At 59.6% G+C, this 55,336-nt stretch carries 50 protein-coding genes, 4 tRNA genes, 2 pseudogenes and 1 riboswitch (1 of these 57 cut by a window edge); of the genes and pseudogenes, 33 read left to right on the top strand and 23 right to left on the bottom strand.

Annotated features, from left to right (window positions below; translation table 11 throughout):
• Nucleotides 1–599, top strand: the 3' portion of a protein-coding gene (locus tag TU82_RS13885) for a LysR family transcriptional regulator (protein WP_057723753.1). 298 nt of this gene lie to the left of the window's left edge; only the last 599 of its 897 coding nucleotides appear in the window; its start codon lies beyond the left edge, outside the window; it ends in the stop codon at nucleotides 597–599.
• Between the two features lie 168 nt (nucleotides 600–767).
• Here TU82_RS13885 and TU82_RS13880 read toward each other — a convergent pair whose 3' ends face one another.
• The 4 genes from TU82_RS13880 to TU82_RS13865 all read right to left on the bottom strand — a co-directional run bounded on the left by TU82_RS13880 (nucleotide 768) and on the right by TU82_RS13865 (nucleotide 5,208).
• Nucleotides 768–2,372, bottom strand: a complete 1,605-nt coding sequence (locus TU82_RS13880) for an inorganic phosphate transporter (RefSeq protein ID WP_057723752.1) — start codon at nucleotides 2,370–2,372, stop codon at nucleotides 768–770.
• 97 nt (nucleotides 2,373–2,469) lie between these two features.
• Nucleotides 2,470–3,498: a transporter gene (locus TU82_RS13875; protein ID WP_057723751.1), complete on the bottom strand. Its 1,029-nt coding sequence runs from the start codon at nucleotides 3,496–3,498 to the stop codon at nucleotides 2,470–2,472.
• A 158-nt stretch (nucleotides 3,499–3,656) separates the two neighbouring features.
• Nucleotides 3,657–3,965 carry a PepSY domain-containing protein gene (locus TU82_RS13870; RefSeq protein WP_057723750.1) on the bottom strand — a complete coding sequence of 103 codons (309 nt, stop codon included), beginning with the start codon at nucleotides 3,963–3,965 and terminating at the stop codon, nucleotides 3,657–3,659.
• Between the two features lie 91 nt (nucleotides 3,966–4,056).
• A complete protein-coding gene (locus TU82_RS13865) occupies nucleotides 4,057–5,208 on the bottom strand; it encodes a glycerophosphodiester phosphodiesterase family protein (RefSeq protein WP_057723749.1) in 1,152 nt (383 codons plus the stop codon).
• Nucleotides 5,209–5,440: 232 nt separating this feature from the next.
• On the opposite strand from TU82_RS13865, the gene TU82_RS13860 reads away from it, so the two are divergent.
• Entirely contained in the window at nucleotides 5,441–5,791 is a 351-nt protein-coding gene (locus TU82_RS13860) for a DUF2025 family protein (RefSeq protein ID WP_057723748.1), read from the top strand.
• 3 nt (nucleotides 5,792–5,794) lie between these two features.
• On the opposite strand, the gene TU82_RS13855 is transcribed toward TU82_RS13860, so the two are convergent.
• Together TU82_RS13855 and TU82_RS29355 are read right to left on the bottom strand one after the other, a co-directional pair.
• A complete protein-coding gene (locus TU82_RS13855) occupies nucleotides 5,795–6,115 on the bottom strand; it encodes an antibiotic biosynthesis monooxygenase family protein (RefSeq protein ID WP_057723747.1) in 321 nt (106 codons plus the stop codon).
• Nucleotides 6,112–6,237: a hypothetical protein gene (locus TU82_RS29355; protein WP_276307144.1), complete on the bottom strand. Its 126-nt coding sequence runs from the start codon at nucleotides 6,235–6,237 to the stop codon at nucleotides 6,112–6,114. Before TU82_RS29355 ends, TU82_RS13855 begins: the two co-directional genes overlap by 4 nt.
• An 80-nt stretch (nucleotides 6,238–6,317) precedes the next feature.
• Between TU82_RS29355 and TU82_RS13850 the strand changes: the two genes are divergently transcribed.
• On the top strand, nucleotides 6,318–7,202 hold the full coding sequence (locus TU82_RS13850) for a LysR family transcriptional regulator (protein ID WP_057723746.1): 885 nt from the start codon (nucleotides 6,318–6,320) through the stop codon (nucleotides 7,200–7,202).
• Here TU82_RS13850 and TU82_RS13845 read toward each other — a convergent pair.
• The 3 genes from TU82_RS13845 to TU82_RS13835 all read right to left on the bottom strand — a co-directional run bounded on the left by TU82_RS13845 (nucleotide 7,199) and on the right by TU82_RS13835 (nucleotide 10,012).
• Nucleotides 7,199–7,717, bottom strand: coding sequence for a DUF1003 domain-containing protein (locus tag TU82_RS13845; RefSeq protein ID WP_057723745.1), 519 nt, complete (start codon nucleotides 7,715–7,717; stop codon nucleotides 7,199–7,201). The genes TU82_RS13850 and TU82_RS13845 overlap by 4 nt on opposite strands.
• 72 nt (nucleotides 7,718–7,789) lie before the next feature.
• The gene (locus TU82_RS13840; protein WP_057723744.1) at nucleotides 7,790–9,109 is read right to left on the bottom strand and encodes a methyl-accepting chemotaxis protein; all 1,320 of its coding nucleotides are present in this window, start codon (nucleotides 9,107–9,109) and stop codon (nucleotides 7,790–7,792) included.
• A 276-nt stretch (nucleotides 9,110–9,385) separates the two neighbouring features.
• On the bottom strand, nucleotides 9,386–10,012 hold the full coding sequence (locus TU82_RS13835) for a TetR/AcrR family transcriptional regulator (RefSeq protein ID WP_057723743.1): 627 nt from the start codon (nucleotides 10,010–10,012) through the stop codon (nucleotides 9,386–9,388).
• A 120-nt stretch (nucleotides 10,013–10,132) separates the two neighbouring features.
• Here TU82_RS13835 and TU82_RS13830 point away from each other — a divergent pair, with 120 nt between their 5' ends.
• The 4 genes from TU82_RS13830 (at nucleotide 10,133) to TU82_RS13815 (ending at nucleotide 14,383) form a co-directional block, all read left to right on the top strand.
• Nucleotides 10,133–11,191 (top strand): MBL fold metallo-hydrolase, encoded by a 1,059-nt coding sequence (locus tag TU82_RS13830; RefSeq protein WP_057723742.1) that lies wholly within the window; start codon nucleotides 10,133–10,135, stop codon nucleotides 11,189–11,191.
• A gap of 109 nt (nucleotides 11,192–11,300) precedes the next feature.
• Nucleotides 11,301–12,038 (top strand): hypothetical protein, encoded by a 738-nt coding sequence (locus TU82_RS13825; RefSeq protein WP_173667476.1) that lies wholly within the window; start codon nucleotides 11,301–11,303, stop codon nucleotides 12,036–12,038.
• A 199-nt stretch (nucleotides 12,039–12,237) separates the two neighbouring features.
• Nucleotides 12,238–13,689, top strand: coding sequence for an amidase family protein (locus TU82_RS13820; RefSeq protein ID WP_057723741.1), 1,452 nt, complete (start codon nucleotides 12,238–12,240; stop codon nucleotides 13,687–13,689).
• Nucleotides 13,690–13,825: 136 nt separating this feature from the next.
• Nucleotides 13,826–14,383 (top strand): AAA family ATPase, encoded by a 558-nt coding sequence (locus TU82_RS13815; protein ID WP_057723740.1) that lies wholly within the window; start codon nucleotides 13,826–13,828, stop codon nucleotides 14,381–14,383.
• On the opposite strand, the gene TU82_RS27890 is transcribed toward TU82_RS13815, so the two are convergent.
• From TU82_RS27890 to TU82_RS13795, 4 genes and pseudogenes are all read right to left on the bottom strand, one after another.
• On the bottom strand, nucleotides 14,313–14,693 hold the full coding sequence (locus tag TU82_RS27890) for a helix-turn-helix domain-containing protein (protein WP_082632019.1): 381 nt from the start codon (nucleotides 14,691–14,693) through the stop codon (nucleotides 14,313–14,315). The genes TU82_RS13815 and TU82_RS27890 overlap by 71 nt on opposite strands.
• Nucleotides 14,694–14,800: 107 nt before the next feature.
• Entirely contained in the window at nucleotides 14,801–15,748 is a 948-nt protein-coding gene (locus TU82_RS13805) for a hypothetical protein (RefSeq protein WP_057723738.1), read from the bottom strand.
• Between the two features lie 152 nt (nucleotides 15,749–15,900).
• A pseudogene (locus TU82_RS13800) lies at nucleotides 15,901–16,557 on the bottom strand (MFS transporter); the annotation flags it as partial.
• A 184-nt stretch (nucleotides 16,558–16,741) separates the two neighbouring features.
• A pseudogene (locus tag TU82_RS13795) lies at nucleotides 16,742–17,239 on the bottom strand (transporter substrate-binding domain-containing protein); the annotation flags it as partial.
• Nucleotides 17,240–17,418: 179 nt separating this feature from the next.
• Between TU82_RS13795 and vapB (TU82_RS27885) the strand changes: the two are divergent.
• Both vapB (TU82_RS27885) and vapC read left to right on the top strand, forming a co-directional pair.
• Nucleotides 17,419–17,658: a type II toxin-antitoxin system VapB family antitoxin gene (gene vapB, locus TU82_RS27885; RefSeq protein ID WP_082632018.1), complete on the top strand. Its 240-nt coding sequence runs from the start codon at nucleotides 17,419–17,421 to the stop codon at nucleotides 17,656–17,658.
• A complete protein-coding gene (gene vapC, locus TU82_RS13790; protein ID WP_057723737.1) occupies nucleotides 17,651–18,055 on the top strand; it encodes a type II toxin-antitoxin system tRNA(fMet)-specific endonuclease VapC in 405 nt (134 codons plus the stop codon). The genes vapB (TU82_RS27885) and vapC overlap by 8 nt, the downstream gene beginning before the upstream one ends.
• A 108-nt stretch (nucleotides 18,056–18,163) precedes the next feature.
• On the opposite strand, the gene TU82_RS13785 is transcribed toward vapC, so the two are convergent.
• From TU82_RS13785 to TU82_RS13770, 4 genes are all read right to left on the bottom strand, one after another.
• Nucleotides 18,164–18,811, bottom strand: a complete 648-nt coding sequence (locus tag TU82_RS13785; protein WP_057723736.1) for an HAD-IB family hydrolase — start codon at nucleotides 18,809–18,811, stop codon at nucleotides 18,164–18,166.
• A 72-nt stretch (nucleotides 18,812–18,883) separates the two neighbouring features.
• Nucleotides 18,884–19,597 (bottom strand): HNH endonuclease, encoded by a 714-nt coding sequence (locus TU82_RS13780; protein WP_057723735.1) that lies wholly within the window; start codon nucleotides 19,595–19,597, stop codon nucleotides 18,884–18,886.
• Between the two features lie 99 nt (nucleotides 19,598–19,696).
• A complete protein-coding gene (locus tag TU82_RS13775) occupies nucleotides 19,697–20,275 on the bottom strand; it encodes a BRO-N domain-containing protein (protein WP_057723734.1) in 579 nt (192 codons plus the stop codon).
• A gap of 317 nt (nucleotides 20,276–20,592) precedes the next feature.
• On the bottom strand, nucleotides 20,593–21,843 hold the full coding sequence (locus TU82_RS13770) for a ribonucleotide-diphosphate reductase subunit beta (RefSeq protein ID WP_057723733.1): 1,251 nt from the start codon (nucleotides 21,841–21,843) through the stop codon (nucleotides 20,593–20,595).
• Nucleotides 21,844–22,341: 498 nt separating this feature from the next.
• On the opposite strand from TU82_RS13770, the gene vapB (TU82_RS29195) reads away from it, so the two are divergent.
• Nucleotides 22,342–22,575: a type II toxin-antitoxin system VapB family antitoxin gene (gene vapB / locus TU82_RS29195; RefSeq protein ID WP_057724073.1), complete on the top strand. Its 234-nt coding sequence runs from the start codon at nucleotides 22,342–22,344 to the stop codon at nucleotides 22,573–22,575.
• Between the two features lie 148 nt (nucleotides 22,576–22,723).
• Here vapB (TU82_RS29195) and TU82_RS13760 read toward each other — a convergent pair whose 3' ends face one another.
• The gene (locus TU82_RS13760) at nucleotides 22,724–22,993 is read right to left on the bottom strand and encodes a DUF2790 domain-containing protein (protein ID WP_057723732.1); all 270 of its coding nucleotides are present in this window, start codon (nucleotides 22,991–22,993) and stop codon (nucleotides 22,724–22,726) included.
• Between the two features lie 399 nt (nucleotides 22,994–23,392).
• Between TU82_RS13760 and acs the strand changes: the two genes are divergently transcribed.
• From acs to TU82_RS13725, 7 genes are all read left to right on the top strand, one after another.
• Nucleotides 23,393–25,348, top strand: a complete 1,956-nt coding sequence (gene acs / locus TU82_RS13755; protein WP_057723731.1) for an acetate--CoA ligase — start codon at nucleotides 23,393–23,395, stop codon at nucleotides 25,346–25,348.
• A gap of 695 nt (nucleotides 25,349–26,043) precedes the next feature.
• Nucleotides 26,044–26,829 (top strand): ABC transporter substrate-binding protein, encoded by a 786-nt coding sequence (locus tag TU82_RS13750; RefSeq protein WP_057723730.1) that lies wholly within the window; start codon nucleotides 26,044–26,046, stop codon nucleotides 26,827–26,829.
• Between the two features lie 92 nt (nucleotides 26,830–26,921).
• The gene (locus tag TU82_RS13745) at nucleotides 26,922–27,611 is read left to right on the top strand and encodes an ABC transporter permease (protein ID WP_057723729.1); all 690 of its coding nucleotides are present in this window, start codon (nucleotides 26,922–26,924) and stop codon (nucleotides 27,609–27,611) included.
• A complete protein-coding gene (locus TU82_RS13740) occupies nucleotides 27,608–28,306 on the top strand; it encodes an ABC transporter permease (protein ID WP_057723728.1) in 699 nt (232 codons plus the stop codon). Before TU82_RS13745 ends, TU82_RS13740 begins: the two co-directional genes overlap by 4 nt.
• A gap of 1 nt (nucleotide 28,307) precedes the next feature.
• Entirely contained in the window at nucleotides 28,308–29,420 is a 1,113-nt protein-coding gene (locus TU82_RS13735) for a succinylglutamate desuccinylase/aspartoacylase family protein (RefSeq protein WP_057723727.1), read from the top strand.
• 27 nt (nucleotides 29,421–29,447) lie between these two features.
• Nucleotides 29,448–30,212 carry an ABC transporter ATP-binding protein gene (locus tag TU82_RS13730; RefSeq protein ID WP_057723726.1) on the top strand — a complete coding sequence of 255 codons (765 nt, stop codon included), beginning with the start codon at nucleotides 29,448–29,450 and terminating at the stop codon, nucleotides 30,210–30,212.
• 145 nt (nucleotides 30,213–30,357) lie between these two features.
• Nucleotides 30,358–31,338, top strand: a complete 981-nt coding sequence (locus TU82_RS13725; protein ID WP_057723725.1) for a GlxA family transcriptional regulator — start codon at nucleotides 30,358–30,360, stop codon at nucleotides 31,336–31,338.
• A gap of 10 nt (nucleotides 31,339–31,348) precedes the next feature.
• On the opposite strand, the gene TU82_RS13720 is transcribed toward TU82_RS13725, so the two are convergent.
• On the bottom strand, nucleotides 31,349–36,397 hold the full coding sequence (locus tag TU82_RS13720) for a leucine-rich repeat domain-containing protein (RefSeq protein WP_057723724.1): 5,049 nt from the start codon (nucleotides 36,395–36,397) through the stop codon (nucleotides 31,349–31,351).
• A gap of 301 nt (nucleotides 36,398–36,698) precedes the next feature.
• On the opposite strand from TU82_RS13720, the gene TU82_RS13715 reads away from it, so the two are divergent.
• From TU82_RS13715 to astE, 7 genes are all read left to right on the top strand, one after another.
• Entirely contained in the window at nucleotides 36,699–37,919 is a 1,221-nt protein-coding gene (locus tag TU82_RS13715) for an aspartate aminotransferase family protein (RefSeq protein ID WP_057723723.1), read from the top strand.
• A gap of 197 nt (nucleotides 37,920–38,116) precedes the next feature.
• The gene (gene aruF / locus TU82_RS13710; protein WP_057723722.1) at nucleotides 38,117–39,136 is read left to right on the top strand and encodes an arginine/ornithine succinyltransferase subunit alpha; all 1,020 of its coding nucleotides are present in this window, start codon (nucleotides 38,117–38,119) and stop codon (nucleotides 39,134–39,136) included.
• Between the two features lie 48 nt (nucleotides 39,137–39,184).
• Nucleotides 39,185–40,210, top strand: coding sequence for an arginine N-succinyltransferase (gene astA / locus TU82_RS13705; protein ID WP_057723721.1), 1,026 nt, complete (start codon nucleotides 39,185–39,187; stop codon nucleotides 40,208–40,210).
• Nucleotides 40,207–41,676, top strand: coding sequence for a succinylglutamate-semialdehyde dehydrogenase (astD, locus tag TU82_RS13700; protein WP_162276162.1), 1,470 nt, complete (start codon nucleotides 40,207–40,209; stop codon nucleotides 41,674–41,676). Before astA ends, astD begins: the two co-directional genes overlap by 4 nt.
• 155 nt (nucleotides 41,677–41,831) lie before the next feature.
• Nucleotides 41,832–43,178 (top strand): N-succinylarginine dihydrolase, encoded by a 1,347-nt coding sequence (gene astB / locus TU82_RS13695; RefSeq protein ID WP_057723719.1) that lies wholly within the window; start codon nucleotides 41,832–41,834, stop codon nucleotides 43,176–43,178.
• Nucleotides 43,179–43,203: 25 nt separating this feature from the next.
• Nucleotides 43,204–43,491, top strand: a complete 288-nt coding sequence (locus TU82_RS13690) for a hypothetical protein (RefSeq protein WP_003175651.1) — start codon at nucleotides 43,204–43,206, stop codon at nucleotides 43,489–43,491.
• An 11-nt stretch (nucleotides 43,492–43,502) separates the two neighbouring features.
• Nucleotides 43,503–44,507: a succinylglutamate desuccinylase gene (gene astE / locus TU82_RS13685; protein WP_057723718.1), complete on the top strand. Its 1,005-nt coding sequence runs from the start codon at nucleotides 43,503–43,505 to the stop codon at nucleotides 44,505–44,507.
• A 131-nt stretch (nucleotides 44,508–44,638) separates the two neighbouring features.
• Here the strand turns inward: astE and TU82_RS13680 are convergent, their stop codons facing one another.
• Nucleotides 44,639–45,148, bottom strand: a complete 510-nt coding sequence (locus TU82_RS13680; RefSeq protein WP_057723717.1) for a 6,7-dimethyl-8-ribityllumazine synthase — start codon at nucleotides 45,146–45,148, stop codon at nucleotides 44,639–44,641.
• Between the two features lie 113 nt (nucleotides 45,149–45,261).
• A riboswitch (FMN riboswitch) is annotated at nucleotides 45,262–45,431 on the bottom strand.
• A 190-nt stretch (nucleotides 45,432–45,621) separates the two neighbouring features.
• Between TU82_RS13680 and ltaE the strand changes: the two genes are divergently transcribed.
• The 8 genes from ltaE (at nucleotide 45,622) to mgtE (ending at nucleotide 53,371) form a co-directional block, all read left to right on the top strand.
• Nucleotides 45,622–46,626, top strand: coding sequence for a low-specificity L-threonine aldolase (gene ltaE, locus TU82_RS13675; RefSeq protein WP_057723716.1), 1,005 nt, complete (start codon nucleotides 45,622–45,624; stop codon nucleotides 46,624–46,626).
• A gap of 146 nt (nucleotides 46,627–46,772) precedes the next feature.
• On the top strand, nucleotides 46,773–49,391 hold the full coding sequence (gene alaS, locus TU82_RS13670; RefSeq protein ID WP_057723715.1) for an alanine--tRNA ligase: 2,619 nt from the start codon (nucleotides 46,773–46,775) through the stop codon (nucleotides 49,389–49,391).
• 95 nt (nucleotides 49,392–49,486) lie between these two features.
• Entirely contained in the window at nucleotides 49,487–50,728 is a 1,242-nt protein-coding gene (locus tag TU82_RS13665; protein ID WP_057723714.1) for an aspartate kinase, read from the top strand.
• Nucleotides 50,729–50,903: 175 nt separating this feature from the next.
• A complete protein-coding gene (gene csrA, locus TU82_RS13660; RefSeq protein ID WP_003175645.1) occupies nucleotides 50,904–51,092 on the top strand; it encodes a carbon storage regulator CsrA in 189 nt (62 codons plus the stop codon).
• Between the two features lie 62 nt (nucleotides 51,093–51,154).
• A tRNA-Ser gene (locus TU82_RS13655) sits at nucleotides 51,155–51,245 on the top strand.
• 108 nt (nucleotides 51,246–51,353) lie between these two features.
• Nucleotides 51,354–51,430 (top strand) — tRNA-Arg (locus tag TU82_RS13650).
• Between the two features lie 73 nt (nucleotides 51,431–51,503).
• Nucleotides 51,504–51,580: transfer RNA gene (locus tag TU82_RS13645), tRNA-Arg, on the top strand.
• Between the two features lie 348 nt (nucleotides 51,581–51,928).
• Nucleotides 51,929–53,371, top strand: a complete 1,443-nt coding sequence (mgtE, locus tag TU82_RS13640) for a magnesium transporter (protein WP_057723713.1) — start codon at nucleotides 51,929–51,931, stop codon at nucleotides 53,369–53,371.
• 96 nt (nucleotides 53,372–53,467) lie between these two features.
• Here mgtE and TU82_RS13635 read toward each other — a convergent pair whose 3' ends face one another.
• The 3 genes from TU82_RS13635 to TU82_RS13625 form a co-directional block, all read right to left on the bottom strand.
• On the bottom strand, nucleotides 53,468–53,794 hold the full coding sequence (locus tag TU82_RS13635) for an Arc family DNA-binding protein (RefSeq protein ID WP_003193592.1): 327 nt from the start codon (nucleotides 53,792–53,794) through the stop codon (nucleotides 53,468–53,470).
• A 384-nt stretch (nucleotides 53,795–54,178) separates the two neighbouring features.
• Nucleotides 54,179–54,358 carry a PA3371 family protein gene (locus tag TU82_RS13630; RefSeq protein ID WP_057723712.1) on the bottom strand — a complete coding sequence of 60 codons (180 nt, stop codon included), beginning with the start codon at nucleotides 54,356–54,358 and terminating at the stop codon, nucleotides 54,179–54,181.
• A gap of 11 nt (nucleotides 54,359–54,369) precedes the next feature.
• On the bottom strand, nucleotides 54,370–54,597 hold the full coding sequence (locus TU82_RS13625; protein ID WP_057724072.1) for a hypothetical protein: 228 nt from the start codon (nucleotides 54,595–54,597) through the stop codon (nucleotides 54,370–54,372).
• 321 nt (nucleotides 54,598–54,918) lie between these two features.
• On the opposite strand from TU82_RS13625, the gene TU82_RS13620 reads away from it, so the two are divergent.
• Nucleotides 54,919–54,995 (top strand) — tRNA-Arg (locus TU82_RS13620).
• The last annotated feature ends 341 nt before the right edge of the window (nucleotides 54,996–55,336 follow it).

Below are 55,336 nucleotides of genomic sequence, written 5' to 3'. Positions count from 1 at the left end.
ACGTGATAGCGCGCACGCTGATCGTGCCCAACTTGCCCCCGTTCATGGAGCGTCACCCCCTGATCGAGATGCAAATCGGCAGCTCGGACCGCCAGGTCGACCTGATCGCCGAAGGCTTCGACTGCGTCGTGCGCGTGGGCGCCCAGCCCGATCAGAGCGTGGTGGCGCGGCGGGTGTGCAGCATGCCGATGGTCAACTGTGTGAGCGCGGGGTACGTGCAGCGCTACGGCATTCCCCGCACCCTGGCTGACCTGGGGCAGCATCGACTGGTGCATTACGTACGGCCGCTGGGCGCACGCTCGGCGGGGTTCGAGTACCTGCAAGGCAACAAGGTGCAGCGACTGCCGATGGCCGGGCGCGTGACCGTCAACAGCACCGATGCGTATCAGGCGGCGTGCCTGGGGGGGTTTGGCATTATTCAAGTGCCACGGCTGGGCATCCGCGACTTGCTGGCCACTGGCGAATTGGTCGAGGTGCTGGCGGATTACCCGGCGCCGCCTTTGGACGTGTCGCTGCTCTACGCCGGCCAGCGGCATTTGCCGTTGCGCGTGCGGGTGTTCATGGAGTGGCTGGCGGCCACGCTGCAGGCCCACCTTTGACTGCGCGCCGACAACAATATGGGAATGGGGCTCGCCCTAATAACGCTTTTTTGTAGGAGCGAGCTTGCTCGCGAAAAACTCACAGGCACCGCGTTCATTCAGAAAGCACGCGTTATCGTTGACGTTTTTCGCGAGCAAGCTCGCTCCTACATTCGATTAAGGGTGGGGTCAGAACAGTTGGGTGAACAGCCAGTAAAGGCTGCCCGACAACATAATCGCCGCCGGCAATGTCAACACCCAGGCCATCAACAAATTGCGGATAGTGCGCATCTGCAAGCCGCCGCCGTTGGCCACCATGGTCCCGGCCACGCCCGATGACAACACATGGGTGGTGGATACTGGCAAACCGAACATGTCCGCCGCGCCAATGGTCAGCATCGCCACGGTCTCGGCCGAGGCGCCCTGGGCGTACGTCAGGTGGGTCTTGCCGATCTTCTCGCCCACCGTCACCACGATGCGCTTCCAGCCGACCATGGTGCCAAGCCCGAGGGCGATGGCCACCGCGATCTTGACCCACAGCGGGATAAAGCGCGTGGCGCTGTCGATCTGTTGCTTGAACAGCTGCAGCTTGCCCTGGGTGTCGGCGTCGAAATTGCCGACCTTGCCCTTGTCCATCAGGCGAATGGTTTCGCTGGTCAGGTACATGTCGTTACGCACGTTGCCCACCGCCTCAGCCGGTACTGCGGCCAGCGAGCCATAGCCTTTGACTTCGGCGCCGATGTGCCCGGTGATGGCGGCGAGCGCGGGCACCAGTTCCGGCGAGGCTTGCTGGGTGCGCACATAGGTGGACAGGGTTGCACGGGCGTCGGCGGGTGCCGGTTGCGGTGCCGCCTTCAACAGCGCGGCCTGGGTAACCTCGGCGACCGCCGCGAATTGCAGCGACTGGTCGGCGGGCATGGTGCGGTTCAGGGCGTAGGCCATCGGCAGTGTGCCCACCAGGATCAGCATGATCAGGCCCATGCCTTTTTGCCCATCGTTGGAGCCGTGGGCGAACGACACACCGGTGCAGGTGACGATCAGCATGCCGCGAATCCACCAGGGTGGCGGGGTGTCACCCTTGGGTGCCTTGTACAGCGCACGGTTTTTCACGAAGGCGCGCAGCGCCAGCAACAGCAAGGCGGCAAACGCAAAGCCGATCAACGGCGACAACAGCAACGCATACCCGATCTTGGCCGCCTGGCTCCAATCCACACCGCTGGTGCCATCGCGGCCATGCATCAATGCATTCGCCACGCCGACGCCAATGATCGAGCCGATCAGCGTGTGGGATGACGACGCCGGCAAACCCAGCCACCAGGTGCCCAGGTTCCACAGGATCGCGGCGATCAGCAGGGCGAAGATCATGGCGAAGCCGGCGGATGAACCCACCTGCAGGATCAGCTCCACCGGCAGCAGGGCAATGATGCCGAATGCCACCGCGCCGCTGGACAGCAGCACGCCGAGGAAGTTGAAAAAGCCCGACCACACCACCGCGAAATGCGGCGGTAGCGAGTTGGTGTAGATCACCGTGGCCACCGCATTGGCGGTGTCGTGAAAGCCGTTGACGAACTCAAAGCCCAACGCGATCAACAGTGCCACGCCGAGCAACAGGAACGGCGTCCAGGTGGTGACCTGGGCGCCCATTTCGTGCATGTCATGCATCAGGCTGTAGGCGGTGAACAGCAGGCCCATGGCGAGCACGGCGAAGAACATGATCACCGTGACCCGGCCGGGCTTGGTGTCCAGGCGCGGTGTGGCGGCAGTGGGTGAGGCAGTCAGGGAAGGGGTGGCCATGCCGGAGCATCCAGTGTGGGGAGGATGGCGTTCATGATCATTGCAAAATGTTACAGAAGTGCTGCGGCAGGTCAGTGTTTACGCGTGGGGGCGCCTTTCAATTCATCAAATCCCTACGCTTTCTGAAGGCCCAGCGCCCGGCAATCAAGGTGAAGGTCGCCACCAGCGCGACCAGTATCCAGAATCCTTCCGGGTCCTGGGACAGCGGCACCCCACCCACATTCATGCCGAAAAAACCGGCAATGATGTTGATCGGCAGCGCCAGAACCGTCACCACCGTGAGGGTGAACAGCGTGCGGTTGCTTTGCTCGTTGAGATTGGCGGCGATTTCTTCCTGCAACAGCTTGATGCGCTCACCCAGGGCCGTGAGGTCGTTGATGATCAGCGCGAACTCTTCGGTGGATTTGCGCAACTCCTTCACGTCTTCCTTTTGCAGCCACTGCGGCGGCCGGTTGAGCAGGCGCAACAGCGAGCCCGGCTCCAGCGCCAGCAGGCGTTGCAAGCGCACCAGCACGCGACGCGCGGCCCCGAGTTCGGCGCGGTTGGTGGACAGGCGCGAGGACAGCAACTGGTCTTCGATATGATCGACGCTGAGGCTGGTCTTGCGCACGATCTGGGTCAGCACTTCGCCCTGGTCGCGCAGCAAATGCACCAGCAACTCCAGCGGCGAGCGAAAGTGTTCACCGGCCTTTACCGACGAGCGCAACTTATCCACCGAGTGCAGCGGTTGCAGGCGCGCACTGATCAGCAAGCGACTGCGGGCGCACACCCACAAGGTGGAAATATCCGACGAGACCATGCTGCTGAAGTTGAAGACCACATCGTTGACCACTGCCAGCAGGGCTGAATCGACGTGCTCGATGCGCGTGGAGCGCGAGCCCTCGTGCAGCGCTTCGAAGAACTCCTCGGGCAGTTCCAGGTGCGTTTGCATCCAGCGCTCACAGGCGGCATGGGCCAGGTTCAGGTGCAGCCAGAGAAATTCCTGCGGGTCGCCGGGTTGTTGCAGGCACTGCAGCGCTGCAGCGGAGTCAATCTGCTGGCCTTTTTCGCCGGGCAGAAAGCGGAAACCGTAAAGCAGGCCAAACAGGTCGGGATCCTGATGGGCGTGGTCGATGCTGTGGTTCATGGAGGCTCGCAGAGAAAGCGCCTGTAGGACGTTTCACAGGTTCGCATGCGCGAATCATTGCAAGGCGTGATGACGATTATGTGACGATTGGACGTGCGCCCACAAAAAAACGCGCCACCCGAAGGTGGCGCGTTTTTTGGCAGTTCAACTCAGGTAACTCAGGTATCGAGCTTGTCTTCCAGCACAGCGCCGGTCTTGGCGTCGAGCTTCACTTCGTAGTTCTTGCCGGCGGTGTCGGTCAGGTCAACTTCATAGACCAGTACGCCGCTATTGTTGTGGTCCAACTCGGTGTCGTTGATCGTGGCGCCAGCATGTTTGGCCACGGCCGCAGCGTTGAGTTTTTCGAAAGGCATCACGGCGCCGGACTTGAGCAGGCCGTCAATCTGATCCGGACGAACATCCGCCTGGGCCAGGCCGGCAGTCAGCGTCAGTGCGGTGGCAGCGAACAAAGCGGTCAAGGTTTTCATGGTGTGTGTCCTTCTGGTTGAGCTGTTTAAGTGGCGCCAGATTAACCGGCGCAACTTAACTCATCCTTAATGGCTCACTGACACCAATGCGTCAGTATTTATAATCGTCCAGCAGGTCCTGCACGCTGGACGACGGCCAGCGCTTATAGAACTTCAGCAGTTCGGCTGCGCGGTTGGTGAAGATGCCGTCGACGCCGGCTTTCATCACCTTGTCGAAGTCGACCGGCTCGTCAACGGTGTACACGTGCACCAGCAGGCCTTTGTCGTGGGTCAGCTTGTTCATCTCGGGCTTGACCAGGTCGGTGTAGCTCTGGTCGCCATGGTCGGTCAGCTCCGCCGAAGGGCCGGTGCCGATGGCGCCGAGGCTTTTGGCCTGGTCGACCCATTTTTCGAACTCGGCCGCGTCTTTCGGTTCTTGCTTGGCGTAATAGGCGGCTTTGGTCGCTTCGCCGGACTCGGCGAACGTCACCTTGGACTTGGGTTCAATACTGCCTTCACCGACCCACAACAGCAGGATCTTCGGCGTGTTGGGCATTTCTTTCTGCAGTTCTTTCAGGCTGGCCACCTCGAAGGTTTGCAGCACCACACGGCCCTTGCCCTGGCCGACACCGGTGTTGCTCTTGCCCAGCTTGGAGCCGGCGGAGCTCAACCAGCCCTTGTCCAGCAACTTGTTTTTCAGGTCGGCCTCGATGCCCGGGAATTGCTTGGGCTCCTTGGTCTCGATGTACAGGCCGGGTTTATGTTGCGGATTGCCTTCGGCGATCTTGATGATGTCATCCAGGCTCTGGATTTTCAGGCCGACGAAACCCGGGCGTGCGCGGTCCGGGTAGGCGGCGTTGAACCAGCTGCCGGCGTCGAGGCTTTGCAGTTCTTTCCAGGTGAATTCGTTGGCCGGCGCGTCTTTGCGCTCGGGGAACTTGGTGGCCACGTCGGTGGTGCGTTGCAGGTTGTTGTCGTGCAGGGCGAACAATACGCCATCCTTGCTGCGCTGCAGGTCCAGCTCCAGGTAGTCGGCGCCCAGGTCGCGCGCGACCTTGTAGGCGGCAGCGGTGGACTCCGGAGCATCATAGGACGCGCCACGGTGGGCGATCACGGCAGGGTAGGGGATGCCTTCGTTTGTCGCCAGTTCAGCCGGGCTGATCGGGTCGGCAGCCTGTGCGGGAGCAAGGCCGAGCATCAGCGCCAGCAGCACGGCACTCCCTATCGTGGTGCGCACCGGGCCGTTGGTTAACGTGACAGGCATATGCGAAGTCCTTTCATGGAGGTGACTTTGAGAAGGTGTCCTTTTTAACAACTGATTGCGAAAGGCGCTATCACCAAACCGACATTAACCTGCCCGCGGGACAATTTTTAGGGTTTTTCTGTGATGTATTGCAGTACTCTTGGCCACAGCTGCCCCGTCAGAGGGCGGTATTTTTTGCCACGCGTGTAAACCATCTTTCCAGTCCCTGTGGGACTTTTCAGTGAGGTTTACCATGCGCATCACTTCCGAGCTTATCTGCCAGGCCGCCGACCAACTCCACGGCTTTGTCGGCCTGAACCGCAAGACGGGTCAGTACATCGTGCGTTTCAGCGAAGATGCCTTCGGCATGGACGTGGCCGATGACGGCATCATTCCCACCGCCGAGTTCGTCTGGGTACCGGCTGCCGACCACACCATGCTCCTGTCGCGCGCGCGCATTCAGTTACTGCAGGAGCAGAATATCGACGACCGACTCAACATCAGCGAACCGTTGCGGGTGTATATGCGCCGGGTCGAGATTGCGCAGATCAGTGCGTTGCGCAGTCTGGTCAGCCAGGCCTGCACCTATGTGAAGGCGGGCTGATGTTCATGTCGGGAATGCGTAATCGCGCTCTACTTTGCATACGCGAGTTTGAAACGCTGTGTACCAGAGCGAACGCCCTTGCTCGCGCACCTGCCGATGCTCGGCCTGCTGTTTCCACGCCAGGATCGCCGCTTCGCTGCTCCAGTAGGACACGGTGATGCCCAAACCCTCTTCCCGCGCCGACTCCACGCCGAGAAATCCAGGCTGTTCACGCGCCAGTTCCAGCATGCGCGTGGCGGCCTGACCGTAGCCTTGGTCGACCTCGGTGCGCAGTGAGCTGAAAATCACCGCGTAGTAAGGCGGTGCCGGAGTCCTGGCGATCATGCCGAGGCCTCCCGGCACGCCTTGAGCAGGGCAAATCGGACGGCGCGCAGCGCGCCTTCGCGGTAAGGGCTGGCGGGCACGCACCAAAAACCGTCGAACCGGTACAGCGGGGTGTCGTTCATCGTGTGCATCCCATGGCTTGTAGTGTCCTGGTGGGCACTATAGATTGGCGCTCACGCAATCGATATTGGCGTTTTCCCACATGCTCAATGCAGCCGCGCACTATCAGCTCGACTACACCGACCTGTCGCTGGTCCTCGCCCTGGTTCGTGGCGGCACTCTCGCGCGAGCGGCGGGTTTGCTGCGGGTGGATGTGTCCACCGTGTTCCGTGCGGTGCGGCGCCTGGAAGCCGCCCTGGGCCAGACGCTGTTTGAAAAAAGCCGCGCCGGCTATCTGCCTACCAGCCTGGCCAACCACTTGGCGCAACAGGCCGAGCGCGCTGAACTTGCCTTGCAGGCTGCGCGCATCAGTGTGGAGCAGGGCGGTGAAGTGATCAGCGGCACGGTGCGCCTGACCTGTACCGACGCGGTGCTGCAAGGTCTGTTGCTCCCCGCCCTGCCCAGGTTCATGGCGGACTATCCAGCGTTGATCCTGGAGCTGAGCACCTCAAATGATTTCGCCAACCTCAGCCGCCGCGATGCGGACATCGCGCTGCGCCTGACCAGAACACCGCCGGAGCATCTGGTCGGACGTTGCCTTGGGACGGTGACGTATCAGGTGTGCGCCAGTGCCGACTATGCCCGTCGGCATGCAGGCCAGGAACTGGCCGACCTGGCCTGGATCGCGCCGGACGAGTTTTTACCCGATCACCCCACGGTGGCCTGGCGCCGCGAACATCTGCCGGGCGTGCGTCCCCGTTATCGCTGCAACAGCATGCAGTCGGTGACGGAATTGGTACGCGCCGGACTGGGGGTGGCGGCGTTGCCGGATTTCCTGATGAACGATGGCTTGCAACCCCTGGGCCCCGCTTTGGCAGGCCATGACACGGCGCTGTGGCTGTTGACGCGCCCTGATTGCCGGGCGTTGCGCTCGGTGGTGACGCTGTTTGATGAGCTGGGGCGACATGTGCGCTGGCTGCGCCATTAAGTTTTGCGTACAAAGTGCTGATGCATTTCACAGGTCAGGGTTTCGATACGTTCGGTCAGCTCTTTGGTCATTTGCGTCAGCCGCGTGTTCTGCTCCAGCAGTTCCAGCAACTGTTGGGTGGTCTGTTGCGCCTGGGCCTGGCGTACGGTATTGGCGCTGGCCAGGGCTTCGCGGTGTTGTGCGTCGGCGTCGGACTGGGCTTTGTCGCGCGCAGCCTGGCGCGTCTGCGCCAGCAGGATCAGCGGCGCGGCATACGCCGACTGCAGACTGAAGGCCAGGTTGAGCAGGATGAACGGGTAAACGTCGAAGTGGGTGATGCCAGTCACGTTCAGCACCACCCACAGCACCACAATGGCGGTTTGCGCGCCGAGGAACGTCGGCGTGCCGAAGAAGCGCGCGAAGGCTTCGGCCTTGAGGGCAAAGGTATCGTTGCCAAAGGTCGGCGCCAGGTGCGCGTGGTGCCGATGGAAGCGCAGGTGGTCGACAGGGATCGGGTCAGGTTTTTCTGAAGGCATGGCGGGCTCGCGTCGGTGGCGTAAGGCCTACGCACTATAGACCGAGCCCCGGCCAGGCACATGAAGAAGCCGTCAGCGATTGCCCCGCTCATTGGCAAACGCGCTCACTGCCTGCACCGCCTCGCTGGTGCCTTCACGAATCTGCAGGATCACCGTACCGGCCTGATTGGCCAGCTCCACGCCCTGGGCAGCGCGGTCGCGGGTGGCGTCCATGCTGTCGATGGCCTGGCGGGTTTCGTCCTGGATCATGGCGATCATGCCGGAAATTTCCGCCGTGGAGCCGCTGGTGCGCGCCGCCAGTTGGCGTACTTCATCGGCCACCACGGCAAAGCCACGGCCTTGCTCGCCCGCGCGGGCGGCTTCGATGGCGGCGTTGAGAGCCAGCAGGTTGGTCTGGTCGGCGATGCCGCGAATGGTGTTGACGATGGTGGTGATCTGTTGCGATCGCTCGCCCAACTTGGCGATCAGCTGCGAGGATGCGTCGATGTCGACGGCAATGTCGCGCATGCCGGTGGCGGTTTTCTGAATCACGTCGGCGCCTTTTTCGGCCATGTCCTGGGTGTTCAGCGACAGGTGATACGCCTGTGCAGCGCTTTGCGCATCGGCCGCATGCTGTTGCACACGGGCGGTGACGTCCGAAGCAAACTTCACCACTTTGCACAGACGCCCGCTGGCGTCGTACACCGGGTTGTAGTTGGCTTCGAGCCACAGCGTATTGCCATGCTTGTCCACGCGTTCGAACTGGCCATTGAACAGTTCACCCTGGTTAAGACGCTTCCAGAATTCGCTGTAGGCGGCGCTGCCGGCCAGCGCCGGGGTGCAGAACAGGCGGTGATGCTTGCCCTGGATCTGCGCCAGGCTGTAGCCCATGCGCTGCAGGAAATTCGCGTTGGCGGTGATGATGGTGCCATCGAGGTTGAACTCGATCATCGCCATGGCGCGGTCGATGGCCTGCAGCTTGGCGCTGGTTTCACTTTCGGCCTGCAGGCGTGGGGTGACGTCCATCGCGTACTTCACCACCTTGATCACGCGGCCGGCGTCATCCTTTACCGGGTTGTAACTGGCTTCCAGCCATACCGATTGGCCATTGGCACCCACCCGTTCAAAGGTGCCTGACTGGAATTGGCCGTTGCGCAGCTGCGTCCACAGCTGGTTGTACTCGGCGCTGCGGGCGAACGCCGGTGTGCAGAACATCCGGTGGGGCTGGCCCAGGACCTGTTCGGCGCGGTAACCCATGGTCTTGAAGAAGTTGTCATTGGCGCGCAGTACCGTGCCCTGCAAGTCGAATTCGATCACGGCCATGGAACGCTCGATCGCGTCCAGCAGGCTGGCCTGTTGGGCATTGGTGTGTTGCAAGGCAGTGATGGTTTTTTTGTAAGCATTGAATAGCATGGTCGGGAGCTCGAGCAGGCATGCGTATGAGGATTCCATGTAGATGCGCCTGACCCCGTAGGGCACCTGGGCCTCACGGTTGACTTGCTCATTGCCAGCTTCCTTGTGCTGACAGAGGGGTGGAACAACGGGTTCAGAGTGATTGGCCAGCCAAGAAGTTCGCCGCTTGGGAGGCGTATTTTTTGACCAGGCGACCAATGGCGGCATTATGCTATCGCAGCGGCCTGAAGGAGGAAGATTCAGACGAGGAGTTGTAAGACGACTGATGCCGATTTGTTACCGGGCGCGGTGAGAATCGACCTCATAACCTGCGAGGAACAGATCGATCGCCGATTCGATCACATGGGCCTGGGAGGCTGCGTCGAGGGTAGGTTGGCCAAGGGTAATCTGCGGCCAGAATGCGAAGGCTTTGAGCAGGCTTTGTATCTGGTGGGCGGCGAACGCCGGGTCGTCGCCACTCAGTCGGCCGTCTTCCTGGGCGGCGCGTACCCATAGAGTAAAGCCTTCTTCGCGTTCGCTCAGGCGGTTGACCATGTCCTGGGCGCGTTCCGGCGAATGAATAGTGGCCGCAATGGCCACGCGCGCCAGGTCGAGGAAGTTGGCATCCGCCATCATCTTCATTTTCGCTTCCAGCAACCTGCGCAGTTGATCGCGCAAAGGCTGGTCGCTGCTGTACGCCACATCCAGCTGCGCGGCGCTGCTGGCCCACAACTGGTGGAGAATTTCGGCGAATAACTCTTCTTTGCTGGGGAAGTGATTGTAAACCGTACGCTTGGAAACGCCGGCGGTGGCGGCGATCCTGTCCATGCTGGTGACCTCGAAGCCATTGCTGCGAAATTCGGCGATGGCCGCCGTCACGATGGCTTCGCGTTTGCGGTCGGTGAGGCGTGGGGAGGCATTCATGGAGGACGTTCGGCTCGAAGAGGAAATTACACTTGGCAGTTTACTTGTTCAGAGTTTTGTTGCAATGTAGAAACTACACTGTGCAGTGTAATTATCAGCGGACGTAGGAGTCACTGTGTAATGGCCACCCTTTCAACCCGTCTTGATCCCGCACCCGCTGCGCGCAAGCCTGCCGAGCGGGACCAGGGGCATTTCAATAACGATGCGCCGGTGCCGCACGGTGGTTTTGGCAAGACCTTGCGTATCTTTTGGAACATGTTGTTCAACAAGCCGCGCACTACGCGACCTGTGGGCAACATCCCGGTACAACGACTGACCCGCGAACACTTGCTGGCAGCTCCTGATCACAGTGTGTTCCGCCTGGGCCATTCAACCGTGCTGCTGAAAATGCGCGGCAAGTTCTGGATCACCGACCCGGTGTTCGCCGAGCGCGCCTCGCCGTTCAGTTGGGCCGGCCCCAAGCGTTTCCACCAGCCCCCTATCAGCCTAGAAGAGCTGCCGCCGTTGGAGGCGGTGATCCTGTCCCACAATCACTACGACCACCTCGACCGCACGGCTGTCGTCCAGTTAGCCGACAAGACGCAGTACTTTCTTGCGCCTTTGGGCGTGGGAGACACACTGGTCAAATGGGGTGTGGATGCCGGCAAGGTGCGGCAACTGGATTGGTGGCAGGGCACCGAGGTTGATGGCATCCGTTTTGTTGCCACGCCGGCGCAGCATTTTTCCGGGCGTGGCCTGTTTGACGGCAACCAGACCCTTTGGTGTTCCTGGGTGATGATCGATGACGCGCGGCGGATCTTTTTCAGCGGCGATACGGGGTATTTCGACGGCTTCAAGCGGATCGGCGAGCAATACGGACCGTTTGACCTGACCCTGATGGAAACCGGGGCTTACAACGTCGACTGGCCCCATGTGCATATGCAGCCGGAGCAGACCTTGCAGGCGCATATCGACCTCAAGGGCCGCTGGCTGCTACCGATTCACAACGGTACGTTCGACCTGGCGTTCCACGCCTGGCACGAGCCGTTCGACCGCATCATGGCGCTGGCCTGGGAGCGCAATGTGTCGATCGCCACACCGGCCATGGGACAGGCATTCAGGCTCAACCAGCCCGAGCGAGGGCATGCGTGGTGGTTGGAAGTAGAGACGCATGATGCAAAAGAACACGCCGCAGGCTAAGTAACGAACGCGTGGGAAAAGGTGTTTTCAGGGTGTTTCAACGCTGCGACAAACGTCGGAAGGGAGTGCGATGATCCCTCGGAAACTTAATTTCGGGGGAGACGTTGGCATGAACGACGACTGCAAGAAACTCTGGCGATTGGGCATACCCTGCTTCTCAGCGTCGCCGCACGCCTTTGCGCAGGGGAGCGCCGAACCTGGCCCTTCCAGCACCACCCAGGCGGGAACCGATAGCGCCAGTCCCGGTGCTATCGTTTTCGCTGCCGGACGCGCTGAGGGAGCGGTGCTCATACCCGGCTACAATGCTCTGGCGCCCATGATCAAACCCACGCGAGACCCCGCTTTATCACTGGTGGCCATCAGTGGTGTCGACCCCACTGAACCCGTAATGGTGGAAGTCCCGCTGGTGCAAAACAACAGTGCTTTCGGTGCCGCTCCGATGCTGGATGGTTGGCGAATCGGCTATGTAAGCCGATATGTACGCGATGGGCATTTTGAACCCAGTGACCAGAGCGTAGCCTCGCGCCGAGCCTTCGCCATCCTGCGCCAGGCGGGGGTGGAGTTAGTGGCAGTGGACACGCGGCGTACGGACGACCCGCTTGAATCCGGCACTGCCATCGACGAGCTTGTGGCCAGCCATCGTTTGGATGCCTTGGTGTCAGATGAGCAAAGCCAAGCGTTTCACGCCGCTTGCAGAAGCGGTTACCCCAGTGGCTGCCAGGCACTGGAAGATGGGACCCGACTCTGGTTTTACGGAGCTCGCTGGGCGGGAGCGCGCGTGAAGGTTCTGCTGCGTGCTTGCGCTCAACTGATACCCCCCGACGTGCCTACAGCGGGTATGGAATGATCATGCCGGGCAGCCGGATTAGCCTGTAAAGAGGCGCGTTAACAGCCTCTTAGACTGGTGTTGGGTTATCGGCCGATAGCTCTCATTCAGTCAGTTACAGGGGTATTTCATGATCGGACCAATTTCGGCAGGTGGGTGGGCGGCAGGTCTGCTGCGAGAGCTTTCAAGCCCACCGCAGGGCTTCAAGGGCGCCTGTCAAATGTCAGGGGAGATGGCCAGTCGCGGCGGAGTCACCTCAGAGTCGCTGGTGAAAAATTCATTCAGACAAATCGCCACTATTGATCGTGGACTGCAGGGCGGTAACGCATTTGTAGAAACCAACCCGGATGCGCTCAAGGACGCCAGGGCACGCGATCTGGAGCGTAAAAAGGGCCATGTGCGTGGGTATTTGCACGGCGTTCCGATCGCGCTCAAAGATGTATTCGAAACCAGTGGCCGTATGCAAACAAGCGCTGGTTCCAAGGCTTTGGTGGGGAAGGGCGCCACCAGGAATGCCAAGGTTGTGGACAACTTGCTGAAGGCAGGGGTGGTGGTTGTAGGTAAAACCAACATGAGCGAACTGTCCAACTTCCGCTCTGAACTACCCGTGGATGGCTGGAGCTCGCGAGGCGGCCAGACGTTGAACCCACATCGCCTGGGAGGGGCAGTAGCAGGATCGAGTTCAGGCTCCGCCGTGGCGGTTGCCCAGGGGCATGTGCCGCTGGCGTTGGGGGTGGAAACCAACGGATCAGTCATTACTCCAGCGGCTTACAACGGCGTCTTTGGTTTGAAGACCTCTGTAGGCTTGCTGAGCAACGAGGGTGTCATGACCAGTTCACGCATGGACACGATTGGCACGTTCACCCGCAATGTCTGCGATGCGGCAGAAGCGCTCAACGCCATGACCGAGACCCGTGTCTACACCGAAGGTCTGCGATCCGATGCCTTGAAAGGCAAGCGAATTGGCTACACGCCTGTGCCTGAATTGTCCGCAGAGGAGGCAAGGGACCCCGCGAAGCGCGCCGACAGCAAGCATTACGTACAGGCGCTTGAGGTGTTGCGGTCTCAAGGTGCGATCCTGGTGCCTGTGGGTACGCTCGAGGATGGCGTTGATGAGGGAACCTATGGCGGTTACAACGAAGCGTTGTTTTCAGACGTCAAGCATCACTTGGAAGAGTATCTTGCCGGACGCGAAGGCTTGCCTGTCAAATCGCTGACGGAGCTGATTGCATTCAACAAGCGTAACTTGCAACCCGGTGAGCCTGACCAGAAGTTGCTGGAGCTTATCAACGGCCTGGAAACGACTCAGGACCAGCGCGATAAGCTGTGGAAGGCCGTCCTCCCCGTCTTTCAGAAAGCCATCGATGATCCGATGAAAGAGCACAAGCTCGACGCCATGGTGTCGAATTTTCTCTCAAACAATTATTTTTGCAGCGCTGCGGCGGGCTACCCGGGAATGTCCGTTCCGTCTGGCATGGATGACGAGGGTATGCCAACGGCACTTTACCTTTACGGCGCGGCGGACAGCGAGGCCATGTTGCTGTCGGCTGCCTATGTTTATGAGCAAGCGACACAGGCGATCAAAGAGCCGGCTTTCCTCCCTGGCACTCCGTTTACGCCAGCGCCGGTAACGGCAGATAACGCGGCTGAGGTACCTGAAGGCAACGTCTGAATGTGCCCCGACCTCTGCTCAACGGCGTACGGCAGAGGTTGTCCCTGTGCGGCCAACCGACAAATAATACGTAGAGCTCCGCCAGTGCTGGCCCAATAACGGAGCTGCTTGAACTCAATGTCATGGAGAGAACACCATGGCTTACAGAATTCACATCATTGGCGCTGCGGGCGTCGGTACGACTACCTTGGGCAAGGCGGTGGCCGACTGCCTGAATGTGGCCTTTTTCGACTCGGACTTCTATTACTGGCAGCAAACCCCGGAGCCGTTCTCTGTCGCCCGGCCCAAAGATGAGCGCATCCGCATGCTGCAGGAACACACCGCGAGCCATGAAGGCTGGGTGCTGTCCGGGTCACTATGCGGATGGGGGGATATCATGATCCCGCTGTTCACCCATGTGGTCTTTCTGCGCCTGGACCCCGACGTCCGCCTGCACCGCCTGCGCGTGCGAGAACAACAGCGGTACGGCGACGAGATACTCGAAGGCGGTAGCCGCCATGCAAACAGCGCCGCATTTCTTGCCTGGGCCGCGCGTTACGACGAGGGCAACCGCAGCCTGCGCAGTTTGCGTCGGCATGAAAGCTGGTTGAAGCCATTGAGTTGCCCGGTAATCCGGCTGGACTCTACGCACCATTCGGTTGAGGCGTTGTTGAATCAATTGATGCAGCGGGTGAGCCCAGCAACCGGGAGATAATGCCAGGTGTGGCGGGCTCGGCCGAGACGACGTCGAACCGGCGTTTGCTCATTCCCCATCCCGGTGCAAACCCCGGGAAAAACACCAGCCCTTGCGCCTCCAGGCAGAACGCCAGGGCCAGTCGAGTTTCATCCTCGACGTCACCGTGGCTCTCCAGCTGTTGAACGGCCTGCACCGCCACGCCAGCCTGGCGGGCCAGCTCTTCGCGGCTCCAGCCCAACATGAGGCGGGCCTGGGCGCTGTGTTTGGCGGTGAATTGATGAAGGACGATCTGCTGTTCTACGAAAGAGCTCATTGCCAGAGAGGACATGGGGATTTCTCCAGGTTCGACAGGGGAGGCATAACTATACTGTGTTTTTATACAGTTGTTCCTACCGCTCATCAACTCATGGAAATAGCCGGTGTTTCAGCTGGCGCCTACTCCACCCCTGGCGCCTCGCGAATGATCAGATGATCCAGGTTTTCAATATTCGCGCTGAACACCCCGAACGTCTGCTCGGGGTTCTTCTTGCTCGGCACTTGCTGGAGCTGCGGCGTGACGCCATGGAAAAAGCAATACAATGCTCGTTCGCTGGCTGCTGCGGCCTTGATCTGCTCCAGGAATGCCGTGCGCTTGCGGTAGTTTTCGATGAGTTTTTTGCTCAGGTAGACGTTGACGGCGTAGGGTTTTTTGTCGAGCCATACCTTCTTTTCGAAGTCGATGCGAAAGCTGCTGGTGTAGTCCTTGATGGCCTTGATCCTGCCCCAGTAGATCAGGCCCTTGTTGTCTTGCAGGTACTCGATTCTCTTGAAGAACGTCCAGTACGTCGCCGTGTGTTCGCCGATTTTCAACGGCATTGATTTGAGCTTGTCCTTGTTATCGATATTCGACACGTAGCATTCCACCGGGTGGGCGAATACGCTGGTTTTGTCTGGGGTAGTGTCGTTGTTGCCGTGGGATGTGGAGACGCGATTTGAAGGGGCTTTCGTTGGTTCCTGCAGGGCGACGTTCCCGGCGCCTGTCAGGGGGGGCTTAGGTTCGTATTGACGCCGCGTGAGCACGAACTCCGACGGGAAGTTTTCCTCGCGATCGTCATCGTTTTCACCGGTCGCGTTCTTGTGCACGCTGGCGTAGCGGCAACCTTCGATATGTCGGGTGCCGGTCTTGTTCTTGAAGTGCGGCGTGCGCTGGTAATTGACGTTCTTTGCGTTGAACGTACTCAGTGTATTGCCGGTATCGAACGCCGCGCGGCAGACGTCGTTGGGGCAGAGAAAGTGGTCTGTGTCTGAATCGAAATCGGCGGTTTCGTCGAAATTCAGGTCTCGTACGTCATAGATCGACAGCTTGTCATCGAGACTCAGGCTGTAGGCCGTGTCGAATTTCATGGGGCTCGGATCCGTGAGAGGTTTGGCTATTAATAGCGAGAACCTGCGCAAATATCAGCAAGAACTTGCAACCCGTCGCCCACTCAGGAAACACAGGGTTCCGCCGGCTGCGGTCAATGCCGCCAGGGCATAAAACATGCTGGCCGGCGTCGCATGGTGCTCAACAAACTGCCGCTGGTGAACAGGACCAATGTGCGGTCGCTGCGCAAGGTCTGCAGGGTGCTCAGAAAACTTTGCGGTTTATGCCTGGTATCCCGTGCGGTCGGGGCAATGCCAACCATCAGGAACAGGCTGCCGAAAGCAATGGCACTGGCGATCAAAAACGGCGCCCAAGGCAGTTGGCCGGCGATCACCACGCCGACCATGGGGCCGGTGGCATAGCCGACGTTGGTCAGGGTGTAGCGCAGGGAAAACACTTTGGCGCGATCGCCCACCGCCAGGTTTTCGCTGATGATCGCCTTGGAACCGATCAGGAACAGCGCCGACGCGGCTTCGGTGATCACCAGGGTCAGGGTGGTGAGGTAGAGGTTGCTGGCGAACGTCAGCAACAGAAAACCGATGGCGCTGGAAAGCATGGCCAGGATCAGCAGCTTGCGCTTTTCCAGGCGGTCGATGATGTAGCCGCCGTACAAGCCGAGCAACGTGGCGATAAACACGGCAACGCCCATCAGCAAGCCGATGTCCTGCTGGTTGAGGCCCAGGCGGGTGCTCAGCCAGAGGGCCAGCAGTGGGCTGGTCATGGACCGGCTGACCACGATGGTCACCGAGCAGATCAACAGGCGGCGAATTACCAGGGAGTAGGTGGCCACGGTGGGGGAGAGCATCCTTGTTATTCCAGGGCCGCACAGATCGCAGGTGGGCACAGATTAAATGTGAACTCAGATCCAATGTGGGAGGGGGCTTGCCCCCGATGAGGGCGTGTCATTAAAAGGATGTATGGCTGACCCACCGCAATCGGGAGCAAGCCCCCTCCCACATTTTCAGACCTTGTATCTACTGGCCGGCATTGATGCTGATCTTCTCGACCGCACCCTGCTCCAGATCCCACTTTTTCAAAATCTTGCCGTACGTCCCATCATCAATCATGCCCTGCAACGCGTCACTGATCGCGGTGACCAACTCGGTATTGCTCTTCTCGATCCCAAGCCCGGTGAACTGCCTGGAAATCGCCAACCCCACCGGCTTGTATTTACCTTTATCCAACGACATCAAATAAGGAATCGTCTCGCTGCCCTGCATCGCCGCATCCAGCCGGTTCTGCTGCAACTGCGCCCGCGCGTCCGCCGAGCCTTCGGTGCCGATCACCACGATCGCCGGCTTACCCGCCGCTTCGCAGTATTCCTTGCTCCACGCGGTAATCTCCGACGGCCAGGTGGTACGGCGGCTGGTGCCGACTTTTTTACCGCACAGGTCGGTCAATTCCTTGATCTCCTCACGCTTGGCCAGGGTGTACAACTGCGGGCCGCTGGTGAAGTAGTCGACAAAGGTCACCGGTTAGCGTTTTCATCGAAAAAAGTGGATTTGTTAACGAATTTGAGTGCGCATTAGCGTTTTCGTGACAGCAGGCCAAGGGAAGGCATTGGTCGGGCGGTTGCCATAGAGCTATGCAGTAGAGCATCCTCAAGCTATCCTTTCTTCTCAGTTTATCCATACCCAGAGAGGTGATCTCTATGTCTTCTGGAACGATCTTTACAAACAATCGCACGCAAAATATTCGCATCCCTGCCGACATGCGCTTTCCGGCAGGGGTGAAAAATGTAGAAGTCCGCGCTGTGGGGCGAGAACTGGTCATTTCGCCGGTTGAAAATACTTGGGACAGTTTTTTCCTTGCGGGTGAATCGGTATCTGATGATTTTATGGAAGAACGCGCCGATCAATCCCAGCAGGAACGAGAGCCCTTTGATGATTAAGTACATGCTTGATACAAACATCGTGATTTACGTCATCAAGCGGCGGCCTATCGAAATCCTGCATAAATTCAACGCAAACGTAGGGCGAATGGTGATCTCATCAATCACTCTCGCAGAACTGATGCACGGAGCCGAAAAAAGCAAATTTGTAGAAAAGAACACCCGAACCGTGGAGGACTTCATCTCCCGGCTCGAAGTCGTTCACTACGACGATAAAGCCGCATTTCACTATGGCTCCATACGTTCAGATCTGGAAAAGAAGGGGACGCCAATTGGCGTTAATGATCTGCATATCGCCGGTCACGCGAGAAGCTCGGGGTTGGTTCTGGTAACGAACAATGAGGACGAATTCAAGCGCGTTAACGGCTTAATTGTAGAGAACTGGATTTTTGCCTGAAACTAATAGCCTGCTGCGCTACCCAGCCTTACCCCGCTCAAACTGTGGGAGCTCCAGCGAGGCTGCGAAGGGATCGCTGCGATCCACCCGCCAACCCCGCCATTTGCATCACCGCTGCAACCGAGCCCGCCGTTTCTTCTTCGCATGAAAATGCCGAAAATGCGCATCCTGCGCCGCCGCCAGCAACTCCCGATCCCCGCGCGTATCGCCCCAGGCCCTGAGCCGATATTCCCCCAGGTCCCCATACACCGCCTCAAGCCGCAGCACCTTGTTCTCACAGCGGCAATTATTCCCGGTGAGCTTGCCGGTCAGCACCCCGTCCACCACCTCAAGCTCAGTCCCGATCAAGCGGATCCCCAGCCGATCGGCAAACGGCTGCAACACCAACGCCGGCGACGCCGAACACAGCGTCACCACCGCCCCCGAGCCCAACTCCTGCTCCACCGACAACACCCCCGCCGGGCGCATCAACCGCGCCCAATTGCGCTGGCAATACTCCTCGGCCTTCTGCTGCACCCACGCCTTTTCCACCCCGGTCATAAAGGTGCGGATCAACTGCGCCTTCAACTCATCCCGGCTGATCTGCCGCACCAAAAAACGCAGCCCCGGCACCGCCAGCTTGACCATCCGGCCATAGAACTCGCCGGTGCCAAAGGCAAACTTAAGGAAGGGCACGAAACTATCGTGGTGGGTGAGGGTGCCGTCGAAGTCAAAGACGGAAAGTACTTTGGCGTCAACGGGGCCGGCTTCGAGCATGTCTGGGTTCACGGGTTGGCCTCAGTCCTATCTAGTATTTTTTGAATATGCATCAGGTGTGACAGCGGGAGTCTACTCCCGTGCCAATCTTCCGATCTTGGCGTAAAGCCCTTCGGTGAAAGCCTCCCGATCACTCGACCGGTGACAACGCTGATGGCAATTGGGGCACAAGGCTACAGCATTGCTGATGCGATCCGAACCCTTCTGGGCCAGGTGCTTGACGTGATGTACTTCAAGAAATGGCAAACCGTCGACCTTGAACGGCGCGTTTGAACCGCAGCCTTCGCAGATGCCGTTGGCTTCTTTCAGCACCCAGGCGCGTACTTTTGGGTCGCGAACGAAGGCTGTGCTGGCGGTGAATACTTTCTGCGGTTGGACAATGCCGTCCGGTCTTTTTAGGGAGGATTGTTGCTGCAGCTTGGACGCGCGGCGGATGAGCGTTTGCTCGTCTGCTGTTTGGGCCGCGTCCTCGGATTCGAACACACCCTGCGCGGCGAGCGCTTGGCGGATGCGTTGTTCTACGCCTGTGCCCACGTTCTTCGCAGGCTTATAGCCTTCGATGCGGTCCAGGCCCATACGGTCTAGCACGGTAGAGATGTTTTGCATGCGGAACTCGATGGAACCCTTTGCCCGGCCCGCCACCGGGCCTTCGCGTAAAAGTCGGTTTTCGAGAGCTTTGTTGAAAGGCTGACCGCTCTGTTCCCAGGCCAGCATCTTTAGGTAAGTCTCGACTGCCGCTGTCAGTTCCGCGTCGCTCCAGTCCGTTTTGTCTTTCGTAATATCCATGCAGCCGCCGAGGGTAGAAAACCCTCGGACGATACTGAGTAGCCATTATGGCGTCTACGAAATTTCCTACTTGTCCGTAGGAATCGCCGGGTGAATACGTCAGTAGACTCGCTGACTGATTCGGAACGATTGTATGAGCTTGCGCCACCACGGCGTGTTCTCGGGCTTTTTCCGGTAGGTTCTATTCACCAGCAAATACGGCATGTCTCGAAGGCGAATCCAGCCCTCATCCTGCCAATGCAACAGGTTCAACGACATCCCGGGCCAATCCAGCATACTCAATAAGGGGCGCTCCATCGTTTGTGCCTGGCGATCGTCTCGCAACGTCGGAACGACTTCGTGAGTCAGCCAGCTACGTAATAAGCGGTTTCCCGGTATGTAGTGATAGACCAGCAATGCATAGGCGCCGGATTCACTGATCATTAACATTTCTTCCGGCTGACCGTGGAATAACAGGTTTACGATTCTTTTTTGATCTTCATCAAGCTTACGAGTCGTTCGCTCATCCAAGCGCCATCCCATCAAACGACCAAGATCGCGAGCGCAGAACCAAGGTTGGTTTTCCAGAAGAAGAGTATGTAAATGGAGACTGTGACGAGTGAAAACAATGGCGATAAACGGTTCAGCCGCGACTATGTCTTTGGCGAGCGGTAGTTTGGATTGATGTTGATTGGACATTCCCTATGACCTCTACGTGGTTTCTCGAGGGCCAGAACCCAGCGTAGAGAATGGGGTTTTAAGAAACTCCAACCGAACAAACCTCATTGCAGCGTGAACTCCGCATGACTGACATCAAGCGGGATTTTTGCTGTGTGAGTTAGGCTTGCTTCTACGTTGGGCGTTTCTTAGGCACCGGCGGATGAGCCTAGGCAACATCGACATTCGCATCAACCCTTCCATAGATGATCGTCTTGTAGGAGGGGTCCTATTCAAGTCGGCTTGCATAAAAAAGCCCTGAACAAGTCAGGGCTCTTGAGTATTACTTGGCTTGGGAATCAATCCCAGCTCAGCGCACCGCCAGTCTGGTACTCAATCACACGGGTTTCGAAGAAATTCTTCTCTTTCTTCAAATCCATAATCTCGCTCATCCACGGGAACGGGTTAGTCGTCCCTGGATACTCTTCCTTCAACCCAATCTGCGACAGACGACGGTTAGCAATAAACTTGAGGTAATCCTCCATCATCGCCGCGTTCATGCCCAACACCCCACGCGGCATGGTATCCCGCGCATATTCAATCTCCAGTTGCGTCCCCTGCAGAATCATCTGGGTCGCTTCTTCCTTCATCCCGGCATCCCACAAGTGCGGGTTTTCGATTTTGATCTGGTTGATCACATCGATCCCGAAGTTCAGGTGCATCGACTCATCGCGCAGGATGTACTGGAACTGTTCGGCCACGCCGGTCATTTTGTTGCGGCGGCCCATGGACAGGATCTGGGTGAAGCCGCAGTAGAAGAAGATGCCTTCCAGTACGCAATAGTAGGCGACCAGGTTACGCAGCAACTCTTTGTCGGTGTCGACGGTGCCGGTTTCGAACTTCGGATCGGAGATCGAGCGGGTGTACTTCAGGCCCCAGGCGGCTTTTTTGGCGACCGATGGGATCTCGTGGTACATGTTGAAGATCTCGCCTTCATCCATGGCCAACGATTCGATGCAGTACTGGTAGGCGTGGGTGTGGATCGCTTCTTCGAAGGCCTGGCGCAGGATGTACTGGCGGCACTCCGGGTTGGTGATCAGGCGGTACACGGCCAGCACCAGGTTGTTCGCGACCAGAGAGTCGGCGGTGGAGAAGAAGCCGAGGTTGCGCATGACGATGCGGCGTTCGTCGTCGGTCAGGCCTTCGGGGTTTTTCCACAGGGCGATGTCGGCGGTCATGTTGACCTCCTGCGGCATCCAGTGGTTGGCGCAGCCGTCGAGGTATTTCTGCCAGGCCCAGTCGTACTTGAAGGGTACGAGTTGGTTGAGGTCGGCGCGGCAGTTGATCATGCGCTTTTCATCAACTGCGACGCGGGCGGAGGCGCCTTCGAGTTCGGCGAGGCCTTCGGCGACGTCGAGTTTGTCCAGCTCGGCCTTGGCGCGCGCGATGGCGGCGGAGTCATTGGCGGTGACGGCGCGGGCTTCGATGGCGGCGGCGGCGCCGGCTCCGTCGAGGCGGTCCATGTTGGCTTCGGTGGCGTGGCCGGCGTTGGCGCCTTTGGCGGCTACTTCGCCTTCTTCTTCTTTGTCGAATTCGTCCCAGCTCAGCATGACGTGTCGTCTCCTGCGTGAGGGCTCAAGGTGCCCGTGTGAAACCGGATGGTTGGGTGTTCACACGGCCCGAGGGCCGCGGTGGATCTTAAGGAATCGTTTGTTGCAGCAGCTCGCGCAGGCAAATAAACGTAATGGGGTAACGGGTACTGCATGAGGCTTGAGGGGCGGAGCGGGCGGTGCAGGCTCCGGCGGTGGCCTCAGGTCTGGCTCTTCGTCCCTGTGTAAAGGGATATTGCAGGCCCGATTTACCCGGGCATTATAGGGAAAAATTCGGGTTTGTGTTGTGGCGGATTGTCCCGGTGGGCTGACAAAAAGGCGGATATTTAGGCCAGAGTGAGGGATTACGGGGGGTTGGTGGGTAGGAAGTTTTTGACGGGAGGTGTCGGTATTTACCGAGGTGGGAAGAGGTGATCAGGTTGTGGGCATTTGCGTTGCTCTGCCACGAGGTGCTCCCTTAAATTGCAAGAGTCAGCTACGTTGGAGAGGCAACTTTTTATGCGCACTGTTTCGATCATTGAGAATGGAGAGGGTCAGACGATCCATTTGCCAGCGGAGATGGCTTACGACGGGGTGGATGAGCTGGAAATTCTCAGGGAGGGGGACACAATTGTCCTGCGGCCAGTCAGGCCCAGTTGGCTGTCGCTGGTCGATTTGCCCAGGATGGATGAGGATTTCTTGCAAGAGCGGGAAGATGTCATTGAGTGTGTGAGGCCCGATTCGGGCGCTTAGAGGGGATTGCAGTGGTGCCGCATCTATTGTCTTCGCGAGCAAGCCCGCTCCCACATTTGATGTGTGGCGCATCCGAAACAGGTTCTTGGCCGCAAGAACGATTTCCTGCGGCGACCAAGATCCGGGTTGAAACTAAATAACCAAGTTATTACCCGTTAGAGCAACCATTGCCCATCACATGATAATTAAGAATATGACGCTGACCTTGCGAGTCTTCATATTCCATCTTCACCGGTACAACTTCACACACTTGCGGAATATCACTCATGGACACTACTTTGGCGACGTCCAGGTGGGTGCTGTAGGTGTAGTCCTCGACAATCGGCGCGTTGCGGCCGGCCAGCTCGGTCGGGGCCTCGTCGGCCAGGGCGGCGGTGGCGCACAGGCTGCTGAGGGCCAAAACTACTAAAGCTTTCATTTCTCTATTTACCTTCTTCAGGGCGAAAGGGGTCACGGGGCCCTTGTGAGGCCACGTGTGTAACTTGAGAGTTGGGAAGTTCGGATTAACGTTGCCTTCGTGGGGGCTGTTACGGTGTTAATCACGGTGCCTTGGTTGGCGGAGTTGATTCTAGGCGCCCGGGTTATATTCATATACCCGTGGTTTTGATAAACACTTTTGACGGTTTTTGTAACAATCGGCCGATTAAGGTTTTTTCACCTGCTCGCAAAGCGCCATGGCCTGCGGGCCAGAGCGGCCTACAGGCAAGGCAGGGTAATTTGTAGGGCCTTGTTACTACCATCGTCGAATGGTTCTATAGGCCTACCCCGGCTACAACGGGGCCATACAACAACAACTATTGTCACCGAGGTAAGAAAGATGAGTGCGGCTTCCCTGTACCCCGTTCGCCCCGAAGTAGCAGCCAACACGCTGACCGACGAGGCGACCTACAAGGCGATGTACCAGCAGTCGGTGGTCAACCCCGATGGTTTCTGGCGCGAGCAAGCCAAGCGTCTCGACTGGATCAAGCCTTTCACCACGGTGAAGCAGACCTCGTTCGACGATCACCATGTCGACATCAAGTGGTTCGCCGATGGCACCCTGAACGTTTCCTACAATTGCCTGGACCGTCACCTCGCCGAGCGCGGCGACCAGATCGCGATCATCTGGGAGGGCGATGACCCTGCCGAGAGCCGCAACATCACCTACCGCGAGCTGCATGAACAAGTCTGCAAGTTCGCCAACGCCCTGCGTGGCCAGGATGTGCACCGCGGCGACGTGGTGACTATCTATATGCCGATGATCCCCGAAGCCGTGGTCGCCATGCTGGCGTGTACCCGCATCGGTGCGATTCACTCGGTGGTGTTCGGTGGTTTCTCGCCGGAAGCCCTGGCCGGTCGCATCATCGACTGTAAGTCGAAGGTGGTGATTACCGCTGATGAAGGCATCCGCGCCGGTAAGAAAATTCCGCTGAAAGCTAACGTCGACGACGCACTGACCAACCCGGAAACCAGCAGCATCCAGAAGGTCATCGTGTGCAAGCGCACCAATGGCGCGATCAAGTGGAACCAGCATCGCGACATCTGGTACGAAGACCTGATGAAAGTGGCGGGCACCGTGTGTGCGCCCAAAGAGATGGGCGCCGAAGAAGCGCTGTTCATCCTCTACACCTCCGGTTCCACCGGCAAGCCCAAGGGCGTACAGCACACCACCGGCGGCTACCTGCTGTATGCGGCCCTGACCCATGAGCGCGTGTTCGACTACCGCCCGGGCGAAATCTACTGGTGCACCGCCGACGTCGGCTGGGTCACCGGCCATACGTATATTGTCTATGGCCCGCTGGCGAACGGCGCGACCACCGTGCTGTTCGAGGGCGTGCCGAACTACCCGGATATCACGCGGGTGGCGAAGATCGTCGACAAGCACAAGGTCAATGTCCTCTACACCGCGCCGACCGCGATCCGCGCGATGATGGCGTCGGGCACCGCCGCCTGCGAAGGCGCCGATGGCAGCAGCCTGCGCCTGTTGGGTTCGGTGGGCGAACCGATCAACCCGGAAGCCTGGGATTGGTACTACAAGAACGTCGGCCAATCCCGTTGCCCGATTGTCGATACCTGGTGGCAGACCGAAACCGGCGGCAACATGATGAGCCCGCTGCCGGGCGCCCATGCGCTCAAGCCGGGTTCAGCGGCGCGGCCGTTCTTTGGCGTGGTGCCGGCGTTGGTGGACAACCTGGGCAACCTGATCGAAGGCGCGGCCGAAGGCAACCTGGTGATCCTCGATTCGTGGCCGGGCCAGGCGCGTACGCTGTACGGCGACCACGATCGTTTCGTCGACACCTACTTCAAGACCTTCCGCGGCATGTACTTCACCGGTGACGGCGCGCGGCGTGACGAGGACGGTTACTACTGGATCACCGGGCGCGTGGATGACGTGCTTAACGTGTCCGGCCACCGCATGGGCACCGCCGAGATTGAAAGCGCCATGGTCGCCCACCCGAAAGTCGCCGAAGCGGCGGTGGTGGGTGTACCGCACGACATCAAGGGGCAGGGCATTTATGTCTACGTCACCTTGATCGGCGGCGAAGAGCCCAGCGAGCAGTTGCGCCTGGAGTTGAAGAACTGGGTGCGCAAGGAGATCGGGCCGATTGCTTCACCGGATGTGATCCAGTGGGCGCCGGGCTTGCCGAAGACGCGCTCGGGGAAAATCATGCGGCGGATTCTGCGCAAGATCGCCACGGCCGAGTATGACGGTTTGGGGGATATCTCCACCCTGGCCGATCCGGGGGTGGTGGCGCAGTTGATTGAGACGCACAAGACCATGAATGCCGCGTAAAGCGGGGTAGGTGGGACAGAGCCCCATTCGGCACAGGCCGGGTGGGGCTTTTTTATGGGATTTTGCACACAGTGAAGATCCCTTGTGGGAGGGGGCTTGCCCCCGATGGCAGTGGGTCAGTGGGGTATGTATCAGATGACACACCGCTATCGGGGGCAAGCCCCCTCCCACATTTGAATGTGTTTCATGGCGAGCGTTGGTGGCGGTCCGACAGACCGGCACGTAAGCCAAGCCAATAAATATCGGTTTGCGCAGTAGGACGTTTCTGAATGTTACCGGTCGGTGCAAATGTGTAACCCCTCGCCCAAGCCTGAGGCGATCTGCCACGCCTAGGTCGCGAAAAATCGCGTTTCAGCACCTCTGAAAAATAAGATTAAACGCCACACTTGCCGTCCCAGAAGGGTTTGCGAATAATAGGCCCGCAATTTGCAGCATCAGCTGGTTTAATATCTTTTGCCTCTGCATAAAATCCATTGGCTGTCAATGTGCTGGAACCGCTTTCTCGGTGCTTCTGTAAATTGTTGTCGCATTGAGGAAATATCGGCTTCCAGCCTGTCGTTAGAATGCCGATCACTCGCTCGTCGTCGCTGGCACTCTCTGGCGCAGGACGCTGCAACGCTATTCGGTTTCACCTTCGCCGCATCGTGGGCCATGGCTCATACTGCTGTTTTGCCCTATACCGATGGAGTCCCAAGATGAAGAAACTCGTGCTGTTGGGCGCCCTGGCGCTGTCCGTGCTGTCCATGCAGGCTTTCGCCGAAGGCAAGCCACTGAAGATTGGTATCGAAGCGGCTTACCCTCCGTTTGCCTCGAAGGCGCCGGATGGCAGCATCGTCGGTTTTGACTACGACATCGGCAACGCCCTGTGCAAGCAGATGGACGTGAAGTGCACCTGGGTCGAGCAGGAATTCGATGGCCTGATCCCCGCGCTGAAAGTGCGCAAAATCGACGCGATCCTGTCGTCCATGTCCATCACTGAAGACCGCAAGAAGTCCGTCGACTTCACCAACCGCTACTACCTGACCCCGGCGCGCCTGGTGTTGAAGGAAGGCACCACGGTCAGCGACAGCCTGGATGAACTCAAGGGCAAGAAGATCGGTGTGCAGCGCGGTTCGATCCATGACCGTTTCGCCAAGGAAGTCCTGGCTCCCAAAGGCGCCACCGTTGTGCCTTACAGCTCGCAGAACGAAATCTACCTGGATGTGGAAGCCGGTCGCCTCGACGGCACCGTGGCTGACGCCACCCTGTTGCAGGAAGGTTTCCTCGACACCCCCGCTGGCAAAGGCTACGCGTTCACCGGCCCATCCTTCACCGACGTCAAATACTTCGGCGACGGCGTAGGCATCGCGGTACGCAAGGGCGACAAGGAAAACCTGGAGCGCATCAACGCGGCTATCGCGGCGATCCGTGCCAACGGCGAGTACAAGAAAATCCAGGACAAGTACTTCAACTTCGACATTTACGGGCCTGAAGCCCAGTAAACCGTCGCAGCTGTCTGTCCGAAATGGCGCAAGCAACAGAACACTCTGAAGTTTGCGCCATTTTTTCATCCCCCTTTTCGAGGACCTGAATCATGTTGAAAGGCTACGGGGCCGTTATCCTCGATGGCGCATGGTTGACGCTTCAGCTCGCCTTGTCGTCCATGGCCTTGGCCATTGTTCTGGGTCTGATCGGGGTCGCGTTGCGCCTGTCGCCGGTGCGCTGGTTGGCCTGGCTGGGTGACCTGTACTCCACGGTGATCCGCGGGATCCCCGACCTGGTGCTGATCCTGCTGATTTTCTACGGCGGCCAGGACCTGCTCAACCGCGTCGCGCCGATGCTTGGCTACGACGACTATATTGACTTGAACCCCTTGGCCGCCGGTATCGGCACCCTGGGTTTCATCTTTGGCGCCTACCTGTCGGAAACCTTCCGCGGCGCCTTCATGGCCATTCCCAAGGGCCAGGCCGAAGCCGGCCTGGCGTATGGCATGAGCGGTTTCCAGGTGTTTTTCAGGGTGATGGTGCCGCAGATGATCCGGCTGGCGATCCCCGGTTTCACCAACAACTGGCTGGTCCTCACCAAGGCCACCGCGCTTATTTCGGTGGTGGGCCTGCAAGACATGATGTTCAAGGCCAAGCAGGCGGCCGACGCCACCCGCGAGCCTTTTACCTTCTTCCTCGCAGTGGCGGCGATGTACCTGGTGATCACCAGCGTGTCGTTGCTTGCGCTGCGCTACCTCGAGAAGCGCTACTCGGTAGGCGTAAGGGCGGCTGATCTATGATCTTCGACTACAACGTCATCTGGGAGGCCATGCCGCTGTACCTCGGCGGCTTGCTGACCACCCTGAAACTGCTCGCCATCTCGTTGTTCTTCGGCCTGCTCGCCGCCTTGCCCCTGGGCTTGATGCGCGTGTCCAAGCAGCCGATCGTCAACGGCGCGGCCTGGCTGTACACCTATGTGATTCGCGGCACGCCGATGCTGGTGCAGCTGTTCCTGATCTACTACGGCCTGGCCCAGTTCGAAAGCATCCGCGAAAGCGTCATGTGGCCGCTGCTGTCCAGCGCCACGTTCTGCGCGTGCCTGGCGTTTGCGATCAACACCAGCGCCTATACCGCCGAGATCATCGCCGGCAGCCTCAAGGCCACGCCCAACGGCGAGATCGAAGCGGCCAAGGCCATGGGCATGTCGCGCTACAAGCTGTACCGCCGCATTCTGCTGCCGTCGGCCCTGCGCCGCGCGCTGCCGCAGTACAGCAATGAAGTGATCATGATGCTGCAGACCACCAGCCTGGCCTCCATCGTCACTTTGATCGACATCACCGGTGCCGCGCGCACGGTGAACGCCCAGTACTACCTGCCTTTCGAGGCCTATATCACCGCCGGCGTGTTCTACCTGTGCCTGACGTTCATCCTGGTGCGAATGTTCAAGTTGGCCGAGCGCCGCTGGCTGAGCTACCTGGCTCCACGGAAGCATTGATATGGAACGTATCGATCACCTGTTGCCCTGGGGTCACCTGGGCTGTGAGCGCCAACTGAGCGTGTTTCGTTTTGGCAGTGGCGAGCGCAAGGCGTATATCCAGGCCAGCCTGCACGCCGATGAATTGCCGGGCATGCGCGCCGCCTGGGAGCTGAAAAAGCGTCTCACCGAACTGGAAGCGCAAGGCGCCCTCAATGGCGTGATCGAGCTGGTGCCGGTGGCCAACCCGATGGGCCTGGGCCAGTTGCTGCAAGGCAGTCATCAGGGCCGTTTCGAGGTGGGCAGCGGCAAAAATTTCAACCGTGATTTCGTCGAGTTGAGCGAGCCGGTGGCCGAGCGGCTGCGCGGTAAGCTGGGCGATGACCCGCACGCCAATATGCGCATGATCCGCCAGGCCATGAGCGATGTGCTCAGCGCCATGCCCGAGCCGGGCAGCCAATTGCAAGGCATGCAGCGCATTCTGCTCAGCCATGCCTGCACGGCCGATGTCGTCCTTGACCTGCATTGCGATGCCGAGGCCGCGCTGCACATGTATGCGCTGCCCCAGCACTGGCCGCAGTGGCGCTCGCTGTCGGCGCATTTGGATGTGAAGGTCGGCCTGCTCGCGGAAGACTCCGGTGGCAGTTCGTTTGATGAAGCTTGTTCGTTGCCATGGCTGCGTTTGTCGCGCACGTTCCCCGACGCACAGATCCCGCTGGCCTGCCTGGCGACGACGCTGGAGTTGGGTGGCCAGGCGGATACCGGCCGCGATGAAGCGATCTTCCACGCCGAAGGCATCCTGGCGTTCCTTGCCGAACAAGGCTTGATCAAGGGCCAATGGCCCGCACCGCAACACGAGCCCTGTGAAGGCATGCCCTTCGAAGGCACCGAATTGCTGTTCGCGCCCCACGCCGGGGTGATCAGTTACCTGCGTAAAGCCGGCGACTGGGTTGAAGCCGACGAACCGATCTTTGAAGTGATTGACCCCTTGAGCGACCGCGTCAGCATCATCAGCGCGGGCACCTCGGGGGTGTTGTTTGCCGTTGAACGGCTACGTTATGCCCAAGCGGGTTTCTGGCTGGCCAAGGTGGCGGGGCGCGAAGCGCTGCGTCACGGGCGCTTGCTCAACGACTGACCACCTGTTTTTGTGAGAACCGACCGCATGTACAAGCTTGAAGTCCAAGACCTGCATAAACGCTATGGCAGTCACGAAGTGCTCAAAGGCGTGTCCCTGGCCGCCGCCGCCGGTGATGTGATCAGCATCATCGGCTCCAGCGGCTCGGGCAAAAGTACCTTTTTGCGCTGCATCAACCTGCTCGAGCAGCCCCACGCCGGCAAGATCCTGCTCAATAACGAAGAGCTGAAGCTGGTCGCGAACAAGGACGGCGCCATGAGGGCCGCCGACCCTAAACAACTGCAGCGCATGCGTTCGCGCCTGTCCATGGTGTTCCAGCATTTCAACCTGTGGTCGCACATGACCGCGATTGAAAACGTGATGGAAGCCCCGGTGCATGTGCTGGGCGTGTCGAAAAAAGAAGCCCGTGAAAAGGCCGAGCACTACCTGGCCAAGGTCGGCGTGGGCCATCGCAAGGACGCGTTCCCCGGCCACATGTCCGGCGGTGAGCAGCAGCGCGTGGCGATTGCCCGTGCCCTGGCGATGGAGCCCGAGGTGATGCTGTTCGACGAACCGACCTCGGCACTCGACCCGGAACTGGTCGGCGAAGTGCTCAAGGTGATGCAGGACCTGGCCCAGGAAGGCCGCACCATGGTGGTGGTGACCCACGAAATGGGCTTTGCCCGTGAAGTGTCGAACCAGTTGGTGTTTTTGCATAAGGGCATTGTTGAAGAACGGGGCAACCCGAGGGAAGTGCTGGTTAATCCGCAGTCTGTGCGTCTTCAGCAGTTCCTCTCCGGCAGCTTGAAATAGTCCTTTGCTGTTGGAGCTGCTTTATATGGGAGGGGGCAAGCCCCCTCCCACATTTGATCGCCATTGTTTTTGAGATTTGTGTTGGTTTACCGGCTAGCATTGGCCTTTGTCTTCATTACCGTTCTTCGCTTCGGATAGCTCCCACATGACCGCCCATAAAATTGGTTTCCTGATTTGGCCCAGCACAAAAGCACTCACGCTTGCGCTGGCTGAGGAGGCCTTGCGCGTTGCTCAGCGGGTGCATCCGGAGGTGGTCTACGAACTGTCGTTTCTGCAGGCCGAGCCGCAAACCGAGGGGGCCTGGCAATTGCCCGGCGAGCCGTGGGCCGGCAAGCTGGAAGGTTTCCAGAAGCTGTTCCTGCTGGCGGACGAACCGCCGACTGTCATCGCCTCCCAACTGAGTTCCGCCCTCAAGCAGCTTGTGCGCGCAGGCTGCGTGATCGGCGGCTTGTCGGCCGGTGTGTATCCATTGGCCCAGCTCGGCCTGCTCGACGGCTATCGCGCCGCCGTGCACTGGCGTTGGCAGGACGATTTCGCCGAGCGTTTCCCCAAGGTCATCGCCACCAGTCATCTGTTCGATTGGGACCGTGATCGCCTGACCGCCTGCGGCGGCATGTCGGTGCTCGATCTGCTGCTGGCGGTGTTGGCGCGCGATCATGGCGCCGAACTGGCCGGGGCGGTTTCCGAAGAACTGGTGGTGGAGCGCATCCGCGAAGGCGGCGAGCGCCAGCGCATCCCGTTGCAAAACCGCCTGGGTTCCAGCCATCCGAAGCTGACCCAGGCTGTTCTGTTGATGGAAGCCAATATCGAAGAACCGCTGACCACCGACGAAATCGCCCAGCACGTGTGCGTGTCGCGACGACAACTGGAGCGCATTTTCAAGCAATACCTCAACCGAGTTCCCAGTCAGTACTACCTGGAACTGCGCCTGAACAAGGCGCGCCAGATGTTGATGCAAACCAGCAAGTCGATCATCCAGATCGGCTTGTCGTGCGGCTTCTCCTCGGGCCCGCACTTCTCCAGCGCCTACCGTAATTTCTTCGGCGCCACCCCGCGAGAAGACCGCAACCAGCGGCGCAGCAGCAGCCCGTTCGAGTTGTCGTCGGTGCCTTCCGAACGCGGTTGAGCGCGCCGCTTCATTCATCCACCTCCGCTTCCGAGGAGACGCTTTCGGAGTCAGGGTCGATACCTGGTGGCGGGGCCTGGCGAGCTTCGGGCACGCCGAAGCTGACGGCCGTGCGCTGGTAATAACGGCGCAGCATGGCGACTGCCGCTGGCGACAACGGGTTGTCGCTCAGATCGAAACCGTCGGCCTGATCGGCGTCCAATTCAAGAATATCGGTGGGTAACTCGGTGATCTGATTATCGCTCAGGTTCAGTTGTTCGAGGGCTGACAGGTTGAACGTCCCACGGGGCACGGTCGTCAGGCCGGCGTTCTCGACCATCAAGGCGGTCAATCCGCGCATGTTGCTGACATCGGGGGCGATGCCCAGAGGATTGTCGCTCAAATCCAGATATTCCAGGTTATGCAGGTCGCTCAAGGCGTCGGCGCTTGCTGTGGTCAAGCGGATCTGGCTTCGCGTCAGGCTCAGTGACTTGAGCTTGGGCAGCTTGAGCACCGCGCCAGGGATATCTTTCAAGGCGTAGCGGTGGATCAGCAGGCTTTGCACATTGGGAAAGCGCTCAAGAAAACCCGCTGCAATCGATGTGCTGTCATCGCCTCTGAATTCCAGTTTTGAAACGTGGTTGAAATCCACATTCAATGGCGGCAAGTCGCCCAGCAGGGGCACCGTGCACTCCATTTCGTGCAAGGTTGTCGGCGGCTCCTGATCGGAATCAAGACTGGTTTCCCGGCGCCATGTCCGTTCCAGCAGCGTTTTGAGCTCGCGCCGCAGCAGTTGCTGCTGTGCCTGCACCTGTTCGTCCATAGGCACGTCGGTAAACGGGTAGCGTGCGGGGGTATTGACCACCCATTCCTCGAGGTCAGCTTGCAGGCGTTCGTAATCGGCTTTCAGGCGCACCAGAATCGCCATGGAATCATCCAGCCCGCCCGGCAGGCTGAAGATGAATTGGTTGGCCTCATTGGCGGTGAAGATGGGGTAAAGCGCCTGCGCCAACCGACGCTCGGCAGGGTGCGCGTCTGCGCCGAAGTGATCGCCGGTGTTCTGGCAATAGCTCTTGATGCGTTCCAGCGTGGTACGCGTGAAGGGGTTGTCGGAAAAGTCATAGGCTTTGGCGGCGTCGGCGGGCAGGGCAAACAGCGCTTCGGGCAGCCGGCTTATCTGATTACCGCTGAGGTTGGCGCTCATCAAGCGCGGGCGTTCAAGCAAACTTCTGGGCAGCAGTGAAAGCCCGGTCTGGCTGAGGTCCAGGTTTCTCAGTTCGGCCATCTGTTCAAGGTTGGGCGCCAGCGTCAGTGGGTTGTTGGCGAGGTCCAGGGTGTGCAAGTGGCGCAGGTTGGCCAGGCTGGCGCGGGTTGGGAGCGTCAGGCTGAGCATGCAGTTGCGCAGCGTCAGCGCATCCAAATGCGCGAGCGCGGTGATTTCGCCGGGCAGCGTCCTGAGTGCTATATCGCTGATGTTCAGCGTGCGCAGGTTGGGGAAACCGGCGAGGAAACCGGTCGTTCCGCGAGTGGTGAGGTAACCCCTCAACTCCAGAGCCGTGATGTGCCCGAATGGAGCGTCCAGTTCGGGAAGTTCGCCATAGACCGGTTGGTTGAGCTGCAACAGGCGCCCGCCGGGGTGATGAGGGTCCACAGGCGTTTCATGACGCCAGGCGCGAATCAATTTGCGCGCCCAGAGAAAACGGTTCTGCTGTTCGGCGCAGATCCGCCAGCGTGCGAGGGGAATGTGGGTATCCAGAAAGGTCCTGGGGGTGTTCTGCTGCCAGGTGATCAGTTGGGTGTGCAAGCGTAAAAAGTCATGTTTGAGTTGTTGAAGCGTTTGCAATGGCGTGCCGGGATGGTTGTGCATGGCGAGCAATACGCTCGACACTTCAGCATTACTCAGGCTCGGATACAGGTCGTGCAGCCGTTGCTCCAGCGAGGGGGCACCGCTGCCGCCGGGCACGGGTTGGCTGGCATCGTAGCCTTCCATGCCGCCGGGCAGGCGCATCACGCGCGGGTCGTAGGCCGGTTTGAGCAACGGGGCTTCGGCCAGCAACGCTCCTACCGCTTCCCGCGTTGGCGTGTATTGGCGCAAGGTCTGTCGCAGCAGGGGGCCTTGACCGATGTGAATACCCAATGCATCGCGCTGAGCGTCGGGCAGAGCCTGGAGCACGGCGGTATAGAAGTCGGTTTCGCTGAGCAAGGCGCCTTTGCTGTCTTCAGGGATGTAATCGCCGTCGATGGTACGCACCAGCGTGCGCTGCACGGGTGCTTGGGCGCTGCCGATGACGTCGCGCACTCTGCCGGAGCGGTTGTAATCGCGCACCACCAGCCGCACGTCCGGTGACCAGCCGGGGAGGTTTTCCAGGGCGTGCAGGGCGACGCGGTGGGTGTCGCTGTGTTCCTGCGCGTGCAGATACAGCCCTTCATAGGCCCGGCAGATTCTTATGTGGTGGGCGGCCCAGCGCGCGCGCTGCACCAGATGTTCGGGAACGCTGCCCTGATCGATGTCCAGCAGTTCCTGGCCGGTGGCGCCGAGCAACACTTCTTCGGCAGCGCTGGTGGTCAGGCCGGAGACGGTATCGATGAGCTTTTGCAGGCGAGGGTCATCGGTGATCTCCAGCCCTCGATAACGCGAGTCGAACATCGACGCGCGACTGGCCTGGGCCTGGCGTGCCAGTTGCTTGCGCAGTTTCGCGGCCCGCAGGTGCAGTTGGGTGGTGGGTGGATCAAAGTCTTCCTCAAGCAAGGTCTTGCGTTCGGACTCGTCCAGGGTTTCCAACACGGTCTTGAGCAGGTCACCCCTGTTCATCTGGGCTTCGTGGATCTGTGCCACTGCTGCGTTATCCCGGCCTTTGTGCTCCCAGACGGTCTCACCGTCGGCGTTGAGAAAACGCAGGGTCCTGGACTCCGGCCACACACCGGTCTGGCTCAACAGCCATAGCTGGGTCTGCGGGTCGGCCTTTTGATAGTGCAGGGGATCGTCGCTGTTCATCTGCTCGATGAAGGCCTGCAACTGCTGGTCGATATGCAGGCGCTTGAGGGTGTCGGCCAACATCGGGGGCAGCGGTTGATGGTCCATGTACAGTTTGCGTAAAACACCGTCATCGGTGCCGCTGATCTGGAGGGCGTGTTCGAGGCGGGCGTCATCGAGGGCGTCGGCCGGTGACCCGAGGCGTCGCAACAGGGTTTGATGATCCCACGTCAGGGGGCGCTCCACTTGCGTCACCCAGGCCCCCTTGCCGTTGCCGTACACCCGAGGGCGGTAGGCGTGGGGGCGGCGGGGGTGCAGCAGGCGGGTGCCGCTTGCGTGCTGCTCGACGGCAAAGTGCTGCCCTTCAAGGCGCAGGATCTGTTTGTCTGCATAAGCATGCAGCCCTTCGCGGCTGGGGCGCGACCCGGCGGTCAGTTGGATGTCATGGGCGTAGGCGCCCAGGTCGGGGTGCCACAAGCGCGTCTTGCCGTCAGTGGTGACCGGGGTGAATCGCTCGAAAAATGCCCAGACGTCAGCGGGCAACGCCTCGCGCAGCAAGCCTTCGGCAATCGGTGCGCCGACCGCGAACATGCCCAGTTGCACCATTTGCTCAAGGATCGACATCAGGTGCGCGAACGCCTGGTGCTTGAGCCCTTCGGCCCAGTCGAGGACGCCCTCGAAGACCTCGTCCAGCAGTTGATAGGCGGTGTAGCCGAGCATCAACGCGCCCAGCGGTGGGACGAACGGCGTGGCGATGAAGGCGGCGATCTCGAGAATCGCCTGGCCGATCTTTTGCACGATGTCCCAGCGTTGCCAGCGTGCCTTGCTGTCGGCGTCGGCGGTTGATACGGCGGTGACACGCGCATCGTTGAGCAGTTTGTTGAGCTTGTTTTCGTACAGGTGCTGGTAAAGGTCTGCGCTGATTTTTGTCGCGTAGAACTGCAGGTTGGGTCGGGCCACTGGCGCCTCACGCCATGGCGGGCGAGGATCGCCCTTGCGCGGTTGATGCCAGACAACCTGAGACAGGCGCGCGTTCAGGTCGGCAAAGAAATAGCCGCGGTGCTCCTGATTGACGAAACGGCTGAAAAAGGCCTGGTAGTCGGCATCGCGCAACTTGGCTGTCAGGTCATGCATGAACGCCGCGCCGTCGGGGTAATACTTGAGGGGCGACTGTGGGTCGCCGGGAATGTACGCCACCAGGGGCACGGCGCTCTGGTGCACCTCAAGGTCTGCGGCGAACAGCACAATGCCGGTGAGCGGTGCGCCCATCAGACTTAAATCGTGGTTGAGCAGGATCTTGCCACCGAGGGTCAGGCCGCGGGTGCCCTTGAGTTGGGCTTGAAGCGTGCGCAGCACCGACTCGCTGGCGTCCTTCTTCAGGCGCGCCAGGTGCACGTCGGTTTGCGCCTGGGCCTTGAGGCTGTCGATGACCTTGTCGCGCAGCGTCGCTTTGAGCTTAACGTCGTTGAAGCCGAAACAGGTTTTGAGGTAAGCCTGGTAGTGCCTGCCGATGTCCAGTTCGCGGCACAGGCCGATAAATTGCGCGATGCTGATGGTGTCGCGCAGCAGGGGCAGTGTGTCGAAATGCCCGGCGGCGGACGGTTGGCTGACAAACGAAGACTCGGCGGTGAATGCGCTGTCTTCGCTTTCGTCTGCATCGAAATTGTGCAGCGCCGCTTCGACCAAAGGCACGGTCCACACCTTGAAGCCTCCCGATTCCACCGGGAACAGCGGTATGGTTCGCGCGGTGTACAGGCGCAGGTACGTAGTGGCGACATCCAACTCCAGGCCAAACCGGGTCTTGAGCGCTTGTTGCAGTCGCGGTGTGGCGAACGCTTGCGGCGACTGCAGGCTTTCAAAGACTGTATCGACCTCGTTTTGCGCGGTCCAACTGCGGGCCAGGGCCTGTTTGAGGTCGGCTTGTTGCGGGCGGCCGGCATTGGCCCACCAGTCGTTGAATACCAGTGAGGCGTCTTTCAACGCCTGGCGCCGGGAAGCCGACGCGTTTCCCAGCCATGCCGGAAGGTGGGTGTGAAGCCCTGCGGGCGCCGTGTTCGCGGCGTCCAGCAGCTGCTGAATAATGGCGGTTGAGGTCGTCGTGGGCATGGGGTTGATCCTTCAGCGAGTCGAGTCACCGTCATCACAGCAAGCTTGATGGGCGCGAGGACTGCAGATAGTTAACGCAGTCGCGGAAAAATCAGCCGGCCATGCCCCTGCCTCTCAAGCCACACACCGTTTAAACTGCGCCATTGCGACGCTATTTGTCGCATTGGCGTAAACCCCTGAAAAACGCGGGTTGGCGCTATAAGAAGTTGTCGCTTGGCGGCAAGGCCGCGCTGAAAACTGTCCTTACAATCCCTGCATCGCCCGCCAGTTCCAGGCAGGCGTTCCTCTTCAGGAGACTCCGATGTCCGTTGAGCAAGCCCCGGTGCAACGTGCCGATTTCGACCAGGTCATGGTGCCCAACTATGCACCTGCCGCCTTTATTCCCGTGCGTGGCGCAGGTTCGCGCGTGTGGGACCAGGCCGGTCGTGAGCTGATCGACTTTGCCGGCGGCATCGCGGTCAACGTATTGGGCCATGCCCACCCGGCGCTGGTCGGTGCACTGACCGAACAGGCCAACAAGCTGTGGCACGTCTCCAACGTGTTCACCAATGAGCCGGCCCTGCGCCTGGCCCATAAGTTGATCGACGCCACGTTTGCCGAGCGCGTGTTTTTCTGCAACTCCGGCGCCGAAGCCAACGAGGCCGCCTTCAAGTTGGCCCGTCGCGTCGCGTTCGACCGTTTCGGCAGCGAGAAATACGAGATCATCGCCGCGCTGAACAGTTTCCACGGCCGTACGCTGTTCACCGTCAACGTCGGTGGCCAGTCCAAGTACTCCGACGGCTTCGGGCCTAAAATCACCGGTATCACCCACGTGCCTTACAACGACCTGGCAGCGCTCAAAGCGGCCGTGTCGGGCAAGACCTGCGCCGTGGTGCTGGAGCCGATCCAGGGCGAAGGCGGCGTACTGCCGGCCGAACTCGCTTACCTGCAAGGTGCCCGTGAGCTGTGCGACGCGAACGACGCGCTGCTGGTGTTCGACGAAGTGCAAACCGGCATGGGCCGCAGCGGCCACCTGTTCGCCTACCAGCATTACGGCGTCACGCCGGATATCCTCACCAGCGCCAAGAGCCTGGGTGGCGGTTTCCCGATTGCCGCGATGCTTACCCGTGAAGACCTGGCCAAGCATCTGGTGGTCGGCACCCACGGCACCACCTACGGCGGCAACCCGCTGGCGTGCGCGGTGGCCGAGGCGGTGATCGACGTGATCAACACCCCCGAAGTGCTGGCCGGCGTGAACGCCAGGCATGAATTGTTCAAGGCGCGCCTGGAGCAGATCGGCAAGCAGTACGGCATCTTCACCCAAGTGCGCGGCATGGGCCTGCTGATCGGTTGTGTGCTCAGCGATGCGTTCAAAGGCAAGGCCAAGGACGTGTTCAACGCCGCCGAGAAAGAAAACCTGATGATTCTGCAAGCCGGCCCGGACGTGGTGCGTTTTGCCCCAAGCCTGGTGGTGGAAGAGGCGGACATCAAGGAAGGGCTGGACCGTTTTGAGCGTGCTGTAAAAGCATTGACGCAAGCCTGATTGGCTTGATCGGTCAAATGTGGGAGGGGGCTTGCCCCCGATAGCGGTGGATCAGTCACTTGATTCATCAACTGACACACTGCTATCGGGGGCAAGCCCCCTCCCACATTGGAATTACCCCTACATGGGGATAGGTGGTGTTTTCAGGCCTGTCCGGTATTTTTTCCTATGAGTTTTTCGAGTTAAGGAGTGACACCATGCTGGTGATGCGCCCCGCGCAAATGGTTGATCTGGGCGAGGTACAGCGTCTGGCTGCGGACAGCCCGATTGGTGTTACTTCCTTGCCGGATGACGTTGAACGCCTGAGCGACAAGATCGCCGCCAGCGAAGCGTCCTTCGCGGCCGAGGTGAGTTTCAACGGTGAAGAAAGCTATTTTTTCGTGCTCGAGGACACCGAGACGGGCAAGCTCGCCGGCTGCTCGGCCATCGTTGCTTCAGCCGGTTACTCCGAGCCGTTCTACAGTTTCCGTAACGAAACCTTCGTGCACGCCTCTCGCGAGCTGAAGATCCACAACAAGATCCACGTGCTTTCCCAGTGCCACGACCTGACCGGCAACAGCCTGCTCACCAGTTTCTATGTAGTGCCCGAACTGGTCGGCTCGCCGTGGTCGGAACTCAATTCCCGTGGCCGCCTGCTGTTCGTCGCCAGCCACCCGGAGCGCTTTGCCGACTCGGTGGTGACCGAGATTGTCGGCTACAGCGACGAAAACGGCGACTCGCCGTTCTGGGACGCCATCGGTCGCAACTTCTTCGACCTCAACTACGCCGCCGCCGAGCGCCTGTGCGGGCTGAAAAGCCGCACCTTTCTCGCCGAGCTGATGCCGCATTACCCGATCTACGTGCCGCTGTTGCCGGACGAGGCCCAGGAGGCCATGGGCCAGGTGCACCCGCGTGCGCAGATCACCTTCGACATCCTGATGCGCGAAGGCTTCGAGACCGATCATTACATCGACATCTTCGACGGCGGCCCGACGCTGCACGCACGGGTTTCGGGCATTCGCTCGATTGCCCAGAGCCGCGTGGTGCCGGTGAAGATCGGCGAGATGGTCAAGGGTGTCGGCCGCCAGTACCTGGTGAGCAACGCGCAGTTGCAGGATTACCGTGCGGTGATGCTGGAGCTGGACTACGCGCCGGGTAAACCGGTGACGTTGGACCTCGCAGCGGCTGAAGCCCTGGGTGTTGGCGAAGGCGCGAGCGTGCGCCTGGTAGCGGTTTAAAAGAGAGTTTCGCGGGTGGCTGTAAAGCGGCCCGTTCGAGGAGATAGCATGATCGTTCGTCCCGTACGCAGCAGCGATTTACCGGCCCTGATTGATCTGGCGCGCAGCACCGGCACCGGCCTCACCACCTTGCCGGCCAACGAAGAGCGCCTGGCCCACCGCGTGGGCTGGGCCGAGAAAACCTTTCGCGGCGAAGCCGGGCGCGGCGATGCCGACTACCTGTTCGTGCTGGAAAACGATGAAGGCCGGGTGGTGGGTATTTCGGCCATCGCCGGCGCCGTCGGCCTGCGCGAGCCCTGGTACAACTTTCGGGTCGGCCTGACGGTCAGTGCCTCCCAGGAGCTGAATATCTACCGCGAAATTCCGACGCTATTCCTGGCCAACGACCTCACCGGCAATTCCGAGCTGTGCTCGTTGTTTTTGCACGCCGATTACCGCAACGGCCTTAACGGCCGCATGCTGGCCAAGGCGCGTATGTTGTTTATCGCCGAGTTCCCGCAGCTGTTTGGCAACAAGATCATCGCCGAAATGCGTGGCGTGTCCAACGACGCCGGGCGCTCGCCGTTCTGGGAAAGCCTGGGTCGGCACTTCTTCAAGATGGAATTCAGCCAGGCCGACTACCTCACCGGCGTGGGCAACAAGGCATTTATCGCCGAGCTGATGCCGAAGTTTCCGCTGTACAGCTGCTTCCTCTCCGAAGACGCGCGCAACGTAATCGGCAAGGTGCATCCGGACACCGAGCCGGCGCTGAGCATGCTCAAGAGCGAAGGTTTCAGCTATCAGGGCTATGTGGATATCTTCGACGCCGGCCCGGCGGTGGAGTGTGAAACCGGCAAGATTCGTGCGGTGCGCGACAGCCAGTCGCTGGTACTCGCCATTGGCACGCCGGGGGACGACGCCACGCCGTTCCTGATCCATAACCGCAAACGCGAAGACTGTCGCATCACGGCCGCGCCGGCACGCCTGGCCGCGGGTACGCTGGTGGTCGATCCCCAGACCGCCAAGCGTCTCCAGCTGGTCGTCGGTGATCAAGTACGTGCTGTTGCGTTGTCTGCTGCTCGGGAGTCGAAATAATGAATTCGTTGTACATTGCAGGTAGCTGGCTGGCTGGCCAGGGTGAACTGTTTGAATCGCGTAACCCGGTGACTCAGCAAGTGCTGTGGAGCGGCAACGGCGCCACTGCCGAGCAGGTCGAGTCCGCCGTGCAGGCGGCCCGTCAGGCGTTTCCGGACTGGGCTCGCCGTTCGTTGGAAGAGCGTATCGTCGTGCTCGAAACGTTCGCCGCTACCCTGAAACGCCGCGCCGACGAGATCGCCCGTTGCATCGGTGAGGAAACCGGCAAGCCGCTGTGGGAATCGGCCACTGAAGTCACCAGCATGGCCAACAAGATCGCGATCTCGGTGCAAAGTTATCGCGAGCGTACCGGCGAGAAGAGCGGCCCTCTGGGCGACGCCACCGCTGTGCTGCGCCACAAGCCCCACGGCGTGGTGGCGGTGTTCGGCCCGTACAACTTTCCCGGTCACTTGCCGAACGGCCATATCGTCCCGGCGCTGCTGGCGGGTAACACCGTACTGTTCAAACCGAGCGAGCTGACGCCGAAAGTTGCCGAGCTGACGGTGCAGTGCTGGATCGAAGCGGGTTTACCGGCGGGCGTATTGAACTTGCTGCAAGGCGCGCGGGAAACCGGTATCGCCCTGGCGGCCAACCCCGGCATCGACGGTCTGTTCTTCACCGGTTCCAGCCGCACCGGCAACCATCTGCACCAGCAGTTTTCCGGGCGTCCGGACAAGATCCTGGCCCTGGAAATGGGCGGCAACAACCCGCTGGTGGTGGACGAAGTGGCCGACGTGGACGCGGCGGTGTACACCATCATCCAGTCGGCGTTTATCTCCGCCGGCCAGCGCTGCACCTGCGCCCGTCGCCTGCTGGTGCCGGAAGGCGCCTGGGGCGATGCCTTGCTGGCACGTCTGGTGGCGGTCAGCGCCGCCATTGAAGTGGGCGCGTTCGATCAGCAACCGGCGCCGTTCATGGGCTCGGTGATTTCCCTGGCAGCCGCCAAAGCCTTGATGGACGCCCAGGAGCTGATGTTGGCCAATGGCGCGGTGGCGCTGCTGGAAATGACCCAACCCCGGGATCAGGCCGCCTTGCTGACCCCGGGCATCATCGACGTGACGGCGGTGACCGAGCGCGAAGACGAAGAGCTGTTCGGCCCGCTGTTGCAGGTGATTCGCTACGCTGATTTTGCCGCGGCGATTGCCGAGGCCAACAACACCCAGTACGGCCTGGCCGCAGGCTTGCTATCGGATTGCGAGGCGCGTTACCAGCAGTTCTGGGTGGAAAGCCGCGCCGGCATCGTCAACTGGAACAAGCAACTGACCGGCGCCGCGAGTACGGCACCGTTCGGTGGGGTAGGGGCCTCGGGCAACCATCGCGCCAGTGCGTATTACGCGGCGGATTACTGCGCGTATCCGGTGGCGTCGCTGGAAGCGCCAACGTTGGTGATGCCCGCCACACTAACCCCCGGCATTACCCTGATCTAAATGTGGGAGGGGGCTTGCCCCCGATGGTGGTGGATCAGTCTCTGATTTATCAGCTGATAGATCGCTATCGGGGGCAAGCCCCCTCCCACACTTGATTTGTGGTGTGTTCAAGTAATTTGAAGCCTATAAAAACAGATGTTCGTGGAGCCTCGCCGATGAAATCCTGTGAAGTCAATTTTGACGGTCTAGTGGGGCCGACCCATAACTACGGCGGTTTGTCCTTCGGCAACGTCGCGTCCCAGAGCAACAGCCAGCAGCATTCCAACCCGAGGGAAGCGGCGTTGCAGGGGCTGCAAAAAATGAAAGCGCTGATGGACATGGGCTTCGTACAAGGCGTGCTCGCACCCCAGGAACGTCCGGATGTGGCCGCCCTGCGCAACCTCGGTTTCGGCGGCACCGACGCTCAAGTCATCGAGCAGGCGGCCAGGCAGGCCATGCCTTTGTTGGTGGCGAGCTGCTCAGCCTCAAGCATGTGGGTGGCCAATGCCGCCACGGTCAGCCCCAGCGCCGACACGGCGGATGGCCGCGTGCATTTCACCGCCGCCAACCTCAACTGCAAATACCACCGCAGCATCGAACACCCCACCACCAGCCGGGTGCTGGGGGCGATGTTCGCCGACCAGAAGCACTTCGCCCACCACTCGGCGTTGCCGGCAGTGGCGCAGTTCGGCGATGAAGGCGCGGCCAACCACACGCGCTTCTGTCGGGAATACGGTGAAGCCGGAGTCGAGTTTTTCGTGTTTGGCCGCAGTGCGTTCGATGCTCGCTACCCGTCGCCGCAAAAGTACCCGGCGCGCCAGACCCTCGAGGCGTCCCAGGCGGTTGCACGTCTGCACGGCCTGAAGGATGAAGGCGTGGTGTATGCCCAGCAGAACCCGGCGGTGATCGATGCCGGTGTGTTCCACAACGACGTGATCGCCGTGGGCAACGGCGAGGTGCTGTTCTACCACGAGGACGCGTTCCTCAACACCGAGCAGATGCTCGCCGAACTGCAGGGCAAGCTGGGCAAACTGGGCGGCAACTTCCAGTCCGTGTGCGTGCCGCGCTCCCAGGTCAGTGTCGAGGATGCGGTGCGGTCCTACTTGTTCAACAGCCAGTTACTGACGCGTCCCGACGGCTCGATGCTGCTGATCGTGCCGGAAGAATGCCGCGCCAACCCGCGTGTCTGGCAGTACCTGCAGCACCTCACGACCTCTGGCGGGTTGATCCGCGAAGTCAAGGTGTTCGACCTCAAGCAAAGCATGCAGAACGGCGGCGGCCCGGCATGCCTGCGTTTGCGCGTGGCGTTGAACGAAACCGAACTGGCGGCGGTGAATCCAGGCGTTATCATGACCGCGCCGCTGTACGACACCCTGACCCAGTGGGTCGACAAGCACTACCGCGACCGCCTGGGCGAAACCGACCTGGCTGACCCGCAGTTGCTGCTTGAGTGCCGGACGGCACTGGATGAACTGACGCAAATCCTTAAACTGGGCTCGGTTTATCCTTTCCAGATCAATTAACGCCCTACGGCTGAGATATTTATTTATGACCGACACCCTGAAGCTGATCCTTGAAGACACCGACGGCACCCAGCTGGAAACGTCCTGCACCCGCGTTGCCGTGGTCTGGCAGGGCAAGGAGATCTGGATCCAGCACGACGGCCGTGGCCAGTTGCTGATCGGCGTGGATGTGGAGGAGGGCGACGCCGAGTACGCCAACCTGCTGATGCGCCCGCTGGCGACCAACCTGATGAGCCTGCAACTGGAAATGGAACCGGCCGACGTCGAAGGTGATGACGACGATCACGTCCACGGCCCAGGCTGCAACCACTAAGGAAGCTGCTTATGCTCGCCCTCGGCAAACTGCTTGAACTGACCCTCGCCGGTCGCGAACCGGCGCAAAAAATTCAACTGACTGTCGACGGCGTGCAGATGCGCTGGCTCAGCGAGGGCGCGCTTGAAGTGCGCCCCCCTGAAGCCCGGGACAATGGCGGCGACCTGCTGCTGTCGTCCGGCATCCATGGCAACGAGACCGCGCCGATCGAATTGCTCGACCGCCTGTTGCATGGCATCGCCGGTGGGGAGATCAAACCCCGCACCCGTATTCTGTTCCTGTTCGGCAACCCCGAGGCGATGCGTCGCGGCGAGCGTTACCTTGAACTGGACATCAACCGGCTGTTCAACGGTCGTCATGAAAGCAACATTGGCCCCGAAGCCATGCGCGCCGCCGAACTTGAACAGTTGGCTCGCAGCTTTTTCAGCCAGCCGGGCCGTTCGCGCCTGCATTACGACCTGCATACCGCGATTCGTGGCTCGAAGATCGAGCAGTTTGCGCTGTATCCGTGGAAAGAAGGGCGCCAGCACTCGCGCCGCGAGCTGGAGCGCCTGCGCGCCGCCGGCATGCAGGCGGTGCTGCTGCAGAACAAGGCCTCTATCACCTTTACCGCGTTTACCTACGAGCAACTTGGTGCCGAAGCCTTCACCCTGGAGCTGGGCAAGGCGCGGCCCTTCGGGCAGAACCAGGGTGTGGATGTGTCCAGGCTGGAGACCCGCCTCACGCACATCATCGAAGGCACCGAGCCTGCGTCCGACAGCCTCGACGGCTTGCAGCTGTTCGCCGTTGCGCGCGAAGTGATCAAGCACAGCGACGCGTTCCTGCTGCATTTGCCGGCGGATGTGGAAAACTTTTCGGAATTGGAAAAGGGTTATCTGCTGGCCGAAGATGTGGCCAAGACGCGGTGGGTAATCGAGGAAGAGGGCGCGCGGATCATCTTTCCCAACCCCAAGGTGAAGAATGGTTTGCGCGCGGGAATTCTCATCGTGCCTACCACAGAAGCTGGCCTTGCATAGGTCTGATGCCTGACTGGCTCCAAATGTGGGAGGGGGCTTGCCCCCGATAGCGGTGCTTCAGCTACAGATGAGCTGACTGACACACCGCCATCGGGGGCAAGCCCCCTCCCACACTCGTTTTTCGGTGTTGCTTAGACCGCTACAGCACGCGGCTCGCTACGGCGGATCGCCCGCACCTTGTGCAGGGTGTCGGCACACGTACGCGCAGCTTCCTGACCCTTGTGCACGAAGTGCTCATAGAAGAACGTGGTGTGTTCGCTGCCGCCGTGGAAGTGATGCGGCGTCAGCGATACCGAGAACACCGGCACTTCGGTTTCGAGCTGCACCTGCATCAAGCCGCTGACCACCGATTGCGCGACGAATTCATGGCGGTAGATCCCGCCATCTACCACCAGCGCGGCGGCGACGATACCGGCGTAACGGCCGGTCTTGGCCAGCAGCTTGGCGTGCAGGGGCATCTCAAAGGCGCCGCCGACTTCGAAGAAATCGATGTCCGATTCCTGGTAGCCCTGGGCGATCATTTCGGCGAGGAAGCCTTTGCGTGATTGGTCGACAATATCCTTGTGCCAGCAGGCCTGGATAAACGCGACGCGCTCGCCGTGATGGTTTTTGCTTTTACTGTCGATTGCGGTGGGTTGCATGTTCTGACTCCTGTTTAAGAAAAAAACAGGGCGTTATGAATCGAATGGGATTTAAGGGTATGCACCGCTGTTTCATGCAGGCATGAGATCAGCGCGCGGCCCTTAGGTGCCAATCCCGTTCTCTCTTCATCCGGACTATGACCGTCGGCCCCGGGATCACACCGGGTCTGCTGACCTTGTCGCCGTCCTGCCTGAGCAGTTCGAGGCGCCAAGCGCTCGCGGGCTATGCACATTGCGCGCAATTACCGCCGGTGGGGAATTGCACCCCGCCCTGAGAACGTTGCCACCAGAACCCTGGCGGCGGAGAGTTTTTAACATGGTTTTTCAAAAACTGCACGGTTGCCGTATCGATAAGCTATATCGGTTTGTTTGGTTGGTATTCGATTGAATGCAGTAGGGACTTGATATTGCGTGGCTTTGCCCGCAGTAATCACTCACAAAAGGACTTATCCATTCCGTTAGAGGCCCCCTTCATGACCGTGATTGACCTGCGCAGCGACACCGTGACCCAACCCACCCCCGGTATGCTCGACGCGATGGCCAGCGCCGTCAGCGGTGATGACGTCTACGGTGAAGATCCCAGCGTCAACACACTGGAGGCCGAGCTCGCCAGCCGCCTGGGTTTCGACGCCGCGCTGTTCGTGCCCACCGGCACCATGAGCAACCTGCTGGCATTGATGGCCCACTGTGAGCGCGGCGAGGAATACATCGTCGGCCAGCAGGCCCATACCTACAAATACGAAGGGGGCGGGGCGGCCGTGCTGGGCTCGATCCAGCCGCAGCCGCTGGAGGTGCAGGCCGACGGTTCCCTCGATCTGAATCACGTGCTCGAGGCCATCAAGCCCGACGACTTCCACTTTGCCCGTACGCGCCTGCTGGCGCTGGAAAACACCATGCAAGGCAAAGTGCTGCCGCTGGAGTATCTGGCCAGGGCGCGTGCGTTTACCCGTGAACATGGGCTTGCCCTGCACCTGGATGGCGCGCGGCTTTACAACGCGGCGGTCAAGCTGGGTGTGGATGCGCGTGAAATTGCCGGGCATTTCGATTCGGTGTCGGTGTGCCTGTCCAAGGGCCTCGGTGCGCCGGTCGGTTCGGTGCTGTGCGGTTCCACGGGGTTGATCGCCAAGGCGCGGCGCCTGCGCAAGATGGTCGGCGGCGGCATGCGCCAGGCCGGCTCCCTGGCGGCGGCGGGCCTGTATGCCCTGGATCATCAGGTGCAGCGTTTGGCCGATGACCACGCCAATGCCCAGTGGCTGGGGGATGAGTTGCGCCGGGCGGGTTATACGGTGGAGCCGGTACAGACCAACATGGTTTATGTGCAGATGGGTGACCGGGCGCAGGCTCTGAAAGCGTTCGCCGCCGAGCGTGGAATCAAGTTGACTGCCGCGCCGCGTCTGCGCATGGTCACGCATCTGGATGTCAGTCGGGCGCAGATCGAGCAAGTCGTGCAGACATTCGTCGCCTTTTCGCAGAAATGACAGTGCAGGCCGTCTAATTGACTGTATCTATCACATAAACACGCTGTACCACCGGCAAAGGGCCGATATAATGCGGCCCTTTGCCGTCGCTCCGTCTGATGATGTTGCGCACTGGCCTTTGGCCGCAGCCTCCGTGGAAGAACCTAATGAAAAGCGCAGAAATCCGTGAAGCCTTCCTTCGCTTCTTCGAAGAGCAAGGCCACACCCGTGTAGCCTCAAGCTCCTTGATCCCAGGCAATGACCCTACCCTGCTGTTCACTAACGCGGGGATGAACCAGTTCAAGGACTGTTTCCTGGGCCAGGAAAAGCGCGCCTACACCCGCGCCACCAGCAGTCAGAAGTGCGTACGTGCCGGCGGCAAGAACAGCGACCTGGAAAACGTCGGTTACACCGCGCGTCACCACACCTTCTTCGAAATGCTGGGTAACTTCAGCTTTGGCGATTATTTCAAGAAAGATGCGATCACCTTCGCCTGGACCTTCCTGACCGGCGTGCTGAAGCTGCCCAAGGAAAAGCTCTGGGTGACCGTCTACGCGACGGACGACGAAGCCTATGACATCTGGACCCAGCAAATCGGCGTACCTGCCGAGCGCATGATCCGTATCGGCGACAACAAGGGCGCGCCTTACGCTTCCGATAACTTCTGGACCATGGGCGATACCGGCCCGTGCGGCCCCTGCACCGAGATCTTCTACGACCACGGCGACGATATCTGGGGTGGCCCGCCAGGCTCGCCGGAAGAAGACGGCGACCGTTACATCGAGATCTGGAACAACGTGTTCATGCAGTTCAACCGCACCGCCGACGGTGTGTTGCACCCGCTGCCGGCTCCGTCGGTCGACACCGGCATGGGCCTGGAGCGGATCAGTGCGGTGATGCAGCACGTTCACTCCAACTATGAAATCGACCTGTTCACCAACCTGCTGAGCGCCTCGGCGGCGGCCATTGGCTGCGCCAACGAAAGCCAGTCTTCGCTCAAGGTGGTGTCGGACCACATCCGCTCCTGCGGCTTCCTGATCGCCGACGGCGTGCTGCCGTCCAATGAAGGCCGTGGCTATGTGCTGCGCCGCATCATCCGTCGCGCCTGCCGTCACGGTAACAAGCTGGGCGCCAGCGGCAGCTTCTTCTACAAGATCGTGGCTGCGCTGGTGGCCGAGATGGGCGACGCCTTCCCGGAGCTCAAGCAGCAGCAAGCCAACATCGAGCGGGTTCTCAAGGCAGAGGAAGAGCAGTTCTCCAAGACCCTGGAGCACGGCCTGAAAATTCTCGAGCAGGACCTGGCTGACCTGAAAGGTAGCGTGGTGCCGGGCGACGTGGTGTTCAAGCTTTATGACACCTACGGTTTCCCGATGGACCTGACCGCCGACATCGCCCGTGAGCGCGAGCTGACCATTGATGAGGCGGGTTTCGAGCGTGAGATGCAAGCCCAGCGCGTGCGTGCGCGTTCGGCCAGCTCGTTTGGCCTGGACTACAACACCTTGGTCAAGGTTGATGTGCCCACCGAGTTCATCGGCTACAAGGCGACTGCCGGTTCGGCCAAAATCGTTGCCATTTATAAAGACGGCAAGTCGGTCGATGTGCTGAACGAAGGCGATGAAGCGATTGTGGTCCTGGATCAGACGCCGTTCTACGCGGAGTCGGGCGGCCAGATCGGTGACTGTGGTTTCCTGGGTTCGACCTCCGGTCGTTTCGAGGTGCGCGACACCACCAAGACCGGTGGTGCGTTCCTGCACCATGGTGTGTTGGTGCTGGGCAACCTGGTCGTCGGTGCGCCTGTGGATACTCAGGTCGATGCCGATGTACGGCACGCAACCGCGCTGAACCACTCGGCCACGCACTTGCTGCACGCAGCGTTGCGCCAGGTGCTCGGCGAGCATGTCCAGCAGAAGGGTTCATTGGTCGATAGCCAGCGCCTGCGGTTCGATTTCAGCCATTTTGAAGCGATCAAACCAGAGCAGATCAAGGCGCTGGAAGACATCGTCAACGCTGAAATTCGCAGGAACTCCCCGGTTGAAACCGAGGAAACGGACATCGAGACCGCCAAAAACAAAGGCGCCATGGCGCTGTTTGGCGAGAAATACGGTGACCAAGTGCGCGTACTGAGCATGGGCGGCAGTTTCTCGGTGGAACTGTGTGGCGGTATCCATGCCAACCGCACCGGCGACATCGGCCTGTTGAAAATCATCAGCGAAGGCGGTGTGGCCTCGGGTGTGCGGCGTATCGAAGCGGTGACCGGTGCTGCGGCGCTGGCCTACCTCAATGCCGCCGAAGAACAACTCAAGGAGGCGGCCGGCCTGGTCAAGGGCAGCCGCGACAATCTGATCGACAAGCTGTCGGCCGTGCTTGAGCGCAACCGTGCGCTGGAGAAACAGCTGGAGCAGTTGCAGGCCAAGGCCGCCAGTGCCGCGGGCGACGATCTGTCGGCCTCGGCGGTGGACGTCAAGGACGTGAAAGTCCTCGCGGCACGCCTGGACGGTCAGGACGGCAAGGCGCTGCTGGCCCTCGTCGATCAGTTGAAGAACAAGCTCGGCCGCGCAGTGATCCTGCTCGGCAGTGTCCATGAGGATAAGGTCGTTCTGGTTGCCGGTGTAACCAAGGACCTGACTGGCCAACTCAAGGCCGGTGATTTGATGAAGCAGGCTGCTGCGGCAGTGGGCGGCAAGGGCGGCGGTCGTCCGGACATGGCGCAAGGCGGTGGTGTAGACGCCGGTGCCCTGGACGCAGCCTTGGCCTTGGCCGTGCCGTTTGTCGAAGCAGGTATTTAAGGCACTGTTAATCGGCCCGTGGTCTAGTCACGGGCTTGTTCAGTGCGGGTGGATTGGATATTAGGCGCCCCTTTACGGGCTGAGGCGGCTTGGAAATGGCTTTGATCGTACAGAAATTCGGAGGCACCTCGGTCGGTTCTGTCGAAAGAATCGAGCAGGTCGCCGACAAGGTTAAGAAGTTCCGTGATGCCGGCGACGACCTGGTCGTGGTGCTGTCGGCCATGAGCGGCGAGACCAATCGCCTGATCGACTTGGCCAAAGCCATCAGCGGTGATCAACAACCGCTGCCGCGTGAACTGGATGTGATTGTGTCCACCGGTGAGCAGGTGACCATTGCGCTGCTGGCCATGGCCCTGAACAAGCGCGGTGTGCCGGCGGTGTCCTACACTGGCAGCCAGGTGCGTATCCTTACCGACAGCGCCCATACCAAGGCGCGCATCCTGCAGATCGACGATCAGAAGATTCGTGCCGATCTGAAGGCTGGACGCGTGGTGGTTGTAGCCGGTTTCCAGGGTGTGGACGAGCAGGGCAATATCACCACCCTCGGGCGCGGCGGTTCGGACACCACTGGCGTGGCGCTGGCAGCGGCGCTCAAGGCTGACGAATGCCAGATCTATACCGATGTGGATGGCGTCTACACCACCGATCCGCGCGTCGTGTCCGTGGCCCAGCGCCTGGACAAGATCACCTTTGAAGAGATGCTGGAAATGGCCAGCCTCGGTTCCAAGGTGCTGCAGATCCGTGCGGTGGAGTTCGCCGGCAAGTACAACGTTCCGCTGCGCGTATTGCACAGCTTCAAAGAGGGTCCGGGCACCCTCATTACTATTGATGAAGAGGAATCCATGGAACAGCCGATCATTTCCGGCATCGCCTTCAACCGCGATGAAGCCAAGCTGACGATCCGTGGCGTGCCAGACACCCCAGGTGTGGCCTTCAAGATCCTCGGTCCTATCAGCGGCGCGAACATCGAAGTCGACATGATCGTGCAGAACGTGTCGCACGATAACACCACCGATTTCACCTTCACCGTGCACCGCAACGAGTACGATGCGGCTGAGCGTATCCTGCAGAACACCGCGAAAGAGATTGGCGCCCGTGAAGTGATCGGCGATACCAAGATTGCCAAGGTGTCGATCGTGGGCGTGGGCATGCGCTCCCACGCCGGTGTTGCCAGCCGCATGTTCGAGGCGCTGGCCAAGGAAAGCATCAACATCCAGATGATCTCCACATCGGAAATCAAAGTCTCGGTGGTGATTGAAGAAAAGTACCTGGAACTGGCTGTGCGCGCGCTGCATACCGCTTTTGAGCTGGACGCTCCGGCCCGACAGGGCGAGTGATGCGATGCCAGGAAGGCGCGGCTTACCGCGCCTTTCATTTTTTTTGTTGAGCGCATGTTCTTTTGCGTGGGCTCGACAATACTTAGGCGGTAGGGCTGCGACCATTTGGTTGTAGGTCGAATGCCTTTTTTTTGCAGACTGTTGTTCCTGAAATGAATTGCGTGAGGTGAAAGGTATGTTGATTCTGACTCGTCGTTGCGCAGAAAGCCTGATTATCGGTGATGGCGAAATCACCGTGACCGTGCTCGGCGTCAAAGGCAATCAAGTGCGTATCGGGGTTAACGCTCCGAAAGAGGTAGCGGTCCATCGCGAGGAAATCTACCTGCGGATCAAGAAAGAGAAGGACGAAGAACCAAGCCTTTAATTTTTATCGTTTTTTATGTTTGCAAACGGGGATGAACGTGGTTAATATACGCCCCGTGTTGCGGAGAGCTGGCCGAGTGGCCGAAGGCGCTCCCCTGCTAAGGGAGTACACCTCAAAAGGGTGTCGGGGGTTCGAATCCCCCGTTCTCCGCCATTATTTGCTTAGTACGTTGCAATCTGGTTTTTTCGGTAAGTTGTTGAAAATACTCGAAAAAATAGCTTTACATAGAGATTGAACGGCCTATAATGCGCGGCAACAAATGCACTCGTAGCTCAGCTGGATAGAGTACTCGGCTACGAACCGAGCGGTCACAGGTTCGAATCCTGTCGAGTGCACCATTTAAGAGTTAGCTGCAGCGATGCAGGTGACTTTGCTTCAACCAGTTGTGACCTGGTCTAAAAAGCACAATCTGCACTCGTAGCTCAGCTGGATAGAGTACTCGGCTACGAACCGAGCGGTCACAGGTTCGAATCCTGTCGAGTGCACCATACAAACAAAAAGCCCGCCTAGTGCGGGCTTTTTGCCGTCTGGGGTTTGTGTAGGTTTTATCCGGGCGTGTGCTTTTTTCTATTTCCCGTGTGTTTTCCCTCCTGGCTGCATCGTCGCAATTCATAGATGCGGCCAATACTCAACTTTGGCTTGCAAGCGCTTGTTCTTTCCAGTTTTTTGACGTTAAAAGCGGCCGGGCGGTGTATCATGCGCCGGTCAGCCCCGCCGGGGCTTGTGGACTGCCTCCATGGACTTACCCAGTAGTAACTCAGTACCCCGCTTTACCAATCATGAATTGACTGATTGATCCTTCCGGCGCGCTCCGCTGCTGGGAGTGGAGTTCGCCTATGACCGAAGTAGAAGTAAAGAAAACACAAGAAAGCCTGCAGGATCGCCTGGCTCAAGTTATCGAGCTGCTGCAGCGCCAGCGCGTGGTCGAAGACCTTACGCACCGCCAGGAAGGTCCGCACCACGACCGCGTCGAAAACCTGGTTCACCGGCAGAATCTCGTCGAGTTGCAACGTAAGCTCGATGATCTTCACTCCGCCGACGTTGCTTATATTCTCGAAGCCTTGCCCCTGGATGATCGACTGACGCTCTGGCAGTTGGTCAAGGCTGATCGCGACGGCGACATTCTCCTCGAAGTATCCGATTCGGTCCGCGAAACCCTGATTGCCGACATGGACGATCATGAACTCCTGGCTGCAGCCAAGGAGATGGATGCGGACGAACTGGCCGACCTGGCGCCCGAATTACCGCGTGATGTCGTTCATGAGCTGATGGAGGCACTGGACACTCAGCAGCGTGAGCGTGTGCGTTCTGCACTGTCTTATGATGAAGACCAGGTCGGCGCGCTGATGGACTTCGAGATGGTCACCATCCGCGAAGACGTCAGCCTGGAAGTGGTGCTGCGCTATCTGCGTCGCCTCAAAGAGCTGCCAGGCCATACCGACAAGCTGTTCGTAGTCGACTACGAAGGCATCCTCAAGGGCGTATTGCCGATCAAGCGCCTGCTGGTAAATGATCCGGAGAAGAGAGTTGCTGACCTGATGGCCAGCGATACGGTGAGCTTTCACCCGGACGAAGACGCCTACGACGCGGCCCAGGCTTTTGAGCGTTACGACTTGATCTCGGCTCCGGTGGTCGACAAGAACGGCAAGCTGATCGGTCGTCTGACAATCGATGAAATCGTCGACCTGATTCGTGAAGAGAGTGAAACCGAAGTCCTCAACATGGCAGGTTTGCGTGAAGAGGAAGACATTTTTGCTTCAGTCTGGCGTTCGCTGCACAACCGTTGGGCTTGGCTGGCGGTCAATTTGATTACCGCCTTTATCGCGTCCCGCGTGATCGGGCTGTTTGAAGGTTCCATCGAAAAGTTGGTGGCCTTGGCGGCATTGATGCCGATAGTGGCTGGTATCGGCGGTAATTCCGGTAATCAGACCATCACCATGATTGTGCGTGCCATGGCGCTTGACCAGGTCAGCACCGCCAATTCTTCGCGTTTGCTGCGCAAGGAGTTGGCAGTAGGCCTTATCAACGGCCTGGTGTGGGGCGGGGTGATAGGGGTAGTGGCTTACTTGCTATACGGCAGCTGGTCGCTGGGCGTGGTGATGACCGCTGCCATGACCCTCAATTTGCTGTTGGCGGCCTTTATGGGGGTTCTGATCCCTATGACCTTGGCACGTCTGGGGCGCGACCCTGCCATGGGCGCCAGCGTAATGATTACGGCCATGACTGACAGTGGTGGCTTTTTCATCTTTCTGGGCTTGGCCACAATCTTTCTGCTCTGATCTTTCCTGCGAGGGCAACTCTGCCCTCGCTTCCCTTGCTCAAATCCCAGGCAAAAAAAAGCCAGCATATAGCTGGCTTCGGCTTTCAAGTGTCAATCAATTGGCTTCTGCGGCCGCCTCTACGTCGTGCGCGATCAGCGATACGAGAGCATTTTGCTGGCGATGGGAAAGCTGACGAAAACGCTGCAGCAGTTCGCGTTCGTGCAGTGACAGCTCTGGGCTGTCCAGGCGCATGCTTAACTCTTCACCCAAGGCACCTTCCTGAATAAGGCTCTGTTCCAGGCGAGCGATGATTTCGGAGTTCATGCTGCGATGATGATTGCGAGCCACCTCGGCAATGCGTTCCCGCATTCCGTCTGGCAGACGTACGACGAACTTGTCAGCCGTACGGCTGGAATAAATTGCCTGTTTCAATGGGCGCATATATTTAACCGGTTAGTTCAGGGGAGCGGTTTTTGGAATTGGCCGCAAGATGAGTGTTAAGACAAGGCTCACGACCAAAGTTCAACCCGAATTGCAAAGAGGCCGCATCATGCCTCAGATTTGACATTTCCTTGGCGTCAATTCTGTGACAAATATTGAACCGCCTAAAGGCTTTATGCCAGCACTGATTTGCATTTTTGCGGACTGGTTGGAAAAGTTTCCACGTGGATCGGTCATTGCCAATCTACGTGTACGCCGTGTCCGACGCGGATTGAAGGGCGCACGCCCTGCGCAGCATGGCCTTTTGCCCTCATCTATCAGGATAGTGGCAGTTTGCTGATTTACTGGCACGGGCCGACATAAGGTAGGGGAGGGGGGAGGAGACTAGCGTAACACCGGGTCGAATTTGATACGGCGACCGATGGCGAGCGACAGGATCAGCAGGCAGCCGAACACGGCGCTGGCGATGAATGCGAGGGTTGCGCTTTCGCGCACGTCGTTGTTCAAGCCTATTAGGGCTGTCACGAGTGTCAGGCAAAGAAATAGCCATGCAGATTTAGACATGAGTGGCACTCTCAGAATACCCAGTGTTCGGATGCTGGGGCGGCCTGGGTGTCTTGGGTCAAACGAATGGGCGATCGGGCTTCGGCATTCATCACCGCCAACTGGGGGCGTTGCTGCAGATGGTGGGGGACGGGTTGATTGATCTGAGCGGAGTCCTGCACGTTGACAGGCTGGAAGTGAAAGGTAGCCAGCGCGGCCAGTGCCAATGTGTTCAGACCGAGCAAAAGGGCGCTGTTCATAATTTCTTCTCCGTATGCCTGGGTCAAATAGGTTTTGTAGAAGAACTGTTGCAGCTCTCGTGCCAATCTATTAGTTCAATATAAACAATGGCTTGTGTGTGGATTAGGGTTGTATCACATTGCAATTTGCAATGGTGCCCATTTGCTGGAGTGCAAACTGCACGATGGTGTGGTGCGTCCCAAATATATTGGGTTGTGTCATGCATGTGTCTGCGGGATCGGCCGACAATCAAAAAGCCAACGGATGACATGACAAAATTAACCTTGGCCGTTAATATGCACGCCGTCCGTCGCTGGCCTTTGGCTCAATGATCGCGATTTGTCCCAGTAGCTCAATTGGATAGAGCATCCCCCTCCTAAGGGGAAGGTTGGCCGTTCGAACCGGCCCTGGGACACCATCTCCTTAGCTGTATGTCTTATTGGCGTTCGCCGTATAGAACACCCCTGCTCCTTTGCCTCGCCATAATCGCTCCCAAGAGGGGTATTCAGCTCGTTTTCCCGAAATCCCCCGCTTCTAATACGCCTTGGGTGTTCGTCTATATATAGAAGGGGAGTGACCTTGAAGGAAAAATCCATTTTTTCGGTTTAAGTGCTTGACGTCCCTGCCGGATTCTGTAGAATTCGCCTCCCGCTTACGAGAGATCGCAAGCGCAAGTGGTTGAAGTTGTTGAAGAATTCTTCGAAAACTTCTGAAAATAACCGCTTGACAGCAAATGAGGCTGCTGTAGAATGCGCGCCT

It is taken from the genome of Pseudomonas orientalis, from assembly GCF_001439815.1.
In the GTDB taxonomy this organism is placed as follows: domain Bacteria; phylum Pseudomonadota; class Gammaproteobacteria; order Pseudomonadales; family Pseudomonadaceae; genus Aquipseudomonas; species Aquipseudomonas orientalis.
Note: the sequence above shows the minus strand (reverse complement) of the source record. Positions and strands in the feature narration are given on the sequence as shown.

Excerpts from the sequence above, each read along its gene's own strand:
- TU82_RS13725 (WP_057723725.1), top strand. The coding sequence starts at position 30,358 with ATGACCGCCCATAAAATTGGTTTCCTGATTTGGCCCAGCACAAAAGCA.
- TU82_RS13740 (WP_057723728.1), top strand. The coding sequence starts at position 27,608 with ATGATCTTCGACTACAACGTCATCTGGGAGGCCATGCCGCTGTACCTC.
- vapB (WP_057724073.1), top strand. The coding sequence starts at position 22,342 with ATGCGCACTGTTTCGATCATTGAGAATGGAGAGGGTCAGACGATCCAT.
- TU82_RS13730 (WP_057723726.1), top strand. The coding sequence starts at position 29,448 with ATGTACAAGCTTGAAGTCCAAGACCTGCATAAACGCTATGGCAGTCAC.
- vapC (WP_057723737.1), top strand. The coding sequence starts at position 17,651 with ATGATTAAGTACATGCTTGATACAAACATCGTGATTTACGTCATCAAG.
- TU82_RS13720 (WP_057723724.1), bottom strand. The coding sequence starts at position 36,397 with ATGCCCACGACGACCTCAACCGCCATTATTCAGCAGCTGCTGGACGCC.
- TU82_RS13865 (WP_057723749.1), bottom strand. The coding sequence starts at position 5,208 with ATGCCTGTCACGTTAACCAACGGCCCGGTGCGCACCACGATAGGGAGT.
- TU82_RS13820 (WP_057723741.1), top strand. The coding sequence starts at position 12,238 with ATGTCAGGGGAGATGGCCAGTCGCGGCGGAGTCACCTCAGAGTCGCTG.
- TU82_RS13860 (WP_057723748.1), top strand. The coding sequence starts at position 5,441 with ATGCGCATCACTTCCGAGCTTATCTGCCAGGCCGCCGACCAACTCCAC.
- alaS (WP_057723715.1), top strand. The coding sequence starts at position 46,773 with ATGAAAAGCGCAGAAATCCGTGAAGCCTTCCTTCGCTTCTTCGAAGAG.
- TU82_RS13880 (WP_057723752.1), bottom strand. The coding sequence starts at position 2,372 with ATGGCCACCCCTTCCCTGACTGCCTCACCCACTGCCGCCACACCGCGC.
- astA (WP_057723721.1), top strand. The coding sequence starts at position 39,185 with ATGATCGTTCGTCCCGTACGCAGCAGCGATTTACCGGCCCTGATTGAT.
- TU82_RS13775 (WP_057723734.1), bottom strand. The coding sequence starts at position 20,275 with ATGTCCAATCAACATCAATCCAAACTACCGCTCGCCAAAGACATAGTC.
- TU82_RS13760 (WP_057723732.1), bottom strand. The coding sequence starts at position 22,993 with ATGAAAGCTTTAGTAGTTTTGGCCCTCAGCAGCCTGTGCGCCACCGCC.
- TU82_RS13690 (WP_003175651.1), top strand. The coding sequence starts at position 43,204 with ATGACCGACACCCTGAAGCTGATCCTTGAAGACACCGACGGCACCCAG.
- TU82_RS13635 (WP_003193592.1), bottom strand. The coding sequence starts at position 53,794 with ATGCGCCCATTGAAACAGGCAATTTATTCCAGCCGTACGGCTGACAAG.
- TU82_RS13850 (WP_057723746.1), top strand. The coding sequence starts at position 6,318 with ATGCTCAATGCAGCCGCGCACTATCAGCTCGACTACACCGACCTGTCG.
- TU82_RS13680 (WP_057723717.1), bottom strand. The coding sequence starts at position 45,148 with ATGCAACCCACCGCAATCGACAGTAAAAGCAAAAACCATCACGGCGAG.
- TU82_RS13625 (WP_057724072.1), bottom strand. The coding sequence starts at position 54,597 with ATGAACAGCGCCCTTTTGCTCGGTCTGAACACATTGGCACTGGCCGCG.
- TU82_RS13835 (WP_057723743.1), bottom strand. The coding sequence starts at position 10,012 with ATGAATGCCTCCCCACGCCTCACCGACCGCAAACGCGAAGCCATCGTG.
- TU82_RS13715 (WP_057723723.1), top strand. The coding sequence starts at position 36,699 with ATGTCCGTTGAGCAAGCCCCGGTGCAACGTGCCGATTTCGACCAGGTC.
- csrA (WP_003175645.1), top strand. The coding sequence starts at position 50,904 with ATGTTGATTCTGACTCGTCGTTGCGCAGAAAGCCTGATTATCGGTGAT.
- TU82_RS13630 (WP_057723712.1), bottom strand. The coding sequence starts at position 54,358 with ATGTCTAAATCTGCATGGCTATTTCTTTGCCTGACACTCGTGACAGCC.
- TU82_RS29355 (WP_276307144.1), bottom strand. The coding sequence starts at position 6,237 with ATGAACGACACCCCGCTGTACCGGTTCGACGGTTTTTGGTGCGTGCCC.
- ltaE (WP_057723716.1), top strand. The coding sequence starts at position 45,622 with ATGACCGTGATTGACCTGCGCAGCGACACCGTGACCCAACCCACCCCC.
- vapB (WP_082632018.1), top strand. The coding sequence starts at position 17,419 with ATGTCTTCTGGAACGATCTTTACAAACAATCGCACGCAAAATATTCGC.
- TU82_RS13735 (WP_057723727.1), top strand. The coding sequence starts at position 28,308 with ATGGAACGTATCGATCACCTGTTGCCCTGGGGTCACCTGGGCTGTGAG.
- TU82_RS13825 (WP_173667476.1), top strand. The coding sequence starts at position 11,301 with ATGAACGACGACTGCAAGAAACTCTGGCGATTGGGCATACCCTGCTTC.
- acs (WP_057723731.1), top strand. The coding sequence starts at position 23,393 with ATGAGTGCGGCTTCCCTGTACCCCGTTCGCCCCGAAGTAGCAGCCAAC.
- TU82_RS13805 (WP_057723738.1), bottom strand. The coding sequence starts at position 15,748 with ATGAAATTCGACACGGCCTACAGCCTGAGTCTCGATGACAAGCTGTCG.
- TU82_RS13750 (WP_057723730.1), top strand. The coding sequence starts at position 26,044 with ATGAAGAAACTCGTGCTGTTGGGCGCCCTGGCGCTGTCCGTGCTGTCC.
- TU82_RS13830 (WP_057723742.1), top strand. The coding sequence starts at position 10,133 with ATGGCCACCCTTTCAACCCGTCTTGATCCCGCACCCGCTGCGCGCAAG.
- TU82_RS13855 (WP_057723747.1), bottom strand. The coding sequence starts at position 6,115 with ATGATCGCCAGGACTCCGGCACCGCCTTACTACGCGGTGATTTTCAGC.
- TU82_RS13745 (WP_057723729.1), top strand. The coding sequence starts at position 26,922 with ATGTTGAAAGGCTACGGGGCCGTTATCCTCGATGGCGCATGGTTGACG.
- astE (WP_057723718.1), top strand. The coding sequence starts at position 43,503 with ATGCTCGCCCTCGGCAAACTGCTTGAACTGACCCTCGCCGGTCGCGAA.
- TU82_RS13770 (WP_057723733.1), bottom strand. The coding sequence starts at position 21,843 with ATGCTGAGCTGGGACGAATTCGACAAAGAAGAAGAAGGCGAAGTAGCC.
- TU82_RS13875 (WP_057723751.1), bottom strand. The coding sequence starts at position 3,498 with ATGAACCACAGCATCGACCACGCCCATCAGGATCCCGACCTGTTTGGC.
- aruF (WP_057723722.1), top strand. The coding sequence starts at position 38,117 with ATGCTGGTGATGCGCCCCGCGCAAATGGTTGATCTGGGCGAGGTACAG.
- TU82_RS13870 (WP_057723750.1), bottom strand. The coding sequence starts at position 3,965 with ATGAAAACCTTGACCGCTTTGTTCGCTGCCACCGCACTGACGCTGACT.
- TU82_RS13845 (WP_057723745.1), bottom strand. The coding sequence starts at position 7,717 with ATGCCTTCAGAAAAACCTGACCCGATCCCTGTCGACCACCTGCGCTTC.
- astB (WP_057723719.1), top strand. The coding sequence starts at position 41,832 with ATGAAATCCTGTGAAGTCAATTTTGACGGTCTAGTGGGGCCGACCCAT.
- TU82_RS27890 (WP_082632019.1), bottom strand. The coding sequence starts at position 14,693 with ATGTCCTCTCTGGCAATGAGCTCTTTCGTAGAACAGCAGATCGTCCTT.
- TU82_RS13665 (WP_057723714.1), top strand. The coding sequence starts at position 49,487 with ATGGCTTTGATCGTACAGAAATTCGGAGGCACCTCGGTCGGTTCTGTC.
- TU82_RS13815 (WP_057723740.1), top strand. The coding sequence starts at position 13,826 with ATGGCTTACAGAATTCACATCATTGGCGCTGCGGGCGTCGGTACGACT.
- TU82_RS13840 (WP_057723744.1), bottom strand. The coding sequence starts at position 9,109 with ATGCTATTCAATGCTTACAAAAAAACCATCACTGCCTTGCAACACACC.
- TU82_RS13780 (WP_057723735.1), bottom strand. The coding sequence starts at position 19,597 with ATGGATATTACGAAAGACAAAACGGACTGGAGCGACGCGGAACTGACA.
- mgtE (WP_057723713.1), top strand. The coding sequence starts at position 51,929 with ATGACCGAAGTAGAAGTAAAGAAAACACAAGAAAGCCTGCAGGATCGC.
- TU82_RS13785 (WP_057723736.1), bottom strand. The coding sequence starts at position 18,811 with ATGCTCGAAGCCGGCCCCGTTGACGCCAAAGTACTTTCCGTCTTTGAC.